The organism is Alcanivorax nanhaiticus, from assembly GCF_000756665.1.
Classification (GTDB): Bacteria; Pseudomonadota; Gammaproteobacteria; order Pseudomonadales; family Alcanivoracaceae; genus Alcanivorax; species Alcanivorax nanhaiticus.
In genome coordinates, this window is record NZ_ARXV01000022.1 from 1 (window position 1) to 45,163 (window position 45,163).

The following is a 45,163-nucleotide window of genomic DNA, read 5'->3' on the forward strand; positions in this document are numbered from 1 at the left end:
CTTGGCCAGTGTGCAAAGCGTTAAGCATAAAGGAGAGTTCAGTGGAAGAAATTAAATTCGTATGTCATTCGTGCAATAAGGAATCGAGTTTTGATCCAAAGAGTACACAGATGCTCATGTTGGATGACACCAAACCAAGACCACCTACCTATGTTCCAAAATGTACTCATTGCGGAACCAGATGCTCGGTCACCTTAAATGATGAATAATCCTATTCAATCAAAACCTGCTTCGGAAGACGATGAGTTCTACCTTACGTGGGGCAGAGAAACAATAAAGAAAAACATTGAGTTAGTGCAGTCTGTACTTATTCAAATGATTACATTAAATACAGCGCTACTAGGCGCAAACATCATTTTTCTAAAGCCCGGCGCAATAAGCAGCTACTGGCAATCCGCATCGCTTGCAGGTTTTTTCCTAGCACTTGCTGTTGCGTTTGTTGGTATTCTTCCTCACGAATCTCTGGTAAGCACAATATCGCCAGAGCAAATAAAATCCCACAAAGTTGCGGCGCTAAAAAAGAAAAGGCGTTTTATGTGGTTTAGTGCCATTTTAACTTTGTCAGGTTTGCTCATATTAGCAATCGGGGTAATAAATGCTTAACAAAGCCAGCAACCCGAAACAGCAAGCAATGGCCTTGAAAAGCAGGCCATTAAAACGCTTGCTGTTCGGGTTCTGGCGGCGTTATGAATTGGGGAAAGATGTCGACGAATAGAGATTACATATATGCCATGATCGCATCATATTTCTTTGTGGTGCCATTATGGTTGTTTGTGAATCTAGGAGCTGAAGGGTTGGAGGTGCTTCCATTTACTCTGATTTTGGGCGCTCCCGTTGCGCTAATTGGTGCTGGGATTGGTTTTAGGTCTTACGAATATTTTTATCTAAAGGTAAAAGCAAGGAACGAAGTAAAGATCCTGGTTTCTGGCTTGCTAAGCGCAGTCGTTACAGGTTTCTTGCCGTTCACTATTTCATTGATTGTTCATGGGGGAATAGATTGGATGTCGTTTTCTGTATACGCGAGCATTTTCTTGGTTCTTCCAGTCTTGATAGCTATACCCGGATCAATGATTCTGATTTACAGAGAGCGATGTTCATAACAAGCGACTGTGATCCCAAATGAACCTCCCCCGCTTTAACGGAAGAAAACCCGTCTTTGTCAGTGGCCTGCCCTTTAGCTGATGATTGCAGTGATAAAAATGACAAACAGGATGACATAACGTGAAGAACCTCATCATTCTCGCGCTGCTTATTTTCGCTGGATATCAGGCTTGGGAACGATTTGCCCCTAAAGATAAGATTGCTCCGCTGGAGTCGAGCTCGTACATCGCGGTCTATGGCAGGGATAGCTGTGGTTGGACGCAGCGCACTCTCAAGGAACTGGCACGAAACGGGGTGAATTATCGCTACTTCGTTGTTGATGAGCCTCGTGTTGCGGATCTGCTCCATTCACGGATGAACGCATCCGGTATTTCTACTCGCCGCTACAATCTGCCGGTGGTGGATGTGAATGGAAACCTGATGGTGCGACCGGATGTGGAGGTCGCTATACAGCAGTATCGTGAAAAGCTGTACCAACAGGCTGGTTACGACTAACCCGGTCTGTTTTTTTCAATAATCAAGATAATGGAATATTCCGGAATGCATGTTTATCGGGTTGTGCTGTTTTCTCTTTGGGTGATGCTGGCTGGGTGTACCAATGTGGCAGGGGATAAGATTCGGACGGTTACTGCACCTGAAGGCGGTACGTTGCCCGCCGAAGCCCTGATGCGAACCGCCGTGGATTTCTTTACCGAAGCGGGTTACGCATGTTCGCCGGAAGCGGATTCGCGGCTTCGTTGTCGTAAGGATATCCGGGATCTCTATATTCACCAGACCCATACCGTGGTGGAGGTATTTCCGGAGGGTGATAGCGACGGCAGTGATCGCTATCTGTTGATCGCAACCCGCTGGGATGAGGGGATGATTCCGGGGGAGTTCATCTCCAGTGAGTTTGCCAATGCCGATGTGGCAGATTTCTGTGCTGCCTTGCAGGTTTCCGAGCAGGGACTTTGCCGCATTGAGGAGTGATCTTTCCGCGTGGATCATTTTCCGTTCGGGGAGACGTGTGGCGGCACTCGTACCGAGTTGAAATGGTGTGGTGAGCGTGGACAAGACGGGGCCGGGCAAAACCGGGATAATGGCACCGGTTCATTCATTCCCAACCCGGCAGTGCCCCCATGGAAATCAAGGTCAATTTTCTCGACAACCTGCGTCTGGAAGCCAAATTTGACGACTTCACCGTCATCGCAGACCAGCCCATCCGCTACAAGGGGGATGGCTCAGCCCCCAGTCCGTTTGACTATTTCCTGGCCTCTTCGGCCCTGTGTGCCGCCTATTTCGTAAAGGTGTACTGCAAGGCGCGGGATATCCCCACCGACAATATTCGTTTGTCGCAGAACAATATCGTTGATCCAGAGGATCGCTATAACCAGATCTTCCGGATCAACGTGGAGCTGCCGGAAGATCTCTCTGACAAGGATCGTACCGGCATTCTGCGCGCGATTGACCGCTGTACGGTCAAGAAGGTGGTTCAGACCGGCCCGGATTTCCAGATTGAGGCGGTGGAGAGTCTGGACGAGGATGCCCAGGCGCTGCTGACGGTGAACCCGGATGACGCGACTCGCACCCTGATCGAAGGCAAAGACCGCCCGCTGGAAGACACTATTGCCACCATGACCGGGATTCTTGAAGACCTGGGTATGAAGATCGAGGTCTCCTCCTGGCGCAATATCGTTCCTCATGTGTGGTCGTTGCATATTCGTGATGCGGCGTCGCCCATGTGCTTTACCAACGGCAAGGGTGCCACCAAGGAGAGCGCGCTGTGCTCGGCGTTGGGCGAGTTCATCGAGCGGTTGAGTTGCAACTTCTTCTATAACGACCAGTTCTTCGGGGAAGAAATCGCCAACAGCGAATTTGTTCATTACCCCAATGAAAAGTGGTTCAAGCCTGGTCCCAATGATGCGTTGCCGGCGGAGATTCTGGACGAGCATACCCGTGCCATCTACAACCCGGATGGCGAACTGGGTGCCTCCAACCTGATTGATACCAACTCCGGCCGTGTGGATCGCGGCATTTGCTCACTACCGTTTGTGCGCCGCTCGGATGGCGAGACGGTGTACTTCCCTTCCAACCTGATCGAGAACCTGTTCCTCAGTAATGGCATGAGCGCGGGCAATACCCTGGCGGAAGCCGAGGTGCAGTGCCTGTCGGAGATCTTCGAGCGGGCGGTGAAGAAATACATTATCGAGCAGGAAATTGTGCTGCCGGATGTGCCGGAGGATGTGCTGGCGCGTTACCCGGAGATTGTCGAGGGCATCAAGGCGCTGGAAGCCCAGGGGTTTCCGGTGCTGGTGAAGGATGCCTCTCTGGGGGGGGAATTCCCGGTCATGTGTGTGACCCTGATGAACCCGCGCACCGGTGGCGTGTTTGCCTCTTTCGGTGCGCACCCCAGCTTTCATGTGGCGTTGGAGCGCAGTCTTACTGAATTGCTACAGGGGCGCAGCTTTGAAGGCCTGAACGATGTCCCGCCGCCTACCTTCAACAGCATGGAGGTGTCTGAGCCGAACAATTTCGTGGAGCACTTTATCGATTCCACCGGGGTGATTTCCTGGCGGTTCTTTAGTGCTGCAGCAGACTATGAATTTGTTGATTGGGATTTTTCCGGGACCACCGACGAGGAAGCGGAAACGCTGTTCGGGATTCTCGCCGAGCAGGGCAAGGAAGTGTATGTGGCGGTACACGATCAGCTGGGTGCGCCGGCATGCCGGATTCTGGTGCCGGACTTTTCTGAGGTGTACCCGGTGGAAGACCTGATCTGGGACAACACCAACAAGGCGCTGGATTACCGTGAGGACATTCTCAACCTGCACCGGCTCAGTGATGATGAACTCAGTGCTCTGGTTGAGCGTCTGGAAGACAGCCAGATCGACAATTACACCGACATCATCACCCTGATCGGTATCGAGTTTGATGAGAACACCGTGTGGGGCCAGCTCACCGTGCTGGAACTGAAGCTGCTGGTGTTCCTTGCGCTGGGGCGCCTGGAGGAAGCGGCCGAGCTGGTGGACATGTTCCTGCAGTACAACGACAACACGGTAGAGCGTGGTCTGTTCTACCGGGCCATGAATGCGGTGTTGGAAATCGCCCTCGATGAAGAGTTGGCGCTTGACGATTATCGCTACAACCTGACACGCATGTATGGCGAGGCGACCATGGCAGAGGTGATTGGAGCGGTTGAAGGCACGGTACGCTTCCCCGGTCTGACACCGACTAATATGCAGCTTGAAGGGCTGGATAAACATCTACGCTTGATCGACAGCTACAAGAAACTGCATGCCGCGCGTGCGCGGTTGGCTGGCATTTCGGGAGACAAGTCATGACGTTGGCGTGGACCCAACAGGCATCAGGCGACAGCGGTGTGCGGCACCTGGTTCAGTGTCCGGGTGACAGTGAGGCGGGAATCAAGACCGGCCTGGAAGCGGCGCTGGAAAAAGCGGTGGCATTGCTGGATACCAATGTGGGTGATGATGCCCGCTATCTGCTCTGTGGCTGGGATGATGCCGCTGCTGTACTGACGATTGTGGTGAGCGACGACAGCAAGACGGTGGATGCCCCCGAGCAAGTGCAGTGCCAGTTTGAAAACCGTGATAGCGCGGTGGATGTAGACCTGGTGCAGTTTCTGATTCGTGATTACCTGACCACCTGCACGGCGTTTCTGGGGTGGTCGTTGTTGGCAGCCTTTCATGAAGGGGACCGTCAGCGTTCCCGCTTGCTGTAGTCTTGATGCAGGTGTTCCTGCTTCGTCAGGTGCCCTGACGTTCGATCTTCTGTGGGAGCGGGCGTTCGACCGCGAAACGGTGTTTCAATCCTGGCTCGGCACATCGCGGCGGAACCGCCGCTCCCACAAAAAACAGCAGGCCCGGTAGCAAGTTCCCACCTGTGGGAGCGGTCGTTCGACCGCGAAACGGCGTTTCAATCCTGGCTTGGCGCATCGCGGCGGAACCGCCGCTCCTACAAAAACGGCAGGCCCGGTAGCAAGTTCCCACCTGTGGGAGCGGGCGTTCGACCGCGAAACGGGGTTTCAATCCTGGCTCGGCGCATCGCGGCGGAATCGCCGCTCCCACAAAAAACGGCAGGTCCGGCAGGAAGTTCCCACCTGTGGGAGCGGGCGTTCGACCGCGAAACGGCGTTTCAATCATTGCCCGGCACATCGCGGCGGAACCGCCGCTCCCACAAAACACCGCACGCCGCCGGAAACTTCCCGTGGTAGGGCAGGGAGCGGGAGTCAGAAGGCGCTTGCGGTGACAACATAGCGTAGCGGTCCACCGGGAGTAACAGCGTCAAACGGGTAGCAGGTGATGAGTATCAGTTGCCGGTTATCGTTGGGGACCTGCAAGGGGTGCTGCTCACTGTTGATGATTTCCTGTCGTGACACATGAAAGCGGTGTAATCGCCCATCGGCAAGTTGCAGGCTCAGTTGATCGCCTTTGTTCAGGTCTTCCAGAAAAGCGAAGTGGGTATCCCGGTGGCCTGCCAGCACCCATGCCTGGCGGGTGTTGTTGCCGCCGGCCAGACGGCCGGGGCCAAAGGCAAGGGCCTGACCGCTGGCGCTTTCCAGCACATAGAGTGTTTCACCGTCGGGGCGGCTGAGTCTGGCGACGGGCCAGGTATCAGCCCAGGACCAGGGCCGTTGGCGGGTTCCCTTTTCCAGTGTCATTTGCCATGCATTGGCGATCAGGTGCTGGGCGAGCCAGGCTTTTGCATCCAGCCAGCCGGCCCACCCGGCCAGGCTGAGAAAGAGGCCCAGCGCCAGCGCGGACACACCGCGCCTACGCCGTAGCATGACGGGCCTTCCGCTGTTGCCAGATGAGTAGTAGATAGATCCCCAGGATGATGCCTGCCAGACGCCACAGTAGCGGGGCGGGGGTGGCTGTGCCGGGCCAGGCGGTGCCGTGGGGAGCCTGATTGGCAATGATGTCTTGTACCAGCGGTGCGTGTGCCGGTCGGGTAACGGTTTCTTCAACGGCAACAAAACTGGTGTAGCGGCTAATCAATTGGTGCTGCAATGCTACCTCTGTGACTTGTGGTGCAATCTCGGACTCTGCCGCACCCAGTGTCATGCGATCCATCAAATCGGCGATTTTGCGTCTGGCCCACAGGCTGCCAGTGCCGGGGTGGTCACGTGTAATGGGCACAGTGACGTCCTGCTGCCAGGGCTCTTGTCGATAGCCGCTGACACTGAGATGTTGCACTGGGTCGGATAGCTTCAGGGTCAGGAGCAGGGGCTCACCGGCGTAGAGATCCGGCAGTTTTTGAGGCCACTGTTCAGCAACAATATTCTCCGGGAGGCGTACCTGCAGGTTGCGCATCAGGGGTGACTCCAACCGATGGAACAGGGAGTCCATGCTGCGTTGCACCTGGTGCTGATCGTTGATGTAGGTAAAGCTGCCGCGGCCAAATTGCGCCGCGCGGTTCATGAAATGACTGTTGGGCGCAGAGCCGATGCCCACTGTAAACAGTCGTGCTTCACCCAATTGTTGATGCAGTGCCTGGAAGATGGCGTGCTCATTGCCCACCGCGCCATCGGTGATGAAGATGACCTGGCGCAAATAGCCGCTGCTTTCAGGTTGGCTAAGGGTGGCGCTGAGGGCGGGTAGCATGTGCGTGCCGCCACCGGCTTCCAGGTTGGTGACGAACTTGCGGGCTTGTTGCCGGGTGCGCTCGTTGACCTCCGCAGGCTCTGCGAAGAGCAGGGTGTGCTGGCTGTCGAAATCAGTGATATTGAAACGGTCGCCGGGCTGCAGTCTTTGTAATGCCAGTTGCAGGCTGGCTTTGGCCTGACGCATTGGCATGCCCCCCATGGAGCCGGAACTGTCGATAATGAAAAGGGTTTCCCGGGCAAGGGTGGGTCTTTGTTGGCTTGCCGGGGGCATTACCATCAGCAGGGCGTAGTGCTCCCCCTCGATTTCTTCATGAAAGCTGGCAACCAGGGGGTCGCCTTTGTCTTCCAGTTCCCAGTTGAGAATAAAATCCCGATCCATTGGCGCGCTGCCGGCCTTGAGACTGATGTGGTAGCGGCGACCATGTCGCTGGAACAGGATGTCATGACTGGGACTGTTCAGCGCAGCCAGTTGCCCCCCGGCATCCAGTTCAACCTGCAGGCTGACGGTGCCGGTGGTGTTGCCGGTGCCGGGTGCGGCAATAATATTGTGCAGCAGGCCATCGAGGGGATGGGGATCATGCGTCTGGGGCAAGAAGCGCGGAGTGATGGTCAAGGGGAGGCGGAGCTGAAAACGTCGATCGTCCAGATTGAGGGGTTGCTGATAGTGCAGTTCTATTTGCACCGTTTCGCCGGGGGCAATGTTGGCGACGGCGGTGGTGAACAGGTTGGGGTGCTGCTGGCTCACCAGGCTGGCGCGCTTGCCGGCGGCACGGGCTTCACGGTAGGTCTTCTCGGCGGCAGCTTTGCGATCGATGCGTCCCACAATGCGTCTTTCCCCAAGGGTGAGCACCATGCCGTTCACGGCGGCATTTTCCGGTAGCGGAAACTGGTAGCGCCCCTCACGAAAATCGCGGCTGCTGTTATGAAACTGCTGGATCAGCGTGACGTTGGCGACGGGACCGTTGATGGCAATATGCGCGTCGCTGTTGAGCGGGGTGGCGGGGGTGCTTTTGCCCTTGCCATCAGTCAGATATAGCACGCCGGACATGGCGTCGCCGGGGTCGAACACGCTCTCGGCCCGGACACCAAGAGTGAGCAACAGTAGTGAGATAAAAAGCGAAATTTTCATGCTGGCCTCCTTGAGATGAGGTCAGCATGGCCCGGTAGCGCGGGGGCTTTGTGGGGATTGTGTGTGGCGTCCCCCTATCCGTGATTTTAGCTATTCGCGGGCTTCAAGCCGCATTGCGTTTGGCTATCGCCCGCAGCACGACCTGGCATTGGTTCTCGCCATATTCGCGAATGTCCGCACCGGCTTCTTGCTGCTTGCGGCCGACAATGTTCACCAGCAAGCGCTTGAATATCTGCAACGAGACATCGAACTCGGTGGTGTCTTCCTGAAGGGCGGTAAAAGAATAGCGCTTGAGCAGGGGGATCAGATTGACAATGTCGGCTTCCAGATAGCGGTTGGCCGAGAATCGGGCGGTGGCGATTTCCACAAACCGGAAGGCCAACTGATGAGCGGCAGGCATGTCGTCGTTCTGAAAATGCTGTTCCAGCTGCGGCAGCATCCCCACCAGATCTTCTATTTGCCCTGGCTGCCAGTTCACGGCGGCGCGTTCCGCCAGCTGTGACAGCAGCAGAAACAGGAATTCGTACAGGTCTTTCACCTGGGTTTCCGTTATCTCGCAAACCCGCGCGCCACGGCGTGGCTGCAGTTCGATCAAATGCTGTTTTTCCAGCAGTCTAAAGGCCTCTCGAAGTGAGTTGGTACTTACATCAAGGTCTTTGGCCAGTTCACCTTCAGGCAGTTTGGCCCCCGGGGCCAACTCTCCAGTAATGATCTGCTCACCCAGATGACGGGCAATTTGCTCACTCAGACTGACGGCTTGCAACGACATGGCAGCTTCCTGTGAATCGAGGCCGCCATTATGGCGACTTGGGACTAGTATTTCATTTCTTGAGTTGTTTGACAATTCAAGAAATCAGGAATAACCTTGTCATCGTTGACTGTTACTTTGAGCTTGAACAAGCGAGGGCAAGGCCATGTTCGAGAATGTGAATCCGGATCGGATGCTGACAATAAAAAAATGGAGCTACGTGGTGTTCTGGGCAACGATGGTGCCGCTGGTGCCGTTCTCCGCCTATGTGGGCCTGGAGAGTGGTACTCAGGATTACTGGTCCTGGTTCCTGTACTTCGTGATCTTTGGGATTATCCCGGTGCTGGACTACATCATCGGTAAGGACCCCAGTAACCCGGATGAAGAACAGCAGGTACCCACCCTGACGGAAGAAGTGATCTATCGTGTCTTCACTATCCTGATGGGCTTTGTGTGGATTGCGGTGTTGTTCTATGCCGGTCATATCTTCATGACCAATGACTACGGCCTGCTGGGCAAGATCGGCTGGATCGTGTCTATCGGTACCGTGGGTGGCATCATTGCCATCAACCTGGGTCATGAGCTGATCCACAAGGATCCGAAGATCGAAAACTGGATGGGCGGTTTGCTGCTGTCATCCGTGACCTATGCCGGCTTCAAGGTGGAACACGTGCGTGGTCACCACGTGCATGTGTCTACTCCGGACGATGCTTCCTCCAGCCGTTATAACCAGGGTCTGTATGACTTCCTGCCGAAGGCCTTCGTGCGTAATTTCAAGAATGCCTGGGCGCTGGAAAAACAGTACCTGGAGCGCAAGGGCAAGAAAAATATCAGCATCTACAATGAGCTGATCTGGTGGTACAGCATTTCTGCGCTGTTCGCGGTGGCCTTTGGTGTGATCTGGGGCTGGCAGGGTGTGGTGTTCTTCCTGGGGCAAAGTTTCTTTGCTGCTCTGGCGCTGGAAATCATCAACTACATCGAGCACTACGGTCTGCACCGTCGTGTGAATGAGAAGGGCCGTTTTGAGCGGGTGACCCCGGCGCACAGCTGGAACTCCAACTACCTGCTGACCAACATCGCCCTGTTCCAGCTGCAGCGTCACAGTGATCACCACGCTTACGCCAAGCGTCGTTATCAGGTGCTGCGTCACTATGAAGAAAGCCCGCAGCTGCCGGGTGGTTATGCCAGCATGTATGTTCTGGCGCTGTTCCCACCGCTGTGGAAAAAGGTCATGAACCCGCGTGTAGAAGCCTACTACGAGGGTGAAATGGATCAGCTGTTCCGTGATGCCAAGCGGGTGAATAATATCGCTTAAGGGCAGTTAACAGTGAACAGTGAATAGTTAACAGCGAAAACAAGAAAGCCCCGGCAATGCCGGGGCTTTTTGTTGGCGGGTATTCCTGCTTGTTTGCGCTTGCCGCTGCCCCACAACCCCTCCACGACGAGAGGCTTCTGTGGGAGCCTTGCTGGTTTGGCTGGCAGAGTCCTAGAAGCCGCGGTAGCTGCTGGCCAGGACGGCCATGGCGCCGAAAAAGACGATGACGCCGAAGATCATCAGTGTGGTGGCCAGGATGCCAAGGATCTTGCCGGCCAGCGTTGTGCCTTCTCCGCTTTTGTCCATGTGGCCTTCGCGCATGGATGCCAGGTCCTTGTTGCCCATGACCCAGGCCGCAATCCCCAGCGGGGCAAACAGGAGCAGGCCAAGCAGGCCAAATGTCAGCACCATCCCGCCGCGGTGGGGGGTAAGGTTGGCGTGGGTGGTCGCTGTGTTTTCTGCGATATTGGGTTGTGCCTGGGGCGTGGTTTGAGCGTTCCGGCCGGCAAAGGCCGCACACAGCATGAGTGCGCTGATCGCCACATAAAACAGGGTGAAGCCACCGCTGACAATAATGCTGTAGGCGGTGTCACTCAGCTTTCCATCAATCATCATCTCGAGCAGCACCAGGTGGTTGAAGATGGCCAGGGTGCTTTGCAGCAAGGTCAAAATGCTGGCGATGATCACCAGAATGGAGGCAGTGCTGGCTCGCTTCATGAAAATGCCGGCCAGCACAAAACCAGTGAGTGCGATCAAAAACGAAGGCAGCTGCATCAGCAACTGGGAAAGAAATGACATCACGATTCCTTGTGGGTGATGAGAAGAAGGTTTTGGGTTTTCATGCGTTGGCGCGGGCGCGGCACGTCCGCAGGCACGGCCAATCCCGCGCAACTGTTAACGATTAATTATTCACTATTAACTGTCTTTTCACTGTCGCCAGAACATGGGGGTGAACAGCACGAGTAGCGTAAAGATTTCCAGCCGCCCTGCAACCATCAGAACGGTCATCATCCATTTGGCGCTGTCGGTGATGTTGGCGAAACCTGCGCCCACTTCGCCGATGCCAACGCCCAGGTTGTTGAGGCTGGCGGCCACGGCGCTGACGGCGGTGGTCAGGTCCATGCCGGTCATGGTGAACAGCAGGGTGAAAATCACCGAGATAGTGATGTAAACCCCGACAAATCCCCATACCGCTTGCAGTACCCGGTCTGGAATGGATTGACGCCCGAAGCGCAGTGCAAATACCCCGTTGGGATAAATCAGTCGACGCAGCTCGCGGATACTGTGGTGGAACACCAGTGCCGCGCGCACGGCTTTCATGCCGCCACCAGTGGAGCCGGCGCAGCCACCGATAAAGCTGGTGAACACGAGCAAGAAGGGGATAAAGCCGGGAAAGCCCGCAGCATTGGTACTGGTAAGACCTGTGCCGGTGCTGAACGACGCGACCTGGAAAGCGGAATGACGCAGGGCGTCAGCGAAATTGAAATCGTAGTGAAAGAACAGCAACCCGGCGGTGATGATACTGGTGTAAATCAGGAACAGACCGATGAAGAAACGGAACTCTGGATCTCGTATGAACACTAGCAAGGAGCGGCCGCGCCATACTGCAAAGTGCAAAGCAAAGTTGACCCCGCCAATCAGAATAAAGGTGGTGGCGGTCCAATCAATCCAGGGATTATCCCAATAGGCCATGGAGGCATCGTGGGTGGAGAAGCCGCCGGTGGCCACGGTGCTGAAGCTATGGCAGATGGCATCGAAAACGCTCATGCCAAAGGCCCAGTAGAGGGTGGCACAGGCCACCGTAATGAACAGGTAGACGTACCACAGGGCCTTGGCGGTTTCGGCGATCCGTGGTGTTAATTTGGCGTCCTTCATCGGGCCGGGGATTTCCGCCTTGTACAGCTGCATCCCGCCGATACCCAGCATGGGCAGGATGGCAACGGCCAGTACCACCACGCCCATGCCGCCGAGCCATTGCAGTTGCTGGCGGTAATAGAGAATGGATTTGGGCATGAAATCCAAGCCGGACAACACGGTGGCGCCGGTGGTGGTCAGCCCGGAGACGGATTCAAACACGGCGTCGGTGAAACCTACCGGTACATCATCGCTGATGATCAGTGGCAGCGCGCCAATGACACCCAGTACCGACCAGAACAGGGTCACGACGAGAAAACCGTCGCGGGTCTGCAGTTCTGCCTTGTTGCGGAAAAAGGGTAGCCACAATGCCAGGCCCAGGGCGAGAGTGAGCACAAAGGAAATCAGGAACGGTGTTTCGCCGCCCTCCTGATACCAGTAGGACACGGCGACCGGCGGCATCATGGTAAAGCTGAACACCACCAGCAGCAGGCCAAGAATTTTCGAGATCAGCGCGAAGTGCATGCGTATCCGTGCCTGTCCTAGAAAAAGGTAAAGCCGACCTGGAACAATTTTTCCACGTCCCGGGTGCGGCGTTTGTCGATCAGGAACAGGATCACATGGTCGTCGGGTTCAATGACCACATCATCATGGGCAATCAAAACTTTCTCGCCGCGCACGATAGCACCGATGGTGGTGCCTTCGGGCAGATCGATATCCTCGATGGCGCGGCCCACAACCTTGGACGATTTGGCGTCGCCGTGGGCGATGGCCTCGATGGCTTCCGCCGCGCCGCGGCGCAGGGAGTACACGTTGACCACATCACCTCGGCGCACATGGCTGAGCAGGCTGCCGATGGTGGACTGTTGGGGCGAGATGGCGATGTCGATGTCGTGCCCCTGTACCAGGTCCACATAGGCGGGATTGGATATCAGGGTCATCACCTTGCGAGCGCCCAGTCGTTTGGCCAGCAGTGAGGCCATGATGTTGGCTTCGTCATCATTGGTGAGCGCGCAGAACACATCGGTGTTTTCGATGTTGGCGCGTAGCAGTTCGTCGCGATCGGTGGCCAGGCCCTGCAGTACCACTGTCTGGGCCAGCTTTTCGCCCAGCCAGTCGGCCCGGCCTGGATTTCTTTCCAGTACCTTTACGTTGTAGCGGTGCTGGATGGTCTTGGCCAGGCGGTAGCCGATGTTGCCACCGCCGGCGATCACGATGCGCTTGTAGTTATGTTCCAGGCGGCGCAGCTCACTCATCACTGCGCGGATATCGTTCTTGGCAGCAATGAAGAACACTTCATCGTCGGCTTCGATGACGGTGTTGCCCTCGGGAATGATCGGGCGTCCGCGACGAAAAATGGCCGCAACACGGGTATCTACGTTGGGCATGTGCTTGCGCAGTTCGCGCAGCTCGTTGCCAACCAGCGGGCCACCATAGTAGGCGCGCACTGCCACCAGCTGCACCCGGCCGCCGGCAAAATTCACTACCTGCAAGGCCCCTGGGTGTTCGATCAGGCGGCGGATATAGTCCGTGACGACTTGCTCCGGGCTGATGATCACATCGATAGGCAGGGCGTTTTCGTTGAACAGCTTGTCCGATCGGCTGGTGTAGTGTGCGGTGCGAATTCGGGCAATTTTGGAAGGGGTGCGAAACAGGGAGTAGGCCACCTGGCAGGCGACCATGTTCACCTCATCGGAGTTGGTCACCGCGATCAGCATGTCGGCGTCTTCAGCGCCGGCTTCCTTGAGTACATTGGGATAACAGCCCATGCCGTGCACGCTACCAATATCCAGTCGGTCGCCCAGCTCACGCAGACGTTCCGCATCGGTGTCGATGACGGTGATGTCGTTACGCTCGTTGGCCAGGTTTTCTGCCAGGGTTCCCCCCACCTGACCGGCACCGAGAATGATGATTTTCATGCGTCCTGCTGAGCCCCCTTGCGCAGGCAAGCCAGATAGAAGCCATCCGGTCCGTCTTGCTGCGGAAACAACTGCCATCCCGCGTCGACCATTGTGGCCTCATTCAGGCGTGGCGTCACATCCCGTGCCTGTGGCTGGCGCTGCAGAAACGCGCTGATCTGGCGATCATTTTCGTCGCGCAGCACCGAACAGGTGGCATACACCAGCATGCCGCCGGGCTTGAGCAGCGGCCATAGTGCATCCAGCATGCGCGCTTGTAAATCGACCAGTGCAGGAATGTCGGACGCCTTGCGATGCCATTTCACGTCTGGTTGGCGGCGCAGGATGCCGGTGGCAGAGCAGGGCGCATCCAGCAGGATGGCATCGAAAGGGGTGCCATCCCACCAGCTGTCCGGTGTGCTGGCGTCCCCCTGCAGCAGGGTGGCGGTGGCGCCAAGTCTGGCCAGATTCTCTTCAATGCGTGTCAGGCGGCGCGGCTCCAGCTCCAGTGCGACCAGGTCCGCATCAGGGAATTTTTCCCTTAGCTGGCCGGTCTTGCCGCCGGGGGCGGCGCAGGCATCAAGGATGCGCCCTTGCGGTGGTGCCTGCAGCAGTTCGCCGGGCAGCTGCGCGGCTTCATCCTGGACCGACAGGGCGCCCTGCTCGAAACCGGGCAGCTGAAACACGGGCCGGGCCGGCTTCACGTAGATGCTCCACGGTGACAGTTCGCCGGGGCGGGCACCTTCGCCGAGGGCGGCGATGGCGCCGGCGCGCTGTTGCTGTTGACGGTTCACCCGCAGGGTAAAAGGCGGGGTCTGCAGGTTGGCGCGGGCCATCGCTTCGGCCTGTTCCGGCCAGTCCCGGGTCCAGCTTTTATACAGCCAGTCCGGCAAGCTCAGCTGGATGTTGGGGGAGGCGTCCTGTAGCGCATCTTCTACGTTCAGTTTGCTGGCCTTGCGCAGTACCGCATTGCTCAGCCCGGCGGCCCAGGGGGCTTTCATCTTGCGACACAGCTGTGGGTAGGCATTGACGATGGCATGGGCCGGGCGGTCACTGAACCACAGCTCGTAGAGCCCGGCCAGTAACGCCAGTCGCACTGGCTGGGCGCTGGCTTTTAAGGGTTTGGAGAGTTGCTGGTTGAGCCAGTGATTAAGCGGGCGCAGATGACGGCAGACGCCGAAGCTGATGTCGCGCATCAGGCCGCCGTCGCTGCCTTGCAGGGGAAAGTCACGCAGCACTTCGCGCAGGCTTTCGCCGTCGCCCTTGCCGGGGATCACGCGGTCGAGTACCCGGACCGCGCTCAGCCGCGGGTCAGGCGTCGCCACTGTTGCTGTCCAGTGCGTCACCGAGGGGTTCGCCCACCTTGAACAGATCCGGGTTGCCGCGCAGCAGGTCGGCGACCGCCATGCGCCGTTTGCCGGGCAGCTGTAAGGCTTCGAGGATCAGGATGCCGTCGCCGGTGGCCACCTGAATGCCGTTGTCGTCCACCTTGAGCACATGGCCGGGTTCGTCGTCATCCTTGCCGGGCAACGGGCTCTCGCTGGCCTGCCAGATGCGCATGGGCTGGCCGTTCAGGGGCACCCAGGCTACGGGAAACGGGTTAAACGCACGGATGCGGTTGTAGAGGGCACGGGTGGGCAGGCGGAAATCCAGTCGCCCTTCCGCCTTGCTCAGCTTGTGGGCGTAAGTCACGCCGTCTTCCGGCTGCACCGTGGCGTTGGCCAGGTACTGCTCGAGGTCGTCCAGCACGGTGACCAGCAGGCGCGCCCCCTGGGCTGCCAGGCGATCGTGCAGTTCGCCGCCGGTTTCTGTCTCGCCGATGGGCAGGGTTTCCCACAGCAACATGGGGCCGGTGTCGAGACCCGCCTCCATCTTCATGATGGTGTTGCCGGTTTCGGTGTCGCCCACGCTGATGGCCCGCTGGATCGGTGCCGCACCGCGCCAGCGCGGCAGCAGAGAGCCATGCACGTTAAGGCAGGCCACCCGCGGGATATCCAGCACCGCCTGGGGGATGATCAGGCCGTAGGCCACCACCACAAACGCATCCAGATCCAGATCGCGCAATTGCTGGCGGATCTCCTCGCCTTTCAGGTTCTCCGGCTGCAGCACCGGGATGTCATGGCCTTCGGCCAGCAATTTCACCGGGCTCTTCTGCACTTTCTTGCCACGGCCAGCGGCCCGGTCCGGCTGGGTCAGCACGGCCACCACCTTGTGATCACTGTCGAGCACCGCCTGCAGGCTGGCGGCGGCAAAATCCGGGGTGCCGGCGAAGGCGAGACGTAAGGGTTTCAATGAACTGCCTCTGGGTTGGTGGTGAGTCGCAAGTTACAAGTTGCAAGTTTCAAGGCGCGGTTAAAGCCTGTGGTTGCGTCGGCGTGGGTGGCCGCGCCCAAATGAATGGTGCGCGACGAAGGCGTGGGGGAATGGCGATGACCGGTTTCGCGTTGCAACTTGAAACTTGTCACTTGCCACTCGTTTACCCCTGCAGCCGGTGCACTTTCTCCAGCTTCTTCTTGATCCGGTCACGCTTCAGGCGGGAGACGTAGTCCACGAACAGCTTGCCTTCCAGGTGATCGATCTCGTGCTGGATGCAGGTGGCGAGCAGCTCGTCGGCCTCGATTTCGAAGGCGTTACCGTCCCGGTCCAGTGCCTTGATCATCACCCTTGCCGGGCGCTTCACCTTCTCATAAAAGCCCGGTACCGACAGGCACCCCTCTTCGTAGGGGGCCAGTTCTTCGGTGAGAGGGGTGATTTCCGGGTTGATGAACACCTGCGGCTCATTCTTCTCGTCGGACAGATCCATGACGATCACCCGTTTGTGCACGTCCACCTGGGTCGCAGCCAGGCCGATGCCGGGGGCGTCGTACATGGTTTCGAACATGTCGTCGATGAGTTTGCGAAGCTCGTCATCCACCTTTTCCACCGGCTTTGCTACGGTTCTCAACCGGGGGTCAGGGAATTCCAGTATTTCCAGTTTGGCCATGTACCTTCTCAGAAGTTGCGATAGCACTCGAAATTCGGTTGCTAAATATATGATCGCATTGCTAATATCCAAAAGAAACCGTGTCTGCCTCGGCGTCGCACGGCCTCTTTAGGGGATGAGTCCAATAATGATAAAAGGAATCCGATGATGATGAAATCGGTCCAGCGCGCCTTTACCGTCGGGCTGCTGCTGTCAGTGACAGGCCTGGCCTCCGCTGCAGTGATGCTCAAAGATGGGCATCCCGGCAAATATTATGTCAAGAATGGCGACACCCTGTGGGACATCAGCTCCCGTTTTCTGGAAGAGCCGTGGCAATGGCCGGAAATCTGGCAGATCAATGAAGAAATCGGCAATCCGCACCTGATTTATCCGGGTGACGAAATCCGTCTTTCCTACGTGAACGGTGAGCCCCGCCTGAGTGTGAAGCGCGGCGTGCAAGAGACCGTCATGTCCAACGGCGTAGTCAAGCTGACGCCGAGCGTACGTGAAATCGCCAACGACGAGGCGATTCCGATGATTCCCGCCAGTGCCATTGCGGCTTACCTGAAAGACGGTCTGGTGGTCTCTCGACAGGATATTCAGGAAGCTCCCTATCTCGTAGGCGGCCGTGACCGCCGCGTGGTATTTGGTGAGGGCGACACCGTTTATGCACGTGATGCGCGAACCAAGTGGGAAAACCTTGAGCAGGGCTACGGTGTGTATCGCACGGGTGAGCAGTATGTGGATCCGGAAACCAATGAGGTGCTCGGCTATGAAGCGCGCCAGGTAGGCTTGGGACGAGTTGCCAATCATGAGGGCGAGATTGTTAGCCTGCGTTTGACCGATTCCACCGAAGATGTGCGCATTGATGACCGCATTTTTTCCACCGAAGATCGTCGCGTGCGCGCCATGCTGCAGCCCAGCGCCCCGGACACCAAGATCGAAGCCCAGGTGATCCGCTTCTTTGATCGCCTTAACAGCGTGGCTCGTAACGACGTGGTGGTGCTGAACAAGGGTATCCGTGATGGCCTCAAGGAAGGCAATGTGCTGGATATCTTCGGCAAGGGTGAAGTGGTCCGTGATCGCCAGCTGGGGGATAACGTGGCCCTGCCCGCAGAGCGCAGCGGTTCCCTGGTGGTATTCCGGGTGTTCGACAAGGTCAGTTATGGCTTGATTATGGAGTCCATCCGGCCTATTTATATGCATGACATGGCTGAAAGCCCGGCAGGTAGCTACTAATCTAATGCGGTAGCGCTCACCGTCGGCGTTTCGGCGCCCATTAACCGTCAACGCACACATGGAGGTGGGCGATGGACGGACAATTCAAACGCCTGCTGTTGCAGGCGTTGTTTTCTCCCTCTTCTGCGGCTCTGGGCCGCGCTTTGCAGCAGCAAAAAATTGGCTCTACGCCAATCTCTCATTTTCTGTCCCTGTTGCCGGCAGGTCTGAAGGATCGTGCCCGGCTGCTGGATAATACCGGTAACCTGACCGCCCACTTTGAACAGCTGCGTGAGCAAGGCTGGCGCTGGATTGCACTGGGTGACAGGGACTACCCGGCGCTGTTGGCCAATATCAGTGATCCGCCAGGGGTGCTTGCCGTGCGTGGTGATGCGGATGCGTTGAGTGCGCCTTCCATCGCGATGGTGGGGGCACGCAATGCGTCTGCGGATGGGCTGGATAACAGCCGCCGCTTTGCACGCCAACTGGCCGCGGCAGGATTTGTGGTCACCAGTGGTCTGGCGCTTGGCGTCGATGCGGCAGCGCACCGCGGGGCCTTGCTCACGGGACGTACCGTGGCCGTGTTGGGGAGCGGCCCTGATCGGCTGTATCCGCCGCGTAATGCCTCTCTGGCCAATCAGATTGTGGATCAGGGGGGCGCGCTGGTGTCGGAATTTGCCCCCGGCTCGCCGCCGTTGCCTTCCCAGTTTCCCCAGCGAAACCGCATCATCAGTGGTCTGAGCCTGGGCACCATTGTGGTGGAGGCGGCGATCCGCAGTGGTTCATTGATTACGGCGCGTACGGCGCTATCCCAGGGGCGCGAAGTCTTTGCCATTCCCGGCAGTATCCACAATCCCCTCAGTAAGGGCTGTCATCATCTGCTGCGCGATGGTGCCAGCTGGCTGGAATCCATGGACGATATTTTTGCGTCCTTTGGCGAGTTCCGCCGAGCAGTGGATAGCTGTGGTCTTGGTGAAGAGGCTGGCCAGCCTGCCCTGCTGCAGCATCTGACCAGTGGGATCAATTCCCTGGACATGTTGCAGACCCGTACCGGTATGCCCATGCATGAATTGGCCGGGCAGCTGGCGGATCTGGAAATGGAGGGGTGGGTCGAGCGGGTATCTGGTGGTTATCTCAAACGCAGTGATGCATCACGCGCTTCCTGATGGGGCGCCGCCCGCGTGAGCGTTTCACACTGATGTGTGAAGCGCCTACCATGGAAACATGACTCGCGAACCGGCCAAGCCGGGAGGGGCGTCAGCGTGTTTGAAATCCTGGTACCCTACCGTGAGGCGTCATCCCGTTGGTTTGCGGTGGATGCGGTCTCCCTGGGAGGCAATCTGTACCGTATTACCTTTGTCCCTGACGATGCGCCGGCCCTGCGTTTCGGGGAAGGCGACCGGGTAGAGTGCGAGCAGCAAACTGACGATGGCGGCCATGTGCGTCTACTGGCGCGCCGGGTAGCTGCACCTGCCTGGTGATGCCTCTCTTGTCGGTCACCGGAAGGCAGGGTATGTTGCGCGTTTTGGTGGCCGGGCAGCCTTCATGAAACAGCACCTTCAATCTGCAGCAGAAATCATTCAGGCCGGCGGTGTGGTGGCCTATCCCACCGAGTCAGTGTATGGACTCGGTTGCGATCCTTTCAACCAACAAGCGGTGATGCGGCTGCTGGCTATCAAGCAGCGCCCGGTGGATAAAGGGCTGATTCTGATTGGTGCGGATCTGGCACAGTTGCTGCCCTATGTGATGCTCACAGACGAGCAGCAACAACAGCTGGAAGCCGGCTGGCCGGCACCTCTCACCTATCTGGTCCCAATCACCGATGCAGTGCCCGACTGGGTGCGAGGTCGCCACACCAAGGTGGCTATCCGGGTGCCGGATCATCCACTGGCGCGGGAGTTGTGCCAGCGGGTGGGGCATCCGATTATTTCCACCAGTGCCAACCTGTCCGGTCGTCCGTCAGCGCGTAACCCTTTCCAGGTAGCCCGCCAACTCGGTGACCAGCTCGACTTTATCGTGACCGGAGCCTGTGACCGGGCCAGCAAACCCTCTACCATTATCGATCTGGAAAGCGGGCGCACCTTGCGCGCCTGACCCATGCCCGCCAGTAGATGGTGGCGATCAGCATTTCCCTGGGGAGAGAATCATGTCAGACGTTTCGCTGCAGGCCGTAAAGGACTACCTGCTGGGCCTGCAGGATCGTATCTGTGAGCAACTGGCTGCTGAAGATGGCAGTGCCCAATTCCGTGAAGACAGCTGGGAACGTGAACAGGGTGGCGGTGGCCGTAGTCGGGTGCTGGAAAACGGTGACGTGATTGAGAAGGGAGGGGTGAATTTCTCCCATGTATTCGGTGCCCAGCTGCCTCCCTCCGCTACCGCTGCCCGACCCGAACTGGCCGGGCGCAGCTTTCAGGCCATGGGCGTGTCCCTGGTGATCCACCCGAAAAACCCCTATGTGCCTACCAGCCACGCCAATGTGCGATTCTTTGTGGCTGAAAAGGAGGGCGAAGATCCTGTCTGGTGGTTCGGAGGCGGTTTTGACCTGACACCTTACTACGGCTTTGAGGAAGACGTAGTGGGTTGGCACCGAACCGCTAAAGCGGCCTGCGAGCCGTTTGGTGACGACATCTATCCTGAATTCAAGCACTGGTGCGACGACTACTTTCACCTCAAGCACCGTGACGAGCCCCGAGGTGTTGGCGGTCTTTTCTTTGATGATTTGAACCGCTTTGATTTTGATACCAGCTTTGCGCTAATGCGTAGTATTGGCGACGCCTATATTGAGGCCTACCGCCCGATCATGGCGCGTCGTAAGGATCATGAGTATGGCGAGCGTGAGCGTAACTTCCAGCTGTATCGCCGCGGGCGCTATGTGGAATTCAACCTGGTGTATGACCGGGGCACCATCTTCGGGTTGCAGTCTGGTGGGCGCACCGAGTCCATCCTCATGTCATTGCCACCTCTGGTGCGCTGGGATTACGACTGGCATCCGCAAGCGGGCAGCCCTGAAAGCGAGTTGTATGACAAGTTTCTGATCAAGCGGGAGTGGGTATGAGCGCCTTGTATTGTGTGTTTGGCAACCCGGTAGCGCATTCTCGTTCTCCGGACATTCACCACGCTTTCGCCAACCAGAAAGCGGATGACCTTCGCTACGAAAAACGCGAAGCGCCACTGGATGATTTTGCCGGGGCGCTGCACACGTTTCGTGCGGATGGAGGCCAGGGGGCAAACGTGACTGTGCCCTTCAAGGAGCAGGCCTTTGAATTGTGTGACGCCGTGACGGAGCGCGCCTTGCAGGCTGGTGCAGTGAATACCCTTTGGTGGGAGGGGGATCAGCTCAATGGCGATAACACGGACGGTGCCGGCATGGTGCAGGATATCCGCGAGAACCTGGGTTGGCAGATCCAGGGCAAGCGGGTGCTGGTGTTGGGGGCTGGCGGTGCGGTGCGTGGTGTGATGGGGCCGTTGCTGGCGGAAAAACCGACCTTGGTACGGGTGGCTAATCGCACTGCAGAAAAAGCCGAAATTCTTGCCCGACGTTTTATGGATGGAAGTAATTCACCGGTACTGGGCAGTGGCCTTGAAGGACTGGCTGGCCAGTTCGATGTGGTGATTAATGCGATTTCTGCCGGCCTGCATGGAGAAATGCCTGCGTTGCCGGGTGGCCTGCTGGCAGAGGGCGCCGTGGCTTATGACATGGTCTATGGCAAGGAGCCCACTCCCTTCATGCGCTGGGCAGAAGACCAAGGGGCGAAGGCAGTATCCGATGGCCTTGGGATGCTGGTGGAGCAGGCAGCAGAAGCGTTTGAAGTGTGGCGAGGGTGGCGTCCCGAGACCGCACCCGTGATGGCCATGTTGAGGTAAGGCAGTGGAAAACGACACGGTCCTGTATGAAGTGATCTATGCCTCGCTGGTGAGTCTTGGCATGGTACTGGTGACCGTGACCCTGCATTACTGGACCCTTTACGGGTTGTCAGAATTTTTGAAGCGCTGGAAAAAACCATTGCGCGGAGAAATTCTTTTTGTGGTGATCGCCATGTTTGCGGCCCACATGATTGAGATTACGCTTTATGCTTGGGTGTATCTGTTGCTGGATAACAGTGATACAGCCATGAATATCGGTGGGGCGGTAGATGGCAGTTTTCTCGATCACCTGTATTTTTCCGCAGCTTGTTATACCTCGTTGGGATTGGGTGATCTGTTTCCCATGGGGACCTTGCGATTGATTGCCGGGGTAGAAGCACTCAACGGATTGATATTGATTACCTGGTCCGCGTCTTTTGCGTTTTTGGTGATGCAGAGACGCTGGCGGTTTTAGCGCCTTCTGTCGTTGTTACGGTAGAGCCAGCTTGTTGGTTTCAATCGGGCTATAACAAATCATGGTTTCGAGGCACGAGTACCGAGTTTCGAATACCTTAAACCTTATGTGCTCGTTTTTTGGTTTTCGTAACTCGAAACTCGTTACCCGCTTCCCGTTACTATTCTGGGGCTGACGGGGGAGTAGATGAGTTGACGTTTTGAAGGGGGACAACCGATTTTTTAAAGGATTGTCCAATGCAGCTGTTGTTTCGATTTTCTTTCGTTGTTTTGCTGTTTGCTTGCGCGCCGTATGTCTCTCATGCCTCCACGGTGGGGTTTTCCTGGGATAACGATCTTTTTGTGGGCTCCGATGGTCAATACACCAATGGTGTGCGGGCCAGCTGGGTTGGGGACGGTCAGGATCATTGTGCGGACCGCCAAGGCGTTACCTGCTCGTTGGCGAGGGCGCTCTCTCCTTTGCCTGGTGTCCGGCTCAACGGTGAACGTCATGCGCTAACGCTCAGTCTCGAGCAGGTCATGATTACGCCTTCCGATATCAGTCGCGAAGCGCCCAATTATCAGGATCTGCCCTATGTGGGCTATACCAATCTTGAAGCAGGCTTGTTCAGCTGGGATCAGCATGGGCTGATTGGCTATGGCATGCGGGTTGGTGTGGTGGGGAAGGACTCTGGTGCCGAGCAAAGCCAGAAACTGGTGCATCGGATCACCGGCTCCACGGCCCCACAGGGTTGGGATGAGCAGCTGGGTCCGGAGGTGATCGGTGGGCTCTATTTTCTACATGCCCGGCGTGCATGGCAGGGTGAGTTGGGCAACACCTTGCAAAGCGAGCTTGGCTACGCCTGGGGAGTCGATGCCAATAACTTTCATGGTACGGCTTCCGCCGGCGGTTTTGTCCGGATTGGTCAGAACCTGCCGAGAAACTTTATTCCGGATTACGCCGGGATCGGAACGGCAGGTTCGCTGGTTGGCCTCTTCGATGGTTCCGGTTTTGGCTGGGAAATGTTTTTTGCCAGTTTCGGCGAGTGGATTGGCTATTCCTATCTCGAGGAGAACAGCGGCCTTTACGATGTGGAGGCCCGAGATGGCGTACTCGGCCTGGTGCTTGGCGGCGGTGTGCACTGGGACCGTTTTTCTTTCACGCTGACCCTGCAAGGGTCCAGTTCGCCACTGCGCAACAGCGATGATCCCCTCAGCTTTGGCAATATGTCGTTCATGTGGAAGATCTAACCAGCTACGAGCTACGCTCGATTGGATAGGGCGATGGTGAAAAGTGCCTCTGCGGTGCTGCATTTGTTCGAGGCCGCAGTAGGAGCGTCGCTTGAGACGCGAACCTGAGCCCAAGCGAAGGATCTTTTTCTCGCCAAGGCTCGCATTCGCGCCTCAAGCGGCGCTCCTGCAGCAGGTGATCTGGAGGAGACTCAACTCGTTGAGCGAACCGTGCGAAGGGCGATCAGGCATTACCGGGCTCGACAGGTCTTGAACAAGGGGTGCTTACTCGTGCCCACCATCCGCCATATAACGATCCTTCAAACGCACATAATTTCCGGCTACGTAGGTCAGGAATGCCTTTTCTTCATCAGTGAGTGGGCGCGCCTGTTTGGCGGGTTGGCCGCGGTATAGATAGCCGCTTTCCAGGTGTTTTCCCGGCCCCACCAGGGAGCCGGCGGCGACAATGACATCGTCTTCGACCACTGCGCCATCCATGATGATGGCCTGCATGCCCACCATCACCCGACTGCCAAGCGTGCAGCCATGCAGCATGGCTTGATGGGCAATGGTGACATCATCGCCGATTGTTAGGCCATAGCCGCCGGGGTTGAAGGTGGAGTCATGGGTGATGTGCAGTACTGCATTGTCCTGAATGCTTACCCGTGCGCCGATACGGATGTGATGCATGTCGCCGCGGATCACCGCCTTGGGCCACACTGAGCAATCGTCCCCTAGCGTTACCTCCCCGAGCACGGTGGCGTCCCTGTCTATAAATACCCTGTCCCCCAACTGCGGAACCTTGTCTTCAAAGCGGCGAATCCCCATCACTGATACACTCGATAGTCTAAATTCATGGTCAGGGAGGCGCATGAGCAAGCCACCCACCCGTATACTGTTGATAGTGATGATCTTGCTTGGCGCTTTTGTGTTGAGCAAGTGGCTGATTTTCCAGACGCTGCTGCAACCGGATGACACCGCCCGTTATCGCTTGCCGGCAGCGCCCACAGAAGCAGGACCAATACCGAATGAGCAACAACAATCCGCTGATTGATTACCCCGATCTTCCCCCGTTCTCGGCTATCAAGCCGGAGCATGTCCTGCCTGCTGTTGAGCAGCTGGTGGCGGATGGTCGCGCCCGAATTGAGGAAGTACTGGCGGCCGGGAAGTTCGATTACGCCCATCTGGTGCAGGCACTGGATGAAGAGGATGATCGCCTGGGCAAGGCGTTCGGTCCTGCCGGCCACCTGAATGCCGTGGCCCAGAACGAGGCGTTGCGAAATGCCTACAACAGCTGTCTGCCGCTGCTCAGTGAATATGGCACTGAAGTGGGCCAAAACGCTGCACTGTGCGCCGCCTATCAGTCCTTGCGCGATAGTGCCGAATGGGACTCTCTCAACGAGGCTCAGCAAAAAGACATCGAAAACACCCTGCGTGATTTCCGTTTGTCCGGGGTCGACCTGCCGGATGCCAAGAAGGCGGAATACATGGCGAACTCCAAGCGCCTGTCTGAACTCACCAGCAAGTTTTCCGACAATGTGCTGGATGCGACCCAAGCCTGGAGCAAACACATTACTGACGAGGCAGAACTGGATGGGTTGCCCGACAGCGCCAAGGCGGGCGCAGCAGATCGCGCCAAGGCTGATGAGAAGGATGGCTGGGTGCTGACGCTGGACGCGCCGGTGTTTATCGCCGTGATGAGCCATTGCAGGAATGCAGAATTGCGCAAGGAAATGTACACGGCCTGGACCACCAAGGCTTCGGACCAGGGGCCCCATGCCGGTGAGTTCGATAACGCTGCCCTGATGGATGAAATTCTTGCCTTGCGGCACAAGCAGGCCGGGTTGCTTGGGTTCGCCAACTATGGCGAAAAATCCCTGGCCACCAAGATGGCGCGGGACGTTCAGGAAGTAACAGCGTTTCTGGAAGACCTTGCCAGACGTGCCAAGCCACAGGCGGAACAGGAGCTGGCAGAATTGAAAGCCTTTGCGGCCAGCCAGGGGGCAGAAGATTTGCAGCCTTGGGACATCGGTTTCTGGAGCGAACGCCTGCGCGAGGAGCGCTACAGCATTTCGGAAGAAGAATTGCGCCCATGGTTCCCGGCGGACACCGTAATCAACGGCATGTTTGCCATCGTTGGCAAACTGTTCGGCATCCAGTTCCGCAAGCAAGATGAGGTGGAAACCTGGCACGAGGATGTTCGCTTCTACGAGCTGGTAGACGATGACGGTTCCGTGCGTGCCGCCTTCTACCTGGACATGTATGCGCGCACCGGAAAGCGTGGCGGCGCCTGGATGGACGATGCTCGCATTCGTCGTACCCGCCCGGATGGCAGCCTGCAGACGCCGGTAGCCTACCTGACCTGTAACTTTGCCCCGCCGGCAGGTGGCAAGCCGGGCCTGCTGACGCACGATGAAGTGGTTACCCTGTTCCACGAGTTTGGTCACGGCCTGCACCACATGCTTACCGAGCAGGATGTTTCCGGCATTTCCGGTATCAACGGTGTAGCCTGGGACGCCGTAGAACTGCCCAGCCAGTTCCTGGAAAACTGGTGCTGGACCGAAGAAGGTATTGCGCTGATTTCCGGTCACTACGAAAGCGGCGAGCCGCTGCCAAAAGAGAAGCTGGAAAAAATGCTCGCGGCGAAAAATTTCCAGAGCGCCATGCAGATGGTTCGCCAGATTGAATTTTCGCTGTTCGACATGCGTATCCATGCAGAGTATCAGGATGGCCTTAGCATTCAGGCCATTCTGGATGAAGTGCGTGAGCAGGTGTCGGTTATCCAGCCGCCAGCCTTCAATCGTTTCCCGAACAGCTTTGGGCATATCTTTGCCGGTGGCTACGCGGCGGGCTATTACAGCTACAAGTGGGCCGAAGTACTTTCCTCTGATGCGTTCGCTCGCTTTGAAGAGGAAGGGGAGTTCAATGAACAAACCGGTCGTGAATTCCGCAGTGCTATCCTTGCTATGGGCGGCAGTCGTGAGCCAATGGATTTGTTCAAGGCGTTCCGGGGGCGCGAACCGAGCGTGGAGCCGCTGCTGCGTCATTCGGGAATCAATGGCTGATTGTGTTTGACCCCAGAGGGCACAGAGATCACGGAGAAAAGATCCTGTGCTCCCGGTGGTGAACGTGCGAGTCGCGAAAGCCAAAACCGGGTTTTCCCTCAGTGAACTCAGTGCCCTCTGTGGTAAGAAAGGTTTTTAATGAAACGTCAATTTATTGCCGGTGCCACCTGCCCGGAATGCGGGCAGATGGACAAGATCCAGCGCATCATCGATGGCGATCGCCAATGGATGGAATGTGTCAGCTGTGGAGCGAAAAAGGATCTCGACGAGAAACCCGCCGAAGCCATCGATGCCCTAGCCCAGCCGGTCAGCCTGCAGTCGCCGAAGAAATAGCGGACAGTAACGAGGCACGAGTTTCGAGTTGCGAAAGTCAAAAGAGGGGCGGGTAACGGGTTTTGGGTTTTCGTCACTCGCGTCTCGTCACCCGAAACGCTTCTCTCGCTTGGCTTGCTCCGCTTGCAGGCCAGAGCCGAATAGCGCCGGTGCCTCTAAGCCGCCTTCCCCTCGATAAAATCCTTCCATACGCCGAATGGCGTCCAGATCTTTTCCATGTCGCGGCGGGCAACTGCTTTGTCTTCGCCCAGCTTCTCGATGCGATAGCGATACAAAACGCAGATACTCGCATGTTGGCGGCGCAGTGCACCCATACCGGGTTGTCGCCGACTTCCTTCATGGCATGGCAGAAGCGCTTGTAATCCCAGTCCGTCGGCTGCTTGAAGTCCACCGGGATGTGGATGTAGTGCAGCCCGAGTTCCTTGAGTACCAGTGCTTCATCCTCAAGGGCGTTTTCGGCGCCGTGGGGAGCAAGATTGACCACGGTGCGGAAGCCGGCTTTGGCAATGCGCTTGAACTGCTCTTCGCTGGGCTGCCCGGAGCTGGCCAACGTGGAGCTCAGGGGAAGGAAGTTGAAAATCTGCTCGAGACTATCCGCTGATGAGCCAGGCATGAAAAGGCTGCGGGTGAAGCCGACACTGCTACGCAGGCTGTTCCAGCCGTTGAAGTAGCGAAAATCAAAAAGCTGGATCAGGGTTTTCAGTTTGCCGGGCCTTGCCATGGTCAGCGTCTCTGCTGTTGCCGGGGAATCTCCATAGTGTTGGTGCTGTGGGGGCCGGGTGCAATAAAAGAGAGAGCGACTGGCATACCGAAAGCATCATGATCTGACATTTCAGATCAGTGATGGCTCGGCAAACGTTGAAGAACGTGAAGTACTCAATCGCTCCAGGGGAATACCAGGGTTTGATCTTTGGCAAAACGTTGCAGGTGATCGGTCAGCACTTGTTTCAGGGTGGATAATCTTTCAGGTTCGGCTGCGCTGATTTGCGCCGTCAGGCCACCCTCGTTGAGCGTTAGCCTGGAGTGAGAGGTTGCTGAGAAAGGGATGTACAGCTCAGTTTCGCTGAGGGTGACGTCAAACTTGTGGCCCCAGTGACGTCCGAGGCGGGTGATCAGCCGCTGGCCCTGTTCTGTGAGAATGGTTGCTGAGGTGGTAAACATGGATTGCCTCGCTGTTTTAATGCTCGTTGATGAGTCTGTCATTCTGCGCGCGATCAACGGAAACAATGAGGCCAGTGGTTGAAACAGTTATATCAGTTTTCTGAATTTATTCGGCCAGATCTCCAAACCGTACTGCACAGAAAAGGGCCGCAATGGCGGCCCTTGTCTGATGTGTTTGCGTGAAGCGGTTTTTTTACTTCTCCACAAACGCTCGCTCAATGACATACTCGCCCAGCACCCCGGCTCGGGTTTCCTTGAAACCCCAGTTATCCAGAATCTCGGTGGTGTCCTTGAGCATGGCGGGGCTACCGCACAGCATGAAGCGGTCATTTTCCAGGCTGGGCTTGGGCAGGCCCAGATCTTCAAAGATCTTGCCGCTGGTCATCAAGTCGGTCAGACGGCCCTGGTTGCGGAACGGCTCACGAGTCACGGTTGGGTAGTAGAGCAGTTTGCCCTTCACAAACTCACCAAAGAATTCGTTGTTGGGCAGTTCGTTCTCGATGATGTCCTGGTAGGCCAACTCGGACACATGGCGCACGCCGTGTGTCAGGATCACGTGGTCGTACTGATCGTACACTTCCGGATCCTTGATGATGCTCATGAACGGAGCTAGGCCGGTGCCAGTGGAGAGCAGCCACAGGTTCTTCCCTGGCAACAGGTGATCGGCCACCAGGGTGCCGGTGGGTTTGCGGCTCACATAAATCTTGTCGCCGGGCTTGATCTTCTGCAGCTGGGAAGTGAGCGGGCCGTCCGGCACCTTGATGCTGAAGAACTCGAGCTCTTCCTCATAGTTGGCGCTGGCAATGGAATAGGCGCGCAGCAGCGGGCGGCCATTGTCCTGTTCCAGGCCAATCATGGTGAAGTGGCCATTCTTGAAACGGAAACCCGAGTCCCGGCTGGTGGTGAAGCTGAACAGGGTGTCGTTCCAGTGGCGAACGCTAGTAACGGTTTCAGTATTCAAATTAGACATAGTTAAATCAGCGCTTATTCCAAAATTCCAGTTGGTGGAAATTTAATCTATCCCTTGTTATCGGTAAAATGGGTAATTACGATTAATCATATCGGGATTGCCGATATAGTGGCGAGCAACATGCTGCCGCAACTGCGCGGGTCTGTGAGGGTGTAATCGGAAGCGCCTGTTGTGCGCGCTGCCGAATTGGCCTGATGGAAATAAATGTCATAAAGATCAGTCGGTTATCGTGCTTCGGGTCGCGTGAAGCGGGATGCCGCTCCCGGAGGGAGCCATGAAATTCACCCTACGCCAGCTTCAGGTTTTCCTGGCCACGGCGCATCACGAGAACATCAGCAAGGCGGCGGAAAGCTTGAGCATGAGCCAGTCCGCGGCGTCAGGGGCGCTCAAGGAGCTGGAAACGTTGTATGACGTGAAGTTCTTCGAACGGGCCGGTAAACGTCTCAAGCTTAATGAGCTGGGTCGGCAGTTCTGGCCGCGGGCGGAAGCATTGTTGGCTCAGGCGAGGGAACTGGAATCTGACCTGCAGTCGCATCGGGATCTGGGGCGCTTGAATGTGGGTGCCACTCTCACGATTGGCAACTACCTGGCGGTGGGAATCATGGCGGAGTACATGGCCCAGCAACCCGGTGCCCGAGTCCATCTGGAAGTGGCCAATACCCGCTCCATTGTCGATCGGGTGCTGGGTTTCGAGCTCGACCTGGGGCTGATCGAAGGGGAGTTGAATCATCCAGATCTGGAACTCCTGCCCTGGCGGGAAGACGAGTTGGTGGTATTTTGCAGCCCGGAACATGCGCTGGCCGGCAAGTCGTCGCTGACAGATAGCGATCTTCGTGCAGCCCACTGGATTGTCCGGGAATCCGGTTCCGGTACGCGTCAGACGTTTGAGCGTGCCCTGCACGGACTGGTGCCGGAGCTGGATCTGGCGTTGGAGCTGGAGCATACCGAAGCCATCAAGCGGGCAGTGGAAGCCGGGCTGGGGATCAGCTGCCTGTCTCGGGTGTGCCTGCGGGAGGCATTTCGTCGTGGCTCATTGGTAGAGTTGGCGGTGCCGCACCGGGATTTCAGCCGGGATTTCTATTTTGTACTGCACCGTCAAAAGTATCGTAGCCAGGGAATTGAGAGGTGGTTGGAATTATGTCGCGACTCCGCACTGTAATGCGTCGGATTCTGTTGGTTGGAGGGCTGCTACTGGTTGCCGGGCTGCTGCTGCCTGAGGCGAAGGGAATCCCGGTGCAGGGTGCGGATCGTGGCGACTGGCATCCTGAAACGTTCTGGTATTACCCGTGGGGGCGATCCGGCGTACACAAGGGTGTAGACATCTTTGCGGGCAAGGGCACACCGGTAGTGGCGAGTAGTGGTGGGCTGGTACTGTTCCGCGGCGAGTTGGCCCGTGGTGGCAAGGTGGTTCTGGCGTTGGGACCCAAATGGCGGCTTCATTATTACGCTCACCTGGATCAGCTTGCCGATACCGGCCTTTGGCTGTGGGCGGGCGACGCTGTGGGTACGGTGGGCGACAGCGGTAATGCGGCAGGCAAGCCTCCGCACCTGCATTATTCTTTGGTAAGCCTGCTGCCGCTGCTGTGGAACGTGGATGGCGAGCCCCAGGGATGGAAGAAGATGTTCTACCTGGATCCGACACGACATTTTCATGAATAGAAAAGACAAGGACGAAGAGGTGGAGGAAAACCGGCTCAACATTCAACGTGAATGGCAGGCATTCTGGCTGGCAGTGGGGTTTCTCACACGTATACCCATGCTGGTAAGGGTCGATTATTCGCAACCGCTGATGAATCAAAGCAGCGTGTATTTCCCGTTGGTGGGCTTGATGCTGGGTGCATTGTACGCCGGGCTCTATGCCTTGTTGGCAGTCTGGTGGTCTCCACTGATTAGCGTCTTGCTGGTGCTGGCCTTCCACCTCTGGATAACCGGTGCGTTTCATGAAGATGGTATGGCAGACAGTGTCGATGGTCTGGGTGGTGGGTATACCGTTGAGCGGCGTCTGGAGATCATGAAAGACAGCCGCATTGGTACCTATGGCGCGGCCGCGCTGGTATTGGTGTTGCTGTTGAAAGTGGTGGTGTTGGTGGCTGTGTCGCCGGTGTGGTTGGGGCTGCTAGTGGCTCCCGCAGTGAGTCGCCTGACGCCATTGTGTCTGATGCGTTGGCTGCCCTATGTGACAGATCCTGATACCAGCAAGAGCAAGCCGGTGGCGGAAGGATTCAGCCGTGAGCGTCTGGCGGTGGCGGCAATCGCGGTCGCCCTGCTGGTTCTGGTTTTCCAGGTGGCAATGGCCGCGCTGCTGGCTGTGGCTTTGGTGGTAGTGGTCTGGGGCACGATGCTGAAGAAAAATCTGGGCGGTTATACCGGTGACGCACTGGGTGCCAGTGTAGTGTTATCGGAGCTGGTGTTTCTGTTGTTGCTGGCGGCTGCTTGACGCGCTACTTCGTTCAGTGACGAGAAGCGAGTTGCGAGTTGCGAAAGGCAAAACCGGAATAATGGTTTGTTCTTGATTTTCGAAACGCGCTCCTCGCAACTCGCTTCTTTCTAAGGCAGATATTTGTCCCGCACAATCCCCTTCAGCTTGTCATAGGGCAGCAATAGTTGTGGCTGTCCCATGGCATAGGGGGCGATGTGGTAGACGTTATATTGCAGCACCAGGCCCTTTTCGTTAAAGAAAGCATCGTCGGTCTTGTCGAATGGCCAGCTTTCGCGAAAATTGTCGTCCAGCTTTTGGTCATCTAACCATTCGCGGTGAGCAAGCCGGGCCAGATCCCAGAAGGTTTCCTGTTGTCCGGGCTCAAGGAGTTCATTCAGTAATACCCACTGCTGTTTTTCCAGATCCCAGTGGAAGTACGCCACCACCGGCTGGCCGTGGGCGCCGCCGGTGTATTCGTAACTTTCCATGCTGAATGTCAGCAAGCCGGCCTTGCTGCGTTGTTGTTTTACCGAGGCGTTGAGTTCCCAGCCCTGTTCAGTGGCCATGGCCATATCTGAAGCGTCGGCCAGAAAGGCGTCGGCCAAACCTTCGATGCTGCCATCATGGATCGCGTCACCTTCCTGGCGCACCAGCATGGATGCCAGGCGGGTTTCGATGGCCTGGTTGAGTGCAGGTTGGTCTTCATAGTTGAGCCAGGTGATGTGGACCTGTGGACAATTTTTATCTTCACACTGGGGTGCCGATTTTTTCAGTTCGATGAGAATGCGAACGGGTTGTGTGACAGAAGTGCTGGAGCGATTTTCTCCCTGCCTAGTTTCGGGCTGAGTTTGTTCTGTGCTGTCGCAGCCGGTCAGCAGCACCGCACCCAGCAACAGCGCCAGTGTCATACGCATGAGATAATTTTCCCGCAGTTGAAGTGAACAAGTGATAACGCATTAGATGTCAGCACTTTGCCGGGTTCAAGTTGCCTTTTGCAACCGTGACCGGCAGACACTATCCTGCAGCGGCCTGTCAGGCTAACCATGGGAGACGAGTGATGAGTTTTTGGACGGTATATCTTTCCGGTGAAATCCATACCGATTGGCGAGAGCGGATTATCCAGGGCTGTGCAGAACTGGAGCTGGATATCGAGTTCACCAGCCCGGTGACGGATCATGAGGCCAGCGATAAGGTCGGGGTGAATATCCTTGGCGCTGAAGAGAAGCGCTTTTGGGAAGACCGCCTGGGGGCTGGCATCAATGGCATCCGTACCCGCAAGCTGATTGATGAGGCTGATCTGGTGGTGGTTCGCTTTGGTCCCCAGTACAAGCAATGGAACGCGGCTTTTGATGCCGGCTATACCGCCGCATTGGGGACGCCCATGATCATCCTGCATGATGAAGAACACGACCACCCTCTCAAGGAAGTGGATGCGGCGGCAGATGCGGTCGCTCGTACCCCTGAGCAAGTGGTAGAAATGCTCCGTTATATCCTCAAGGCATAAGCGCCTGCACTGTTGGTGCCCTCTGGCAGAGCGGTCATTCTGCACAGAGGGCCTCCTGCCTGAACGCCGGTTTTACCCATTTTTTCTCCTCGCCCGGGAGCGGAATCCCGTTTCTTGTTGTCCTATTGCTTACTGTTTAATGCGCAGGAGTGAAAATGGGACACAAATTACTGGCAGCCGCCACCTTGATGCTGGTGACTACCGCGAGTGCCTGGGCGGAACCCTCTGAGTCGGCCATCGAGGACAAGCGAGCCGCCACGGAAAGCGTGGAAATTCAGCAGGATAACCCTCTGGAAGCCCTGTCCGGCCTTTCCTTCGCAGAAAAGGGGCAGGCCATGCAGATGGTTCGCCGCGAGCTGGCAAGCCTGAATCAACAGCTGGAGATACTGCAGGAGGAGCTTCAGCAGCAGTGGCAGACGCTGCCGGAGCAAGCCAGACTCAGTAGGCACGAAGCCTTGTCGGCACTCAAGCAGGAGCAGCAAGATCTGGCTGATGCCTATGTGGGTATTCAGGAGGCGAGTGAGGATAACTGGGAGCGAGCCATGGACCGGGTTGAAAAGCATTGGTCCGCATTCCAGGCGCGCTGGCAATCCTTCAAAGCTGAGATCCAGTCGTAGGCGTGAGTGGTGGCAATGTGCCAATGTCACTCCGGTGAGGCTCGCTAACCGAGAGGAAAAACGATGCTGACATTGATTCCGTTTGATGACAGTCGTGTAGTGGGTGTGCGGATTTCCGGCAAGATTACCCGGCCGGAATTCGACAGCATGGTAAAGGAGCTGGAAGATGTTCTCACCCGTCATGACAAGGTGCGTGTCTACGTGGAGCTGGAAAGTTTTGGAGGCGTAGCCCTGGACACCCTGTTGGAAGACCTGAAATTCGGTGTTCGGCACTGGCGTGATGTGGAACGCAAGGTGGTGGTGTCCGATGCAGATTGGGTGCGCCGCCTGGGCAGTTTGTCATCGCGCTTGTTCAGTAGTATTCAGGTGAAGGTATTCGAACGCGATCAGGAACAAGAGGCGAAAGCCTGGATCTGTGAGGAATAGAGGAATAGACGGATTTTCTGTCTGACGCGGGCAGAGCTAACGCGCCTGATGATGGGCGTAGCGAGTAACGAGTTTCGAGTTGCGAAAATCAAAAGCGCAACAACTTTGCGCATTTAACGGACCTGGGCTTTGCTCTTCGAAACTCGAAACTCGAAACTCGAAACTCGAAACTCGAAACTCGAAACTCGAAACTGCCCTTAATCCAGTAACCCCGCCAGATTCTCAAGACATAGCGCGTACATCTTTTCTGCCCCCCGGCGTGCCAGTTCCAGCTTGTCTGCGGACGCATTGCCGCCGTTGAACCGAGCTTGCCAGATCACCGTGCAGCCGCTGTCGGTGGGTTGCACTTCCACTGTTGCCTGGTAATGGGTGTCTTCCCTTACTCCGGGTGCCTTGATGATGCGGTAACCAAAGCACCGGGCCTGCTCATCCATGGCGGTCAGTGCTTCGATTACCTCGCCGCCATCGGCGGTGGTGACCGTGCGTACCGCACCCACGCCCGCGCCTTCCACACTGCAACCGGTAACGCCGGGAAGCCAGCTTAGATCGGCAAAGTCCCGGATTCGCCGCCACACGGTGTCAGCGTTGTGTTGGAAAGAGTGCTCCACATAAATAACAGGCATGGTGTCTTCCTTGTTTAGCGGTTCTGGTTATTCCGGGCAGCCAGGCGCTGGCGCAGGAAGGTCTCGAAGGATGTCAGGAACGGAAAATCCTTACGTACTTCGTCCACATCGAAGCGCCAGCGAACGGTGTTGTTCCAGACATACTGGCGGGCGGCTTCCGCATTACTCAGGCGCAGGGCCCACAACGGGATGCTGACCGGTAGGGGGCGTTTGCCAGTGACCTTGCGATAGATGACTTTCATCTCCGCAACGGTGAGCACATCGCTGGCCAGATCGGGACGGGTGCCGATGAACTTGTCCGGGTTGGCAAAGATCTCGGCGCTGGCACGGGCAATGTCATCCACGGTGACCATGTGAAAGGGCACGTCCTTTTTCAGGCAGCCTTCAAGGGTGGCCAGGACCAGTGCCGGGTTGATGGCTTTCTTTCCCTTGTTGCCCATTACCGGTTCGAAGAAGTTTTCCATGAAAAACACTTCGCGCAGCATGGTGAACGGCAGGTCCAGCTTTTCGATATGCTGCTCGATCTCCCATTTGCTGGCGAAGTGCAGCACGTTGCCGGCTTCCTCGCAGCCGGCCACCGAGGTCTGCAGGAAGTGCTGTACCCCTGCATCGGCAGCAGCATCAGCCAGGCGAATGCCCTGATCAATCTCACGTTGGTAGCCCACCCCTTTTTCCCAGAAGTTCTGCAGGGCAAAGACACCGTAACAATCCTTGCAGGCCAGCTGCAGGGATACACTGTCATCCAGATCTCCGGCCACCACTTCCACTCCCTCACGAGCCAGGGCTTTGGCGGCAGGCTTGTCCGGATTGCGGGTCAGGGCGCGGACCTTGAAGCCCTTTTCAAGCAGCAGGGGAATCAGGGCTCCGCCTTGGGCGCCGGTGGCACCGGTCACGAGAATGCGTTGGTCAGACATGGGATTCCTGTGTCAGAACTGGCTGGTTCTGCACAGAATGCCGTTAGCCGCAGGGAGCAACAATGACGAAATCAGTCAGGAAGATGGTGGATGTGGTGGCGTTGAGCGTGTGGGGGTTCCGTTGCGAGTGACGAGTTTCGAGTTCCGAAAGTCAAAGCACCGGGAGTTCAGAGGCGCTGGAGTGAGGGGCTCTCAATAGGGCTCGCAGTCGCAGGGCAGCCAAAAAAAGAGGGAGCTTCTGCTCCCTCGTTGTCGCTCGCTGCATTGTCGCTGGATGCTTCATCTCGCCAGTCTTCGAAATCATCCAGCGCATCGCGCCAGTCCAGTTTCGGGCGAATCTGTTTTTTCGGTGCCTGGTGGACACCGCCCTTGCGCATCAGCGGATCGATTGCCGCCCAGTTACGCATGGGTTTGGGGGCTGCTGCCATGAGTCTGTCCTGTAAGGTTTTGCCCTCACCCAAGCTTGGTGAGGGCGCGCGATCATACGCCCAGGTGGAATGCCTTTCTACTACTACTTTCTGCAACTAATAGGTCCAGGCAAGATAGGTGTGGGCTCCGCTCAAGCGGTTGTCATAGCGGAACTTGTACCTGGATGTGGTTTCCGTCACGGTCAGGTTGTTGGTGGCCAGTCCTGCGCCCACGCTTAGCCCTTTCCACAGGCGGTATTCAGCACCCACCTCCAGGTCGGTAAACAGGCCTTTCCAGTCATCGAACTCCAGATAAAAGCCTTCGCCACGCAGATACCAGTGGAGTCGCGGAGTCACACGGTAATTCAGTCCGAACCCCAGTGTGGGAAGTGGAATAGTGGTGGCAGCATTCTCGGTCTGTTGCGAGGATGCGCCCCCGCCGGGAGTGGCGAGTACATCGATATCGATGGCGAAACGGGACACATGCAGACCGCCTCCAGCCATCAGCTCCACCTTCTCGTTATGATAAAACGAGTAAAAGTAGCTGGCTTTGCTGATCTCGTAATCCATTGAACTGGCGACCCTGCTGCCTTGGGAGAGGGTGATTTCATCACCGTTTGGTGCGACCCAGTCCACGTCGGATTGCAGATTACGCTTGGCCTCGGAATCGACCTTGAACCATGAGACCACCACTTGAGAGGAAGGACTGAACCGATAGCGGCCGTTCACTTTGAGTACCGTGTTTTCCAGATCCAGCCCCAGGGTGTCGGCGGGGCGGATAACCGCCCCGGCACCGGCATTACGGCTTACCAGCGACACCGTCGTGTCGGCTCTGAAGACATGATAGCCACCAGCAGAAAGGGAAAAGGTTTCATCCATTGCCAGGCTATTGGCGCTGGCTGTGGATTGCCAGGCCAAGGCGGATAACGAGGTGAATAGAACAGCAGGGTAGCGGCGTAGTGTTTTCGCGTTGAGCATGATCAGTCCTTTGAAAAACGAGCTATGGCCAACATACGGGATATGATGAGTGAAGGCCATTTGGGAACTTCCAATCTGAGAGCTTGAGCCAGCGGTCGCGAATGGTCAGAATTTCATCACGGTGCGCTTCCGCCGTCGTCACTCCAAGGATCTGTATTTATGACCCCCGACCCCTATCAACCCGATTTGAATACTTATCGTGCCCTGTTGGAATCCACCAAGGCGATCCCCTGGCGGATCGACTGGAAAACCATGACGTTCAGTTACATCGGGCCGCAGATTGAAACTGTGCTGGGGTGGGAACAGGGTAGTTGGCGCAGTATTGATGACTGGGTTGCGCGGATGCATCCAGAGGACCAGGCCTGGGTGGTGGACTTTTGTGTGTCCCAGTCTCAGTCAGGGGTCGATCATGAGGCCGATTATCGGGCGCTAACCAGTGCAGGGGAATACGTCTGGATTCGTGATGTGGTCCATGTGATACGTACTGAGGATGGTGACGTTGAAGCCTTGGTCGGGTTCATGTTTGACATCAGTGAACGGAAAAAAACCGAGCAGGAACTGGAGCGCTTGCGTAAGGAACTGGAAGTGTTGTCTTTCCAGGACGGGCTGACCGAGCTGGGTAACCGCAGACTGTTTGACAAGGTGCTGTCACGGGAGTGGGGGGATGCTCGACGCAAGCGGTCGTCGCTCTCATTGATCCTCGTGGACGTGGATCATTTCAAAGAATATAACGATCACTACGGCCATCTTGTCGGAGACGATTGTCTGAAAAAGATCGCGACGGAATTGTTGCAGGCAGCCGCGCGCCCTCGCGATCTGGTGGCGCGCTTTGGTGGTGAAGAGTTCGCTATTATTCTGCCTGAAACCAATGCACAGGCAGCCCAGACGGTTGCGGAGCGCTGCCGGGAGCGGATCGAGCAGGCTGATATTGAGCATCTGGCTGTGCCTGAGGGAAAGTTGCCAAGGGTGACAGTGAGTCTTGGCGTCCATGCCTGCATTCCGGCGGGAGAGGGCAGTATTCGCGAGTTTCTCGATGCAACAGATCGTTGTATGTATGCGGCCAAGCAACAAGGTCGAAACCGGGTTGTCTGGATGGAGGCGGTATAGCCGGGTAAATCATGGCCGGAAAGGCCAGCACCTTTTGAATGCATCAGAATCCGAGCTGCCGGATTTTTACTACAAGGAAGAATAATGCGAATTTTGTCTGTCATGGTATTGCTGTGTACCGCGTTGCTATCGGGCTGCTCCAGCAAAATGGGGGGCGGAGAACCGCTCCGTGTGGGGGTGATGGCGGACTATCCTCCCATCATTTTTAAAAATGAGGATGGTAGCTTGAATGGGCTGGAAGCAGAATTTGCCAGAGGGTTGGGCGATGCCTTGTCCCGTCCCGTAGAGTTTCACCAGTATTCGCTGGCTGGGCTGTTCGCGGCACTGGACAGCGGCGAAGTAGATATCGTCATGTCTGGTATTTCAATCACCCCTGAGCGGCAGCAGCATTTCTTGTTCAGTCTGCCTTATACCACCATCGGGCAGATGGCTGTGATTCGCCTGGAAGATGCCGGCCTGCTGGCGGCGCCGGGGGTATTGCTACGCAGTGACTTCCGTATTGGTTACAAGAACGGCACCACAGGCGAAGCCCTGGTGATGAAGCGGACCAACAATGGAGTGGGTTTTGACAGCAATGCCGCTGCCATGGAAGCGTTGATCGCAGGCAACGTGGATGCATACGTCCATGATGCGCCCACGGTGTGGAATCTGGCCAATAACCCGCAATACCGCGCCGGGCTGCTGGGGCTCTACAAGCCGCTGACCAGCGAGCAACTGGCCTGGGTCATGGCACCGGAAAACCGCTTGCTGAAAGAGCAGGTGGATGAGGTGCTAAAGGAATGGATGAGCAGCGGTGAGCTCATGCGCCTGAAGCACAAGTGGATCCCGGTGAAGATTCTTTCCGGGGAGTGAACGCAGGTAGGATGCTTTGAATTTGGCAGGGCCTTCTGTTGTGGGAGCTGCGCTGTTTTCAGTGCCTCTGGCGCCCAGCGTCCCTAAATATCCGCATAATCTTGGCCGCCTTTAAGCCAGCGGCGTAACAACGGATCCACCAGCGTCGGGCGCTCGTCCAGCAACCGGTCAGCAACCTCACGGGCCGGTTCCATCAAGGCTTCATCTCTTACCAGGTCAGCAATGCGAAACGCCAGGTCGCCAGTCTGGCGGGTGCCCAGCCACTCGCCGGGGCCTCGCAGTTTCAGGTCTTCCTCGGCAATCACAAAGCCATCGGTGGTGTCGCGCATGACAGCCAGGCGTTTCTTGCCGGTGTGTGACAGCGGACTCTTATAGAGCAACAGGCAGTAACTCTGCTCACCACCGCGTCCGACCCGGCCACGCAACTGATGCAGCTGGGCAAGACCCAACCGCTCGGCATTTTCCATCACCATCAGGGTGGCATTGGGGACATCCACGCCCACCTCGATGACGGTGGTGGCGATCAGCAGATGTGCTTCTCCGCTGGAGAAACGAGCCATGCGTTCCGCCTTTTCCTTTGCCTTCATGCGCCCGTGTACCAGCTCCACCGTGAGGTCCGGCAGGGCGGCCTGCAATTCCTCAAAGGTGGCTTCTGCCGCTTGAGCTTGCAGCTCTTCCGATTCCTCGATCAGAGTGCACACCCAGTAAGCCTGGGTGCCGGCGCGGCAGGCATCGTTGATGCGTTCGATGACCTGAGGGCGGCGGCCTTCCGGCAAGACGAGAGTGTCGATGGGTTTGCGCCCCGGTGGCATCTCGTCGATCACCGAGGTATCCAGATCGCCGTAGACACTCATGGCCAGGGTGCGTGGAATAGGGGTGGCGGTGAGTACCAGCTGGTGGGGCACCTGGATTCCATGACGGGTCTCGAAGCGGCCTTTTTCGCGCAGGGCGAGACGCTGCTGCACCCCGAAGCGGTGTTGTTCGTCGATGATGGTCAGGCCAAGCCGGTGGAACTGGACGGCCTCCTGAAACAGGGCATGGGTGCCGACGACAATCTGCGCCGAGCCATCGGCAAGGGCGGCGTTGGTTTCCCGCCGGGCTTTCACCCCCAGGCTGCCTGCCAGCCAGTGCACCTCAATCCCCAGCGGGGCCAGCCAGTGGCGGAAATTATCACGGTGCTGTTCAGCCAGTAGTTCGGTAGGGGCCATCAGTGCCACCTGGTAGCCGGCTTCGATAGCCGCCAGTGCGGCTGCGGCAGCCACCAGTGTCTTGCCGGAGCCCACATCTCCCTGCACCAGTCGCAGCATGGGATGGGGCTGGCGCATGTCGGTCATCAGTTCGTCGATGACTCTTTGCTGGGCGCCGGTGAGGGCAAACGGCAAGCTTTCTTGCAGCTGTTCGAACAGGCTGGTGCCGGCAAGCCGTGGGGCATGGAAGGCTTTCTGTCCGGCGCGTTTCTGCAACATGCCCAGCTGGTGCGCCACCATCTCTTCCATCACCAGACGTTTTACTGCCGGGTGTTTGCCATCCAACAGCAGATTTACCGGGTCATCCGGGCGCGGGTTGTGCAGCTTGTGCAGGGCTTCGCTGAGGCTGGGCAGGCCGCTCTGGTCGAGCAGGGCATGGGGAATCAGTTCCTGGGGCGGATGGGCCTGCAGGTAGTTGAGCGCCTGGGTAGTGAGGTTGCGCAGGGTCTTCTGGCTCACGCCGTCGGTGGTGGGATACACCGGGGTCAGGGCTTTTTCCAGGGGCGGCAATGGCTGGTTGCCGTGGGCAATCTGGTATTCCGGGTGGTAGAACTCGAGCCCGGCGGCACCGGGTCGCGGTTCACCGTAGACGCGAATCGGCCTCCCTCGCTCCAGATTGTTTTTCTGCGCGGCGGTGAAATGAAAGAAGCGCAGCGCCACCATGCCGGTGCCATCGGCCACCTTGCACAGTAGTGCCCGACGTCGCCCAAATACCACATCTGCGGCCATCACTTCGCCTTCAATCACCACCCCGGTTTCCGGGCGGAGGCTGCCGATGGGGGTAATGCGGGTGCGGTCTTCGTAACGGAAGGGCAAGTGGAAGAGCAAGTCTTCCAGATTGTGCAGGCCCAGCTTGGTCAGCTTCTCGGCCGCAGCTGGCCCCACGCCCTTAAGGCGATGAAGCGGGAGACTGGAGAGAGAATCACTGGCCATCGATAATGCGTTCCGTCAGCGAGTTACGAGTCGCGAGTGTCGAAAGGCAAAACCGGTTTTGCACTTCGTCACTCGTTACTCGCTTCTCGATACTTTTATCCCGACAGCCCTTCCTTGGGTACTGCCTGACGCAGTACTTCGATGGCTTTGGGGCGCGGGAAGCTGTCGCGCCAGACCAGCGCGATAGTCCGTGAAGGCACGGGCTCTTCGAACGGGCGCACAGTAAAGGTGTCTTTATCGTAGCCGTGCTGGTAAAGCGCAGAGTTGGGCAACACTGTCACGCCCAGCCCTCCGGCCACCATGTGGCGCAGTGTCTCAAGGGAACCGCCCTCAATCTGGACCAGGTTTTTCTGGGTCTGCGAATCGATGGCAGGGCATAGTTCCAGTACCTGATCACGGAAGCAGTGACCTTCCCCCAGCAGCAACAGGGTTTCGTTGAGCAGTTGCTCCGGGGCGATTTTCTCCTGCTTGCTCCAGGCATGATCCTTGGGCAGCAGCACCGAGAAGGACTCGTCATACATGCGTGCACGTACCAGCCCACCGCCGGAAAATGGCAGGGCGACAATGATGGCATCCAACTCGCCATGTTCCAGCTTGCGGCGCAGCACGTGGGTGTAGTTTTCCTCGATGAACAGGGGCATGTCCGGCGCGGCCTGACGTACCCTTGGCACCATGGATGGGAACAGATAGGGGGCGACAGTAAAGATCGCACCCACGCGCAGGGGAGAGCCAAGCTGGTCTCGCTGGCTCATGGCCATCTGGGAGAGCAGGTCTGCCTGTTCAAGTACCCGTTGAGCCTGGGTAACAATGGGTTCAGCCTGCGGGGTGACCACCACTTCGCGTGGACGACGCTCGAACAACGGCATGCCCAGCTGTTCTTCCAGTTTCTTGATCGCCGCACTCAGGGTCGGCTGGCTCACATTGCAGGCCTGGGCGGCGTGGCCAAAGTGGCGCTCGCGGGCCAGGGCGACTAGATAGCGAAGTTCTGTTAGTGTCATGGCGTCGATATATTTAGTCGATGATTCCTGCATTGTGCACTTCTGAAAGAGGCTGCGCCAGAAATGCACTCGTTTTATCTACATTTGAAAGAGGCAGAATTTAGTGTCAACAACCGCCGAGAGGATACAGCAAGCGGTTGTTGACACTGTTGAGGGGATGTTCAATCGAGTGAGTTATTTCTTAAAATCTCTATTCATTATTAATTAGCAACTGCGCCGTCATTATTGTCGAGCACATTACCATCATGATCACCAACCGCTTCGCCATCACTGCGCTCCTTCTACTGTTTGCTCTCCCGGTTACGGCCGACTGCCCGCGCGTGCCGGGCAAGGAAGATGACCGACGCGCCAATGCCGGTTGTCTGATTATTCAGGATAGCAAGGTGCTACTGCTGACCCATCGCTGGGGCGGCAAGCTTGGCTTGCCTGGCGGTACGCTGGAGGCGGGTGAGCTGGCGCAGTGCACCGCCTGGCGGGAAACCCGCGAAGAGGCCGGGCTGACGGTGACGGTGGGTGAACGATTGGCGGTGATGACCAATGGATTCCATGTTTATCGCTGCTACCCGCAGGCGCCGATGGATACCTCGCAGGCCGTTCCCGTGCCGCGCTCCGGGAAGACAGAAGTGTCTGCCATCGGCTGGTACGAACTGTCATCACTGAGCAAGGAAGGCTGGCGCTTTTATTACCAGTTCGAGCAATTCCTTGAGGTCGTAGGGAAAGCTATGCAGAGCGAGACAGCAAAAGCTCAGGACTCCGCCAGTGACGAACCGCCGGAGAAGTAAGAATTTCCTTGGCCAGCTCACTTTGCCGGGTGGTTCCGGTTTTGTTGAAGACACTCTTTAGCTGGGTGCGCACGGTATGGACGGATAATTGATAGGTATCCGCTACCTGTTGTGGTCCCAGCCCACGGCTGATGCCGGCCGCAACCCGGGACTCCGCTTCAGAAAGCCCGTACAGCTGCATCAGACACTCCAGATCCACATAGACCTCAGTGCGTGGGTCCTGAAAATAGAGGATGGCCAGCGGCTGGCGGGTGTCACTGTAGTGCTGCGATAGCGGGTTGCCGCGAAGCGGGCTGACCAGGCAACGGATTCGCTGATCGTTGGCCAGCGCCAGGTTGATGAGCCCGCCCGGGCCATTATCGGGCCGGGTGACGTCCCGCAGCAGGCGCATCAGTTCACCTTGCTGGCGTGGATCGAGCAGAGTGAGCCGGTTATCGCTGATGTTGGCCATGGGCAGCTCGGCGATCAGGCCTGCGGCTTCGCTGGAAAGATGGATAACCGTGCCAGCCTGGGTGAGCAGTGCAAAGGGCTGGGCTTGAATCTCCAGAGTTTGTTCCAGCGCCATGCGGGTGTGATCCAGCGCGTTCACCTGGGTTTGCAGTCGCAGGGCACGGCGCACGTGCATGACCAGTTCATTGATCTGATCGGTTTCGTCGCGTTGGTAATGGCCCTGGCCGCGAGTCCGCTGGATGAGGAGCTGAACGGTCTGGTGCTCATCCTGCCAGACAGTACCGCAGACCCCGTGATGGATATCCTGGCGGGATGCCCAGTCGTTAAAGAATTCGGTTTGGTAAAACTGCTTCTGGGGGCAGGAAAAATCCAGATAGGAAGAGTAAAGCTGGCCGGGAGCCTTGCTCTTCAGTTCCGGGCGCCAGGGGCAGGTATTCACAAAATGGGAGACGTAGGCCTGATGATCCGTGTCGTCGATGTTGCGTTTGATACTGGATTTGACGGATTCGGCGGAACGGTCCATCACCAGCATTCTGGCTGAGCGAGAGCCGGTCGCCTCAATCAGCTGATCGAGAAACCTGGGCCAGGCATCCGGATTGCACGGCGCATCGTAGAGCGTGTCCAGCAAGGACTCGTGTGCCTTCCCCTGCAATCCATTGAGCGCAGAAGCTGTCATGATGATCTTGTCGTCCCCCTCAGTACCCCCTAAGGTACCTAATTGATATCAAAATTAGAACCTGTACACATTTTGGGTGTGACGGAATAGCGTGAGGAGCGTGAGAATGGGGGAGTTGCAGTGGCCGTTGACGAATGGTCAGACCTTGCCGGTTACCCAGGCTGGCAGTGGCGAGCAGGCGGTGGTGCTGATTCACGGCTGGACCTGTCAGCGTAGTCATTGGCGGGCTTTGCTGGCGAATCCGCCGGAGGGCGTGACGCTGTATGCCGTGGATTTGCCTGGGCATGGTGAGGCGCGGGATGTGAATGTTTCTCCCTGGGCGGTAAGTGCGTTGGCAGAGGCGTTAGTGAAGACGCTGGAAGGGTTGGATGCTCCGGTGCTTGTCGGGCATTCCATGGGCGGAGCCGTGGCACTGGAACTGGCTCGCCGTAAAACCGTGAAGGCGGTGGTGCTGGTGGACACCTTTGTCATTCCCTACGGGGATCTGGATGAGGACAGTGCCAAGGGGATTGAAAGCGCGTTCTATGCGGATTTCCCGGCGGCGATTGCTGACCTGGTGGCCAACAATGCCGGCCCCGATATGCCGGCAGACAAGAAGGCCGCGTTGGCGAAAGACATGGCGTCCGCACCTGCTGAAGCCATGCTGCCTCTCTGGTCGGATTTGCTGCGCTGGACTCCTGCTGCTGCCTTTTCGGAACTTCGTTGCCCCATACATGCCATCAATGGCGATCTGGTCGGGGATGCTGCCAAAGCCCGTTGCGCGAGCCATGTTACCGAGTGGCTGCAACCCGGTACCTGGCATTTCCCGCAAATGGAACAGCCGGAAATCTTTGCGGATGTGTTCGCCAAAGTATTAGAGCAGATCTGATCCCAGCCCTGCCGGTGTTGGCCGGCAGGGCTTTCCTTCCTTTTGTTTGATTTCCTCTCTCTGCGACCGCTGGTCTTGTTTATTCGTCCGTTGAGGTTTTCCTTTCGATCCGGATTGAGCTGGGTGGCTGCCGAAAACGTGTAGAAAAAACGAAAAAAACGATCCCGGTGACGATCCCTTGTTGCCGTTTCCCAAGTTGATTCCTGGATATACCCCATATGGGCGATGCGGGATGAATTGCCGATCCTCTAGGTTAATAACGAATCCAAAACCGGGGTGATCGGAGATAACACTCATGAAGGGAACGTTCAGAATCGCCAGTCTGGCGGTGGCGGTCGCCATTGCTGGATGTGGGGGCGGTGGCGGTAGTAGTGGCGGGGGAAAAGCCCCGCAGCCTGCTGCCAAAAGCGCAGTCAGTGGGGCAGTGACCAAAGGGCCGGTGGCCGGGGCAGAGCTCTATCTCTACCAGATGGGTGCAGA

General features: G+C 57.3%; 49 protein-coding genes. 28 read left to right on the forward strand and 21 right to left on the reverse strand.

Going from position 1 to position 45,163, the window contains the following annotated elements:
• The first annotated feature begins 198 nt into the window (after positions 1-198).
• From Y5S_RS18030 to Y5S_RS18055, 5 genes are all read left to right on the forward strand, one after another.
• Positions 199-603 carry a hypothetical protein gene (locus Y5S_RS18030; RefSeq protein WP_035235054.1) on the forward strand — a complete coding sequence of 135 codons (405 nt, stop codon included), beginning with the start codon at positions 199-201 and terminating at the stop codon, positions 601-603.
• Between the two features lie 618 nt (positions 604-1,221).
• The gene (locus tag Y5S_RS18040; protein ID WP_035235057.1) at positions 1,222-1,596 is read left to right on the forward strand and encodes a glutaredoxin family protein; all 375 of its coding nucleotides are present in this window, start codon (positions 1,222-1,224) and stop codon (positions 1,594-1,596) included.
• Between the two features lie 45 nt (positions 1,597-1,641).
• Positions 1,642-2,070, forward strand: a complete 429-nt coding sequence (locus tag Y5S_RS18045; RefSeq protein WP_035235059.1) for a hypothetical protein — start codon at positions 1,642-1,644, stop codon at positions 2,068-2,070.
• 149 nt (positions 2,071-2,219) lie between these two features.
• A complete protein-coding gene (locus tag Y5S_RS18050; RefSeq protein ID WP_035235060.1) occupies positions 2,220-4,421 on the forward strand; it encodes an OsmC domain/YcaO domain-containing protein in 2,202 nt (733 codons plus the stop codon).
• Positions 4,418-4,819 carry a hypothetical protein gene (locus Y5S_RS18055; RefSeq protein WP_035235062.1) on the forward strand — a complete coding sequence of 134 codons (402 nt, stop codon included), beginning with the start codon at positions 4,418-4,420 and terminating at the stop codon, positions 4,817-4,819. The genes Y5S_RS18050 and Y5S_RS18055 overlap by 4 nt, the downstream gene beginning before the upstream one ends.
• A gap of 507 nt (positions 4,820-5,326) precedes the next feature.
• Here the strand turns inward: Y5S_RS18055 and Y5S_RS18060 are convergent.
• From Y5S_RS18060 to Y5S_RS18070, 3 genes are all read right to left on the reverse strand, one after another.
• On the reverse strand, positions 5,327-5,884 hold the full coding sequence (locus Y5S_RS18060) for a class GN sortase (RefSeq protein ID WP_052041703.1): 558 nt from the start codon (positions 5,882-5,884) through the stop codon (positions 5,327-5,329).
• Positions 5,871-7,832 carry a marine proteobacterial sortase target protein gene (locus Y5S_RS18065; RefSeq protein ID WP_052041704.1) on the reverse strand — a complete coding sequence of 654 codons (1,962 nt, stop codon included), beginning with the start codon at positions 7,830-7,832 and terminating at the stop codon, positions 5,871-5,873. Before Y5S_RS18065 ends, Y5S_RS18060 begins: the two co-directional genes overlap by 14 nt.
• A 103-nt stretch (positions 7,833-7,935) precedes the next feature.
• Positions 7,936-8,601, reverse strand: coding sequence for a GntR family transcriptional regulator (locus tag Y5S_RS18070; protein WP_035235063.1), 666 nt, complete (start codon positions 8,599-8,601; stop codon positions 7,936-7,938).
• Between the two features lie 145 nt (positions 8,602-8,746).
• On the opposite strand from Y5S_RS18070, the gene Y5S_RS18075 reads away from it, so the two are divergent.
• A complete protein-coding gene (locus Y5S_RS18075; protein ID WP_035235064.1) occupies positions 8,747-9,895 on the forward strand; it encodes an alkane 1-monooxygenase in 1,149 nt (382 codons plus the stop codon).
• Positions 9,896-10,066: 171 nt separating this feature from the next.
• Here Y5S_RS18075 and Y5S_RS18080 read toward each other — a convergent pair whose 3' ends face one another.
• The 6 genes from Y5S_RS18080 to def all read right to left on the reverse strand — a co-directional run bounded on the left by Y5S_RS18080 (position 10,067) and on the right by def (position 16,630).
• Positions 10,067-10,693 (reverse strand): hypothetical protein, encoded by a 627-nt coding sequence (locus Y5S_RS18080; RefSeq protein ID WP_035235066.1) that lies wholly within the window; start codon positions 10,691-10,693, stop codon positions 10,067-10,069.
• Between the two features lie 129 nt (positions 10,694-10,822).
• Entirely contained in the window at positions 10,823-12,274 is a 1,452-nt protein-coding gene (locus Y5S_RS18085; RefSeq protein ID WP_035235067.1) for a TrkH family potassium uptake protein, read from the reverse strand.
• A 17-nt stretch (positions 12,275-12,291) separates the two neighbouring features.
• The gene (trkA, locus tag Y5S_RS18090) at positions 12,292-13,668 is read right to left on the reverse strand and encodes a Trk system potassium transporter TrkA (RefSeq protein ID WP_035235069.1); all 1,377 of its coding nucleotides are present in this window, start codon (positions 13,666-13,668) and stop codon (positions 12,292-12,294) included.
• The gene (gene rsmB / locus Y5S_RS18095) at positions 13,665-14,972 is read right to left on the reverse strand and encodes a 16S rRNA (cytosine(967)-C(5))-methyltransferase RsmB (RefSeq protein ID WP_035235071.1); all 1,308 of its coding nucleotides are present in this window, start codon (positions 14,970-14,972) and stop codon (positions 13,665-13,667) included. Before rsmB ends, trkA begins: the two co-directional genes overlap by 4 nt.
• Positions 14,959-15,939: a methionyl-tRNA formyltransferase gene (gene fmt, locus Y5S_RS18100; protein ID WP_035235073.1), complete on the reverse strand. Its 981-nt coding sequence runs from the start codon at positions 15,937-15,939 to the stop codon at positions 14,959-14,961. Before fmt ends, rsmB begins: the two co-directional genes overlap by 14 nt.
• Positions 15,940-16,123: 184 nt before the next feature.
• The gene (def, locus tag Y5S_RS18105; protein WP_035235074.1) at positions 16,124-16,630 is read right to left on the reverse strand and encodes a peptide deformylase; all 507 of its coding nucleotides are present in this window, start codon (positions 16,628-16,630) and stop codon (positions 16,124-16,126) included.
• Positions 16,631-16,777: 147 nt separating this feature from the next.
• Here def and Y5S_RS18110 point away from each other — a divergent pair, with 147 nt between their 5' ends.
• From Y5S_RS18110 to Y5S_RS18145, 8 genes are all read left to right on the forward strand, one after another.
• Positions 16,778-17,848: a LysM peptidoglycan-binding domain-containing protein gene (locus tag Y5S_RS18110; protein ID WP_231552744.1), complete on the forward strand. Its 1,071-nt coding sequence runs from the start codon at positions 16,778-16,780 to the stop codon at positions 17,846-17,848.
• Between the two features lie 71 nt (positions 17,849-17,919).
• Positions 17,920-18,993 (forward strand): DNA-processing protein DprA, encoded by a 1,074-nt coding sequence (gene dprA, locus Y5S_RS18115; protein ID WP_035235076.1) that lies wholly within the window; start codon positions 17,920-17,922, stop codon positions 18,991-18,993.
• A gap of 96 nt (positions 18,994-19,089) precedes the next feature.
• On the forward strand, positions 19,090-19,308 hold the full coding sequence (locus Y5S_RS18120) for a hypothetical protein (RefSeq protein ID WP_035235078.1): 219 nt from the start codon (positions 19,090-19,092) through the stop codon (positions 19,306-19,308).
• Between the two features lie 64 nt (positions 19,309-19,372).
• Complete coding sequence (locus Y5S_RS18125; RefSeq protein WP_035235080.1) at positions 19,373-19,921, forward strand: L-threonylcarbamoyladenylate synthase; 549 nt, start codon at positions 19,373-19,375, stop codon at positions 19,919-19,921.
• Between the two features lie 52 nt (positions 19,922-19,973).
• Positions 19,974-20,882, forward strand: a complete 909-nt coding sequence (hemF, locus tag Y5S_RS18130) for an oxygen-dependent coproporphyrinogen oxidase (RefSeq protein WP_035235081.1) — start codon at positions 19,974-19,976, stop codon at positions 20,880-20,882.
• The gene (gene aroE / locus Y5S_RS18135; RefSeq protein WP_035235083.1) at positions 20,879-21,691 is read left to right on the forward strand and encodes a shikimate dehydrogenase; all 813 of its coding nucleotides are present in this window, start codon (positions 20,879-20,881) and stop codon (positions 21,689-21,691) included. The genes hemF and aroE overlap by 4 nt, the downstream gene beginning before the upstream one ends.
• Before the next feature lie 4 nt (positions 21,692-21,695).
• Positions 21,696-22,145, forward strand: a complete 450-nt coding sequence (locus Y5S_RS18140; protein WP_231552745.1) for an ion channel — start codon at positions 21,696-21,698, stop codon at positions 22,143-22,145.
• 236 nt (positions 22,146-22,381) lie between these two features.
• Positions 22,382-23,374 carry a lipid A deacylase LpxR family protein gene (locus Y5S_RS18145; protein WP_035235084.1) on the forward strand — a complete coding sequence of 331 codons (993 nt, stop codon included), beginning with the start codon at positions 22,382-22,384 and terminating at the stop codon, positions 23,372-23,374.
• A 264-nt stretch (positions 23,375-23,638) separates the two neighbouring features.
• Here Y5S_RS18145 and Y5S_RS18150 read toward each other — a convergent pair whose 3' ends face one another.
• The gene (locus tag Y5S_RS18150) at positions 23,639-24,181 is read right to left on the reverse strand and encodes a gamma carbonic anhydrase family protein (RefSeq protein WP_035235086.1); all 543 of its coding nucleotides are present in this window, start codon (positions 24,179-24,181) and stop codon (positions 23,639-23,641) included.
• 43 nt (positions 24,182-24,224) lie between these two features.
• Here Y5S_RS18150 and Y5S_RS18155 point away from each other — a divergent pair, with 43 nt between their 5' ends.
• From Y5S_RS18155 to Y5S_RS18165, 3 genes are all read left to right on the forward strand, one after another.
• A complete protein-coding gene (locus Y5S_RS18155; protein ID WP_035235089.1) occupies positions 24,225-24,407 on the forward strand; it encodes a hypothetical protein in 183 nt (60 codons plus the stop codon).
• Complete coding sequence (gene prlC, locus Y5S_RS18160; protein ID WP_035235091.1) at positions 24,382-26,418, forward strand: oligopeptidase A; 2,037 nt, start codon at positions 24,382-24,384, stop codon at positions 26,416-26,418. Before Y5S_RS18155 ends, prlC begins: the two co-directional genes overlap by 26 nt.
• A gap of 138 nt (positions 26,419-26,556) precedes the next feature.
• Positions 26,557-26,751 carry a YheV family putative metal-binding protein gene (locus Y5S_RS18165; RefSeq protein ID WP_035235093.1) on the forward strand — a complete coding sequence of 65 codons (195 nt, stop codon included), beginning with the start codon at positions 26,557-26,559 and terminating at the stop codon, positions 26,749-26,751.
• Between the two features lie 73 nt (positions 26,752-26,824).
• Here the strand turns inward: Y5S_RS18165 and Y5S_RS18170 are convergent, their stop codons facing one another.
• From Y5S_RS18170 to Y5S_RS18180, 3 genes are all read right to left on the reverse strand, one after another.
• On the reverse strand, positions 26,825-27,472 hold the full coding sequence (locus Y5S_RS18170; protein WP_052041705.1) for a protein tyrosine phosphatase family protein: 648 nt from the start codon (positions 27,470-27,472) through the stop codon (positions 26,825-26,827).
• Between the two features lie 155 nt (positions 27,473-27,627).
• A complete protein-coding gene (locus Y5S_RS18175) occupies positions 27,628-27,912 on the reverse strand; it encodes a DUF2218 domain-containing protein (protein ID WP_035235095.1) in 285 nt (94 codons plus the stop codon).
• 193 nt (positions 27,913-28,105) lie between these two features.
• Entirely contained in the window at positions 28,106-28,882 is a 777-nt protein-coding gene (locus Y5S_RS18180) for a ferredoxin--NADP reductase (RefSeq protein WP_035235096.1), read from the reverse strand.
• Positions 28,883-29,156: 274 nt separating this feature from the next.
• On the opposite strand from Y5S_RS18180, the gene Y5S_RS18185 reads away from it, so the two are divergent.
• The 3 genes from Y5S_RS18185 to cobS are packed head-to-tail and all read left to right on the forward strand — an operon-like array spanning position 29,157 to position 31,319.
• On the forward strand, positions 29,157-30,041 hold the full coding sequence (locus Y5S_RS18185; protein ID WP_035235098.1) for a LysR family transcriptional regulator: 885 nt from the start codon (positions 29,157-29,159) through the stop codon (positions 30,039-30,041).
• Entirely contained in the window at positions 30,020-30,541 is a 522-nt protein-coding gene (locus Y5S_RS18190; protein WP_081939831.1) for a M23 family metallopeptidase, read from the forward strand. The genes Y5S_RS18185 and Y5S_RS18190 overlap by 22 nt, the downstream gene beginning before the upstream one ends.
• Positions 30,534-31,319, forward strand: coding sequence for an adenosylcobinamide-GDP ribazoletransferase (gene cobS, locus Y5S_RS18195; protein WP_052041706.1), 786 nt, complete (start codon positions 30,534-30,536; stop codon positions 31,317-31,319). Before Y5S_RS18190 ends, cobS begins: the two co-directional genes overlap by 8 nt.
• Positions 31,320-31,429: 110 nt before the next feature.
• Here the strand turns inward: cobS and Y5S_RS18200 are convergent, their stop codons facing one another.
• On the reverse strand, positions 31,430-32,215 hold the full coding sequence (locus tag Y5S_RS18200) for a DUF3298 and DUF4163 domain-containing protein (protein WP_035235102.1): 786 nt from the start codon (positions 32,213-32,215) through the stop codon (positions 31,430-31,432).
• A gap of 143 nt (positions 32,216-32,358) precedes the next feature.
• Here Y5S_RS18200 and Y5S_RS18205 point away from each other — a divergent pair, with 143 nt between their 5' ends.
• The 3 genes from Y5S_RS18205 to Y5S_RS18215 all read left to right on the forward strand — a co-directional run bounded on the left by Y5S_RS18205 (position 32,359) and on the right by Y5S_RS18215 (position 33,848).
• Complete coding sequence (locus tag Y5S_RS18205; protein WP_035235104.1) at positions 32,359-32,805, forward strand: YtoQ family protein; 447 nt, start codon at positions 32,359-32,361, stop codon at positions 32,803-32,805.
• 155 nt (positions 32,806-32,960) lie between these two features.
• Positions 32,961-33,422, forward strand: a complete 462-nt coding sequence (locus Y5S_RS18210) for a hypothetical protein (protein ID WP_035235105.1) — start codon at positions 32,961-32,963, stop codon at positions 33,420-33,422.
• Positions 33,423-33,485: 63 nt separating this feature from the next.
• Entirely contained in the window at positions 33,486-33,848 is a 363-nt protein-coding gene (locus Y5S_RS18215) for a SpoIIAA family protein (RefSeq protein ID WP_035235106.1), read from the forward strand.
• A 197-nt stretch (positions 33,849-34,045) separates the two neighbouring features.
• Here Y5S_RS18215 and Y5S_RS19270 read toward each other — a convergent pair whose 3' ends face one another.
• From Y5S_RS19270 to Y5S_RS18235, 4 genes are all read right to left on the reverse strand, one after another.
• Positions 34,046-34,471, reverse strand: a complete 426-nt coding sequence (locus Y5S_RS19270) for an SRPBCC family protein (protein WP_052041707.1) — start codon at positions 34,469-34,471, stop codon at positions 34,046-34,048.
• Between the two features lie 14 nt (positions 34,472-34,485).
• A complete protein-coding gene (locus Y5S_RS18225) occupies positions 34,486-35,385 on the reverse strand; it encodes an NmrA/HSCARG family protein (RefSeq protein WP_035235107.1) in 900 nt (299 codons plus the stop codon).
• Between the two features lie 167 nt (positions 35,386-35,552).
• Complete coding sequence (locus tag Y5S_RS18230; protein WP_035235108.1) at positions 35,553-35,813, reverse strand: hypothetical protein; 261 nt, start codon at positions 35,811-35,813, stop codon at positions 35,553-35,555.
• Between the two features lie 96 nt (positions 35,814-35,909).
• A complete protein-coding gene (locus tag Y5S_RS18235) occupies positions 35,910-36,770 on the reverse strand; it encodes a hypothetical protein (RefSeq protein WP_156107858.1) in 861 nt (286 codons plus the stop codon).
• A 159-nt stretch (positions 36,771-36,929) separates the two neighbouring features.
• On the opposite strand from Y5S_RS18235, the gene Y5S_RS18240 reads away from it, so the two are divergent.
• Positions 36,930-37,877, forward strand: a complete 948-nt coding sequence (locus Y5S_RS18240) for a GGDEF domain-containing protein (RefSeq protein WP_035235112.1) — start codon at positions 36,930-36,932, stop codon at positions 37,875-37,877.
• An 84-nt stretch (positions 37,878-37,961) separates the two neighbouring features.
• Positions 37,962-38,729 carry a substrate-binding periplasmic protein gene (locus Y5S_RS18245; RefSeq protein WP_035235113.1) on the forward strand — a complete coding sequence of 256 codons (768 nt, stop codon included), beginning with the start codon at positions 37,962-37,964 and terminating at the stop codon, positions 38,727-38,729.
• An 83-nt stretch (positions 38,730-38,812) separates the two neighbouring features.
• Here the strand turns inward: Y5S_RS18245 and recG are convergent, their stop codons facing one another.
• Positions 38,813-40,909: an ATP-dependent DNA helicase RecG gene (recG, locus tag Y5S_RS18250; RefSeq protein ID WP_035235114.1), complete on the reverse strand. Its 2,097-nt coding sequence runs from the start codon at positions 40,907-40,909 to the stop codon at positions 38,813-38,815.
• A gap of 95 nt (positions 40,910-41,004) precedes the next feature.
• Positions 41,005-41,907: a hydrogen peroxide-inducible genes activator gene (locus Y5S_RS18255; protein WP_035235117.1), complete on the reverse strand. Its 903-nt coding sequence runs from the start codon at positions 41,905-41,907 to the stop codon at positions 41,005-41,007.
• Positions 41,908-42,152: 245 nt separating this feature from the next.
• Here Y5S_RS18255 and Y5S_RS19275 point away from each other — a divergent pair, with 245 nt between their 5' ends.
• Positions 42,153-42,689, forward strand: a complete 537-nt coding sequence (locus Y5S_RS19275) for an NUDIX hydrolase (RefSeq protein ID WP_052041708.1) — start codon at positions 42,153-42,155, stop codon at positions 42,687-42,689.
• Here the strand turns inward: Y5S_RS19275 and Y5S_RS18265 are convergent.
• Positions 42,628-43,815 (reverse strand): helix-turn-helix transcriptional regulator, encoded by a 1,188-nt coding sequence (locus tag Y5S_RS18265; protein ID WP_035235119.1) that lies wholly within the window; start codon positions 43,813-43,815, stop codon positions 42,628-42,630. The genes Y5S_RS19275 and Y5S_RS18265 overlap by 62 nt on opposite strands.
• 106 nt (positions 43,816-43,921) lie before the next feature.
• Here Y5S_RS18265 and Y5S_RS18270 point away from each other — a divergent pair, with 106 nt between their 5' ends.
• Positions 43,922-44,683 carry an alpha/beta fold hydrolase gene (locus tag Y5S_RS18270; RefSeq protein WP_052041709.1) on the forward strand — a complete coding sequence of 254 codons (762 nt, stop codon included), beginning with the start codon at positions 43,922-43,924 and terminating at the stop codon, positions 44,681-44,683.
• A 295-nt stretch (positions 44,684-44,978) separates the two neighbouring features.
• On the forward strand, positions 44,979-45,163 hold a 185-nt coding region (locus Y5S_RS18275), incomplete at its 3' end, for a hypothetical protein (RefSeq protein WP_035235121.1).

Bases quoted from the DNA above. Each gene is read 5' to 3' on its own strand.
- Y5S_RS18075 (WP_035235064.1), top strand. From the start codon at position 8,747: ATGTTCGAGAATGTGAATCCGGATCGGATGCTGACAATAAAAAAATGG.
- Y5S_RS18085 (WP_035235067.1), bottom strand. From the start codon at position 12,274: ATGCACTTCGCGCTGATCTCGAAAATTCTTGGCCTGCTGCTGGTGGTG.
- trkA (WP_035235069.1), bottom strand. From the start codon at position 13,668: ATGAAAATCATCATTCTCGGTGCCGGTCAGGTGGGGGGAACCCTGGCA.
- Y5S_RS18180 (WP_035235096.1), bottom strand. From the start codon at position 28,882: ATGTCTAATTTGAATACTGAAACCGTTACTAGCGTTCGCCACTGGAAC.
- Y5S_RS18060 (WP_052041703.1), bottom strand. From the start codon at position 5,884: ATGCTACGGCGTAGGCGCGGTGTGTCCGCGCTGGCGCTGGGCCTCTTT.
- Y5S_RS18110 (WP_231552744.1), top strand. From the start codon at position 16,778: ATGATGAAATCGGTCCAGCGCGCCTTTACCGTCGGGCTGCTGCTGTCA.
- Y5S_RS18235 (WP_156107858.1), bottom strand. From the start codon at position 36,770: ATGCTCAACGCGAAAACACTACGCCGCTACCCTGCTGTTCTATTCACC.
- Y5S_RS18245 (WP_035235113.1), top strand. From the start codon at position 37,962: ATGCGAATTTTGTCTGTCATGGTATTGCTGTGTACCGCGTTGCTATCG.
- Y5S_RS18265 (WP_035235119.1), bottom strand. From the start codon at position 43,815: ATGACAGCTTCTGCGCTCAATGGATTGCAGGGGAAGGCACACGAGTCC.
- prlC (WP_035235091.1), top strand. From the start codon at position 24,382: ATGAGCAACAACAATCCGCTGATTGATTACCCCGATCTTCCCCCGTTC.
- Y5S_RS18210 (WP_035235105.1), top strand. From the start codon at position 32,961: ATGGGACACAAATTACTGGCAGCCGCCACCTTGATGCTGGTGACTACC.
- Y5S_RS18055 (WP_035235062.1), top strand. From the start codon at position 4,418: ATGACGTTGGCGTGGACCCAACAGGCATCAGGCGACAGCGGTGTGCGG.
- def (WP_035235074.1), bottom strand. From the start codon at position 16,630: ATGGCCAAACTGGAAATACTGGAATTCCCTGACCCCCGGTTGAGAACC.
- Y5S_RS18200 (WP_035235102.1), bottom strand. From the start codon at position 32,215: ATGCGTATGACACTGGCGCTGTTGCTGGGTGCGGTGCTGCTGACCGGC.
- Y5S_RS18065 (WP_052041704.1), bottom strand. From the start codon at position 7,832: ATGAAAATTTCGCTTTTTATCTCACTACTGTTGCTCACTCTTGGTGTC.
- Y5S_RS19275 (WP_052041708.1), top strand. From the start codon at position 42,153: ATGATCACCAACCGCTTCGCCATCACTGCGCTCCTTCTACTGTTTGCT.
- Y5S_RS18230 (WP_035235108.1), bottom strand. From the start codon at position 35,813: ATGGCAGCAGCCCCCAAACCCATGCGTAACTGGGCGGCAATCGATCCG.
- Y5S_RS18080 (WP_035235066.1), bottom strand. From the start codon at position 10,693: ATGTCATTTCTTTCCCAGTTGCTGATGCAGCTGCCTTCGTTTTTGATC.
- Y5S_RS18170 (WP_052041705.1), bottom strand. From the start codon at position 27,472: ATGGCAAGGCCCGGCAAACTGAAAACCCTGATCCAGCTTTTTGATTTT.
- aroE (WP_035235083.1), top strand. From the start codon at position 20,879: ATGAGCGCCTTGTATTGTGTGTTTGGCAACCCGGTAGCGCATTCTCGT.
- Y5S_RS18215 (WP_035235106.1), top strand. From the start codon at position 33,486: ATGCTGACATTGATTCCGTTTGATGACAGTCGTGTAGTGGGTGTGCGG.
- recG (WP_035235114.1), bottom strand. From the start codon at position 40,909: ATGGCCAGTGATTCTCTCTCCAGTCTCCCGCTTCATCGCCTTAAGGGC.
- Y5S_RS18205 (WP_035235104.1), top strand. From the start codon at position 32,359: ATGAGTTTTTGGACGGTATATCTTTCCGGTGAAATCCATACCGATTGG.
- Y5S_RS18190 (WP_081939831.1), top strand. From the start codon at position 30,020: ATGTCGCGACTCCGCACTGTAATGCGTCGGATTCTGTTGGTTGGAGGG.
- dprA (WP_035235076.1), top strand. From the start codon at position 17,920: ATGGACGGACAATTCAAACGCCTGCTGTTGCAGGCGTTGTTTTCTCCC.
- Y5S_RS18050 (WP_035235060.1), top strand. From the start codon at position 2,220: ATGGAAATCAAGGTCAATTTTCTCGACAACCTGCGTCTGGAAGCCAAA.
- cobS (WP_052041706.1), top strand. From the start codon at position 30,534: ATGAATAGAAAAGACAAGGACGAAGAGGTGGAGGAAAACCGGCTCAAC.
- hemF (WP_035235081.1), top strand. From the start codon at position 19,974: ATGTCAGACGTTTCGCTGCAGGCCGTAAAGGACTACCTGCTGGGCCTG.
- Y5S_RS18155 (WP_035235089.1), top strand. From the start codon at position 24,225: ATGAGCAAGCCACCCACCCGTATACTGTTGATAGTGATGATCTTGCTT.
- Y5S_RS18225 (WP_035235107.1), bottom strand. From the start codon at position 35,385: ATGTCTGACCAACGCATTCTCGTGACCGGTGCCACCGGCGCCCAAGGC.
- Y5S_RS18030 (WP_035235054.1), top strand. From the start codon at position 199: ATGATGAATAATCCTATTCAATCAAAACCTGCTTCGGAAGACGATGAG.
- Y5S_RS18125 (WP_035235080.1), top strand. From the start codon at position 19,373: ATGAAACAGCACCTTCAATCTGCAGCAGAAATCATTCAGGCCGGCGGT.
- Y5S_RS18185 (WP_035235098.1), top strand. From the start codon at position 29,157: ATGAAATTCACCCTACGCCAGCTTCAGGTTTTCCTGGCCACGGCGCAT.
- Y5S_RS18045 (WP_035235059.1), top strand. From the start codon at position 1,642: ATGCATGTTTATCGGGTTGTGCTGTTTTCTCTTTGGGTGATGCTGGCT.
- Y5S_RS18270 (WP_052041709.1), top strand. From the start codon at position 43,922: ATGGGGGAGTTGCAGTGGCCGTTGACGAATGGTCAGACCTTGCCGGTT.
- Y5S_RS18175 (WP_035235095.1), bottom strand. From the start codon at position 27,912: ATGTTTACCACCTCAGCAACCATTCTCACAGAACAGGGCCAGCGGCTG.
- Y5S_RS18150 (WP_035235086.1), bottom strand. From the start codon at position 24,181: ATGGGGATTCGCCGCTTTGAAGACAAGGTTCCGCAGTTGGGGGACAGG.
- Y5S_RS19270 (WP_052041707.1), bottom strand. From the start codon at position 34,471: ATGCCTGTTATTTATGTGGAGCACTCTTTCCAACACAACGCTGACACC.
- Y5S_RS18145 (WP_035235084.1), top strand. From the start codon at position 22,382: ATGCAGCTGTTGTTTCGATTTTCTTTCGTTGTTTTGCTGTTTGCTTGC.
- Y5S_RS18165 (WP_035235093.1), top strand. From the start codon at position 26,557: ATGAAACGTCAATTTATTGCCGGTGCCACCTGCCCGGAATGCGGGCAG.
- Y5S_RS18070 (WP_035235063.1), bottom strand. From the start codon at position 8,601: ATGTCGTTGCAAGCCGTCAGTCTGAGTGAGCAAATTGCCCGTCATCTG.
- Y5S_RS18255 (WP_035235117.1), bottom strand. From the start codon at position 41,907: ATGACACTAACAGAACTTCGCTATCTAGTCGCCCTGGCCCGCGAGCGC.
- Y5S_RS18240 (WP_035235112.1), top strand. From the start codon at position 36,930: ATGACCCCCGACCCCTATCAACCCGATTTGAATACTTATCGTGCCCTG.